The organism is Streptomyces sp. NPDC086549, assembly GCF_044746205.1.
In the GTDB taxonomy this organism is placed as follows: Bacteria; Actinomycetota; Actinomycetes; order Streptomycetales; family Streptomycetaceae; genus Streptomyces.
In genome coordinates this window covers 1-55165 of sequence record NZ_JBIVBS010000009.1, presented here as the reverse complement: position 1 = coordinate 55165, position 55165 = coordinate 1, and the positions used below count along the sequence as shown (strand labels likewise).

The following is a 55165-nucleotide window of genomic DNA, read 5'->3' as shown; positions in this document are numbered from 1 at the left end:
CGCCGCCCGCCGCCGGGACGAGGGCGAGAGTCAGCCGTCCGGCTCGCCATTCGGGCCGGACGTGGTCGCGAGTGAGGACCGGCGTCGCGGGGGCGGGGCCCTCCGTCGCGGGCGCGCCGACCACGACGAGCCGTTCGACGGCGGTCAGAGCGAGCAGGTCGCCGACCGTGATCGTGCCGGTGAGGCGGTCGACTCCCTCGAAGACCACGGCTCGCCCGCCTTCGCGGCGCGCGTGTTCCCCGGCCGCCAGCGCCGCAGCGCGTACCGCCCGCTCGGGGCCGTACGAGCGCCCGGCCAGAACCGCCCCCGCGTCCAGGTCCTCCAATGCGGCGATGTGTTCCCACGTTTCCTCGGCCGTGGAGGCGTTGGGCAGGGCGAGGGAGACGGCCGTTCCCCTGTGCTCGTCGGTACAGATCAGGTGGGTGCAGGCGATCGTGCCGGACGGGGGGCCGAGCCGGTCCAGCAGGTCGTGGATCAGGTGGTCGGCCTCGCGCAGGCTCGCCGACCCGGCGTCCACCCCGATGACGGAGTGGACGCCAGGCGCGTCGTGCGGTGTGCTCATGCGGGCAGGACCCACATGGGGTTGGAGTAGAACCACAGGTCCTTCCACGGGTCGGCGTCGCCGACCACGTCCATGGCGGGACCCGCCGGGTCGACGGCCGCGCCGTTGATGCCGACGGCCGAGCGGTTGCCGTCGGTGCCGCGCAGGCGGAGGTAGAACGGCTTGTCGACCTGGCCGAGCGAGTAGGTGAGCCGTACCGAGCCGGTGGACTGGTTCACCTCGAAGGACTTCACGACCTTGGTGTTCGGGGTGGCGAAGACGTCCTTGTCGGAGACCGGGCCGGTGACGTCGCCCTGGATGACGTCCACGCGGGCCAGGGACGGCACGAACTGGGCCCAGTTGGGGCCGTTGGCCAGGCTGATCTCGACGATCAGGTCGACCTTGCTTCCGCGGCGCACGTGCAGCGCATCGCCCAGCGTCACCGCTCGGCCGCCCGAGCGCAGCTGGGCGTCGAGACCGCTGATCAGTCCGCCGTGGTCGACCCACACGCGGCCGGCGCGGATGCCGTCCATGACCGCCTGGTAGGAGAAGCAGGACGCGCCGACGTGGGTGCGGGAGTACTGGCCGGGCCAGAAGTCGGTGTCACCCAGGTTCAGACCGCCACCGTAAACCGGGTCGTTGTAACGGCCGTTGCCGGCGAAGTCACTGTTCGGGCCTCGGACGGCGGTGTCGGCGTAGACGTTGTGGGAGTCGGAGTTGGCGGTGATCCACCAGGGCTTGCCCTCGGCGAGCAGGCTGTCCCACAGGCCGCCGACGGTGGCGGTCATCCAGTCGAAGCCGCCCCAGGTGCGGTAGCTCTCCAGCGGGTAGCCGGCGAACGAGTCGGCGCTGGGGCTGTTGTCGTAGATGCCGCGCGCGGATCCGGGGCCGTTGGGTGCGGGCAGGCCGCCCGCCTGGTGGCCGGGGGCGCCCTCCATGCCGACCGCGATGGTGGGCTGCGCGTCGCGCCAGCCGCGGATCTCGTGCGGGGAGTCGATGCCCTTGCGAGCCGGGTGGTTGGCGAGGAACAGGATGTCCTTCACGCGGCGGCGCTGCACCTGCTCGGCCAGGAAGTTGATGCCCGCGATGGCGAGTGCCTCGTTCGCGGGCGTGCCGGCGCCGGCCTTCTTCACCGAGCCGTCGAAGGAGTTCTCGAACTCCTTCAGTACGGCCACCTCGTTCTTGCCGGGGTGCACGAAGACCGTGCCGTGCTCGGCGGCCGGGATGTTCCACTCCAGGCCCTGGAAGACCAGCGTGTCGTCGATCCGGTCGCGGGCCGCGACGATGTCGGGGTTGACCTTCTCGACCCCGATCTTGGCGTGGGTCTCGCTGCCGTGGTCGGTGATGACCATCCAGTCCAGGCCGTGCGCGTTGGCCTGCCGTACGTGGTCGAGGACCCGGTACTTGGCGTCGGAGCTGAACTGCGTGTGGATGTGGTGGTCGCCGGCCAGCCACAGATAGCCGCCGGAACGCCGATCGTTCGAGTACGCCGTGGCGGGCGTCGCCGCGGCGGCCTGCCCGGCGCTGCCCAGGACGCCGCCCGCCGCGAGACCCGCCCCCAGCAGACCGGTGCGTCGGAGCATCGAGCGTCGCGAGAGCTGACTGGGGGTCAGTTCCTCGTCCGGGACCGACATGTCGAGGGCGGGCGGAAGCGACGAGGCGTCTCCGCTGTCGTGGTGGTGATGGTGGTGACCGTGGTCGTGTCTGTGGCTGTGGCCGTGGCTCATGCTCAACTCCCGCGGGCGGCAGGGACGTACACGCTTGGGACGTGCAGATTCTGAGAAGGCCGTATGAACAGCGGGGTACCCGCCGGTGCTGTGATGCCGAACGGCTGATGTGCGGCTAGGGCATGTCTGGTGCGCGGGTTGCGAGAGGGACGCCGCCGTCAGGCGTCTTCGGGCGCGGTCGAGGGCCGGCGCATCGGGGTGACCTGCTCAGGCGCCATCGGCGAACGGCTCGTTCAGGAAGGCGTACGCCACGCCGCCGCTACCCCGCCAGCTCGGCCAGCCACGGATGCCCGGGGTGTACGCGCTCCAGCCACCCACTCAGGACGTCCCGCCGCGCCCGGCCCAGGAGCGGCAACACACCTTCGAAATCCGTCCGGTCCTTGGGCCGCGCCGCCTTCGCCTTGAACAGCAGCACCAACTCCGGCACCAGGTAGGGGATCCCGTCCGCCGTCCGCTCGATGATCGCGTCGTACGGCAACCGCAGACTCTCGTCCCGTCGGCAGATCCACGTCCCGCCCTCGTGCGGCTCGCGGAAGACGTCGAACAGAAACCGGCCGCTCGCCGGATCCCGCAGCCAGGTCTGGTGCGTGGCTGCCAGCGCCTCAGGTCCCGCCCCCACCCAGACCCGCCCCGAACCCACCGCGTCAAACACGTACTCGGGGAAACGGTCCCGGATCTCCGGGAAGCCCGCCGCGGGCACCGCGATCTCCACATCACCGTGCGGCCGCGAGGGCCTCCCGCGGAACAGATCCAGCGCCCACCCCGCCGCGATGCACCAGGGCACACCGGCCCCGTCCAGCCGTTCCGCGACCTGTTCCGGCCGCCAGGGATCCGCCCACCGGGCATCCAGTTCGTCCGCGTCGAGCACGACGCCGCCGGGCGGCAGGGGTCCGGTCATCAGCACAACCTACTGCCGCACCCCGGCCCAGGAGCGGCCGAATCCCCCGCCGGTTGCGACCCCGCGGGGTTGAGTTATTTACTAGTAGGTACAAAACCTGACAATCAAGGCAGCCCCGAGGACAGGAACACCGGAGGACTTCCTCCGGAAACGAGGGCATCGGCAGGGCCCCGGGCGCGGAGGGCGAGGACGCCGCTCACCCCTTTCGTCATCCGCAACACTGCGAGGAGACGAGTCACATGCTCGCGATCCATCTCACCCAGTTCGGGGAGCCTGAGCAGAGCCTGAAGATCGTGGACGTTCCCGAGCCACCGGCTCCCGCCGTCGGCCAGGCGCTCATCCAGGTCGAGTACGCCCCGCTGGACCACCACGACCTGCTCCTGGCGCGGGGCGTCTATCCGGTCCGCCCCGAACTGCCCAGCGTCATCGGCAATGAGGGAGTCGGCACGATCCTGGCCGTCGGGCCGGACGTCACCCACGTCCGCCCCGGCGACACGGTGCTGCTTCCCTTCGGCACCTTCGCCTGGTCCGAACAGGTCCTGGCGGAGGCCGCGAAGCTGACGGCCGTGGACAAGTCCATCAGCCTCGAACAGGCCGCGATGCTCACCATCAATCCCACCACCGGAGCGCTGCTCGTGGAGTCGCGTGACCTTCCGGCCGGCTCCTGGGTGGTGCAGAACGCGGCGAACAGCGGGGTCGGCCGGTCCGTCATCGCCTTCGCCAAGGAGCGCGGGCTTCGCACGATCAACATCGTCCGCCGCGAGAAGCCGGTCACCGAGCTCGAGGAACTGGGCGCCGACATCGTGCTGGTCGACTCCCCCGACGTGGCCACGCGCGTGCGTGCGATCACCGGCGACGCTCCGGTGCTCCTGGGGCTGGACGGCGTCAGCGGAAAGGCCACCTCACTGCTGCTGGACGTGCTGACCGAAGGCGCCCTGCTGGTGATCTACGGCTACATGAGCGGCGAACCCTTCACCCCCGACCAGAACGTGCTGAAGTCGAAGAACATCACCACAACGGAGTTCTGGATGTACGAGGACCAGTACCTGCTCCGTCATCCGGCCCTGGGCGCGGAGTCCGCGCGGCTTGTCGCCGAGGGAAGGCTGACCTTGCCCTCGGCTCCCGTCCACAAGGCCGAGGACTTCGCCGCGGCCCTCGCACATCTGCACAAGAACGGCAAGGTTCTCCTGGACTTCAATCCCCACCGCTCGTAGGCGCCGCCACCGCACAGCGCGCATGCGCCCGGCGGCCCGGACGGTCTTTCCACACGATCAAGGAAGAGCACCATGAGCACACACGGCACCATTGGCGTACTCGGCGCAGGAGAGGTGGGCCAGGCGGTGGCCGACAAGGCCGTCCGCCACGGCCATGAGGTACTCATCGGCAACCGCCGGGGCCCGGAGACCCTGGAGGCCCTCGTGGGCGGGCTGGGGCCGAAGGCCCACGCGGTGACGGCCGAGGAGGCGGTGAAGCCGGAGCTGGTGTTCCTCTCGGTGCCGTTCTTCGTCGTACCGGAACTGACAGACCTCACCACCTGGTCCGGGAAGATCGTCGTCGACACGACGAATCAGTTTGCCGCGGCCAACCCCTGGCGAGGCCGGTACGACGTCGGTGACCTCACGGGCAGCGAGTGGGTCGCCCGGCACCTTCCCGGCGCCCGGGTCGTGAAGGCTCTCAACACCTTGTTCGCCTCGTTCATCGCCGCGGACCCCCGGCATGCCGAAGGCCGGCAAGTGGCCTTCTACGCGGGTGACGACGCCGATGCGAAGGAAGCCGTGGCCGCCCTGCTGGGCGAATTCGGGTTCGCCGCCCTGGACCTCGGCGGTCTGCGAGAAGGCGGGCGGCTGATGCAGCTGGACGGTCCACTCAGCGCGAAGCACCTGCTGCTGCAGGACGCCGGCTGACCCCCTGGTCGAACCCCGCGCCCGACCAGCGTGCAGGAGGAGAACCGAACCATGAACCGTCGTGTCGTCTACACCCATGGCGGGTCGCCCGCCGACGTCCTGACCGTCATCGAGGAGCCGGAACCGGCAGCACCGGAGGGCGGTCGGGTTCTCATCCGTACCACCGCGTTCCCGGTGCACCCTGGTGACCTCCAGGCCGTCGAGGCCTTTCCGGGGAAGGCTGCAACGCCGGTGCCGGCCGGTATCGAGGCCACCGGCGTGGTGGAGGCGATCGGCCCGCGCACGCGCGTGCCGCCCGGGGTCGAGGTCGGCGGCCGGGTGGCGGTCTTCCCCCACCCGGGGGCGTGGTCCCAGTGGATCGTGGCGGACGCCGAACTGGTCGTCGCCGTACCGGACGAGCTGTCGGACGAGATCGCGGCCCAGATGCTGGTGAACCCGCTCACCACGGTGATGCTGCGCCGTGAGGCTCAGGAGCACCTCGCCTTCGGCTACGGCGGTCTACTGGTGCAGACCGCCGCGGGGTCGTCGGTCGGGCGACTGGTGACCGGAGCATGCGAAGTCCACAGCCTGGCGCTCGTCAACGTCGTCCGCAGCGACCGCGGTGCCGCCGAGCTGCGCAAGCGGTTCCCGGACGTGCCGGTCGTGGCGACAGAGCATCAGGGCTGGGCCGACGAGGTCCGCGGGGCGGCCGACGGCCGTCCGGTGGCGGTGGCCTTCGACCCGATCGGCGGGAAGCTCGCGGAGAGCCTTCTGGATCTGCTGTCGCCGGGCGGAAAGCTGGTCAGCTACGGGCAGATCGCCGAGGAACCGATCTCGGTGCCTGCGTCGGTGCTGCTGCACAAGTCGCTGACGCTGCGGGGCAAGAGCATCGGCCGCTGGCTCTCCGAGGCCTCCGCCGAGCGGCGGGCGTCCGACGTCGCCACCGCGAAGCTGATGGCGCTGGCGCTCAAGGACCAGTTCGACGTGGCCGCCACGTACGGCCTCGGCGAGCTGGCCGACGCCGTGCGACACGCGGTCCGCCCAGGCAAGGTCGGCACCGTCCTCGTCCGCCCCGCGTAGCCGCCGCTGCCCGGACGGAAGTCCTGGTGGCAACCGGCCGGCTCTCGGCAGGACGCAGGCGACCGAAAGTGCGCCCGTGCGCCGGATGTGCCGGAACCGGTGGGTGCCGGAACGGCGATCAGACCCCGGCCGAGGACATGGACCCCGCGGCACGCCCGTCCGTCGAAACGCGGGGAAGAAGCGCCAAGGCCTGATCCGCAGCCCCGTTGACGACCTCCGGGGCGGCTCCCGCCTTGCCCAGGGCCTCAAGCCCTCGGAGCACGGCAAGGAGGAGGCTCGCGAGGTTGTCCGCGTCCGTGCCGGCGTCCAGCGAGCCCTCCGCCTGGGCCCGTGCGATGCAGTCCCGCAGCGCGCTGTGCAGCCCGCGGACAGTAGCCGCGATCCGCTCGGCAACGCTCTCGTCGACGGACGACAGTTCGGCGGCGATCTTGGCCATCATGCATCCGCGCCGCTCCACGTCCCGGGTGATGCCCTCGGCGACATCGCGTACATGCCGCTCCAGCTTGGGCAGGGCAGGGCCGGGACCACCCAGTGCGGAGCCCCAGGCTTCCAGCGCGGCGCTGTTGTAGCTGTCCAGAGCCCGCAGGAACAGCACGTGCTTGTCCCCGAAAGCTCCGTACAGGCTCCCGCGGCCCAAGCCTGTCACGGCGCTCAGGTCGTCGATGGAGGTGCCGTTGTAGCCGACCGACCAGAACTGGTCTCGGGCAGCCTGAACAACCTCTTCTTCGTCGAACTGCCGAGGCCGGGCCATGGGACAACTGTACGCCGCGTACAACAACCGTGATCAACCTCGGCAACCGCCTCAACACCGTTGCTTCACGGCCCGGAAGTCACAGCGCAGCGGGTGTCGTACCCCGTCACAACTCCTCCTCGACCGGCAGCTCCAGGAGGAGCTCATAGCCGCCGTCCGCCGTCGGGCCGGAGGTGACGGTGCCGCCGAGGAGGGCGGCGCGCTGCCGCAGGCCGACCAGGCCGTAGTGCGAACTGGGCAGTGGGAGAGCGGGCCGGGTCGGCGCGGTGTTGCTGACGGTGACACGGACGGCGTCACCCTGGTAGGAGGCGCGCACGGTCGCGGTGGCACCGGGTGCGTGCTTGCGTACGTTGGTGAGCGCTTCCTGCACGGTACGGTAGACGGCGCGCTGGAGGGCCGACGGAAGGCCCCCGGGCAGGTCCGTCGCCAGTTCGGTGTCGATGCCGCTGGCGTCGACCAGCCGCCGCAGGTCGGCCAGGGACGGCTGCGGCGTCAGTTCCGTGGGGCGGCCCTGCGAGTCACGCAGAACATTGACCATGTGCCGCAATTCGTCCAGCGTCTGCACGCTCAGCCGCCGGATCGTGGCCGCGGCGTCCTTGGCTTCGGCGTCCCCCGTGCCGACCTGGAGTGCTCCGGCCCGCACCGCTATCAGACTGACCTGGTGGGACACCACATCATGCATCTCGCGCGCGAGCTCCGCGCGTTCCTGGGCCAGCGCGGCCTGGGCGGTCAGCCGCCGCTCGTGGTCGCGCGCCAGCGAAATCTCGGCGAGCCGCAGCGACAGATCACGCCGGGCCTGCACGAGCTGGCCGAGGAAGACGACAGCGGCGGCCGTGGCCGCCGTATAACCCAAGGTGATCACGGCCGCGGTGTTCCAAAGGTCGAGGCGCGGCCACGAGACCATGTCACTGAGCGTGAACGCCATCACACAGGCCGCCAGCAGGGTCCGGCGCCGAGTGAACGTGGCGAGGGTGTACAGCGCCGCCAGACAAGCGACAACCGCGTCCGAGAACAGAACCGCGGGCAGGGTGAACAGGAAGACGAACAGCGGCCAGCGCCGACGCAGCAGAAGCAGGCAGGCAGCGGCCAGGGCCGCACCCATGCGCAGCGGATCGTCGAGGGAGACGTTGACCCGGACGTCGAGCAGTGCCGCGCCGACGAAGGCGACGTCGCGCAGCGTGTCGGCGCAGCGGCGGGACATCATCCCGGCTCCAGGTCCCGGGGCGGTCTGAGGAGTCCGGCCCGTTCGGCCAGCAGGGCCGCCTGGACGCGGCTGCCCACCTCCAGCTTGGTGAGAATGGCGCTCACGTGATCCTTCACCGTGCCGGTGCTCAGGTGCATCCGGGCGGCGATGTCGACGTTGGACAGTCCCTCCGCGACGAGGACGAGCACCGCACGCTCACGATCGGTCAGCGCGTCCAGACTGCGAACGTCAGGTCCCTGGCAGCCGGCCTCGAGGTACCCGTCCACGACCGCTCGTGTGACCTTGTACGACAGTACGGTGCCCCCGTCGGCCAGGGCGCGGACGAGAAACGGGAGCTCCTCCGGGTCGGTGTCCTTGAGCAGGAAGCCTGCCGCGCCGCGACGCAGGGCAGTGGCCACGTACTCGTCCATGTCGAACGTCGTGAGCATGGCCACCACGGGTGGCTCCCGCAGTCCGCGCAGATCGGCGAGGACGGTGAGTCCGTCCACATCCGGCATGCGAATGTCCAGCAGCACGACGTCGGGACGCCGCTCCTGCGCCGTCTGGACCGCCTCCCGGCCAGGAACCGCGGCCACGACCTCGATGTCGTCCGCAGCGTCCAGGATGCGTTGAAAGCCCGTGCGGATCAGAGCCTCATCGTCGACCACCAGTACCCGGATCACGCGTGCTCCCACTCACCATCGGAACACTTCCGATTGGTACCACGCCGACGAGCACCCCGCTTCCCCATACCGAGGCCATCCAGGTGGCGGGCCTGTCCCCAGCCAGTCGGCGGGGACGTTCCGGACTTCTGCCGGATGGTTTCGGCCGCGGGATTCGCCAACCCTGGAGGACATCCGCACAACGTGTCTGCCGCCATGCGCTCCCCGGCGGCACCGGTGGCCAGGGCAGACCGCCCGCTCCCGTCGGACGGACGTCACCACGACCGCGGACCGGCATCGACCGGGCAACAACACGCCCCCGGCGTCCGGCCGGGCGAAGTAGGAGGGCAGTCGCATGACGATCCGCCTGACACTGCTGTGCGTGCACGCCGAGGACGCACCCGCAGATGCGATCCTCGGTCACGCCCCGCTCAGTGAGCACACCCTGCATGAGGTCGGCGCGGTCCTGACGGCGCTTCCTCCCCACACGTCGGCCTTGCGGTCGCCGTCCGCCCGCTGCGCACGGACCGCTGTGGCGCTCGGGCTGAAGACCACGGTGGAGCCGGCACTGCGCGACCTCGACTGCGGCACATGGCGCGGCCGCACAGCGGCCGACATCGCCGCCGAGGACCCGTACGGATACAGCGCCTGGCTGACGGACCCGGACGCCGGCCCGCACGGCGGCGAAACCGTACGGCAACTCTGTCGGCGCACGGCGAACTGGCTCGACAGCCTGCCCCCTCAGACAGGCCCGGTCCTGGCCCTCGCCGAACCAGCCGTTGTCCGAGCCCTGCTCGTCCATGCCCTGAGCGCACCGGTACGAGCCTTCTGGACACTCCAGGTACCGCCCCTGTACACCGTCTCCCTCATCCGGCGCGGACACGTCTGGAGCATCCAGCCGGTCGACTCCGCCGACGGGCGGCAGCGGCGAGGCCACCGCCCGCAGCGCCGTCGCCCCGGCCCGTTCGCCCTGGGTGGCGAAAGTCCGCCCTACGGGGACCTGCGCAGCGTGGCGGCGCTCGTGGTCATCCGTCCAGAACTCGGGCAGATACCGTTCTCGGTCAACCGGCGCAGGGCCGCGGCAGGTGGCGCGGGCGCCAGGGACGCCGACCTGGCCGTTCTCCGTGCGGCCGGCCGTGCCGAAGTACTGGCGCCGCGCGCCCGCAAGGCAAGCGCGGACCTGCCCGGGCTCCCCTCGGAATTGCCCGCACCCGACTGGCGATCAGTCACCTGATCACCAGCGGCATCACCGGGCGGACAACAAGCATCGCCCAGCAGGACCAGCCCTACCGGCCGCCCAGGCCGCCCGCGAGACGGTCATGTCCGCGGCTGCCCGGCCATTGATCAAGGTGGCGGAACCGGCTGCCCATTCAATTCCCCGGCGGGAAGAGTCGAGGTCGCAAGGCACGGGCCGCCACATCAGGCCGGCCCGGCTCGTCCCCCAGGGAGGGAATCGGAAGATGAACATCTACAGGCGGTTCATGCTGGCAGCAGCGGGCGTGGCCATGGGAGCCGGGCTGCTGGCCATCGCGCCGGCGCAGCCGGAGCACCGGTCCGTCTCCGCTTTTGTCACCACGCACCGGCCGGGTGTCGACGCCGTCCAGAGCCACCAGAGCGACAAGGCCGACAGGTCAGCCATGGACACCCGATGCTGCTGAATCGTCCGTCCCGGGCTGCCGTCGAAGAGCCTGGCTGATCAGCGCCTGATAGGCCCGGATCTGTGGAGCGCGCTCCCGGGCGATCTGATCACTGTACTGGCGGTAGAGCACTCTGATGAGCCGTGCTCTCCCGACCTGTCGATCACACCGGGCGTCGTCGACGGCCTGTGCGATCTCCGAGCGCCGGACTTGAACGGCCCGCCGGGAGACGGCATTGCGGTCCAGGGCTGCAAACCGGTTCTGGGCATCCCCGGGAGTCCGGTAGCGGTACCCGCGGGCCGCCATGCAGGCGCTCCAGCGGCGGTCTGCCGCGATGACCCCGGGGTCGCGGCGGATGCGGTCGTCCACCTCGAAGCGGAGGTTGACGACCACCGTGTCGGCAAGTACCCATGACCGGAGTTCGCCGTAGACGCTCTGTTCGGCCCGGCTCGTGCATCCGTCGGTGTAGACGAAGGTGACCTCGCCGTTGGGCAAGGTGATGTCCAACCGGTGTCGGGGCGTGCCGAAGAGGGCGTTGGAGTACGTCTGGCGGTCGCTCCCGGACAGTCTCCGGACATAGTCCTCGTTGGGGTCGATCGGTCGGTTCGTGTTCGTGGGCGCCGTGGTGATGCCGTAGCCCATCGTGCGGTGAAGCGGCACGTCATCACCATGGCGCGGATCCTGTGCGGCGGGTTGCGGTGTCGGCAGCCGCCACCGGACGGGCCGATAGCGCCAGCCTCGTTCCGTCATGCAACGGCTGACAGACCGTTCCCGGGCTTCGAAGAGGGGTTTTCGCTCCCCTTCCCGAGCCAGCTCCGCCATGCGGGCTCCGGAGAGAGTGCCGCCGGTGGTCGTGGGGACGACGGCGGGGGCTGGGGTGTGGCAGCCGGTGACGGCACCACCGAAGAGCACGCAGCACGCGAACGCCACGGCTGCGGCTGGCCGAATGCGATGGTCAAGGATGCGCATGGGAGGCGGCCTCTGAGTCGTGAAGGGACCAAGAGCTCTCCGGGCGGCAACTGACCGCCCGGAGAGTGTTGTTCTTCAGCAGTTGGCCCGAGGCCGTGTCAGCAGTTGCCGGTCCACCGGTTGCCTTCGCCTCGGTTGGCGGGGTTGTGGTGCCACCAGCCGTGGCCTTGCGGGAGACAGCCGAGGATGCGGCCGCCGTCGCCGATGAGGTAGACGCCCAGTCCGCTGGTCCCCGAATTCCACGAGGACTGGTCGTTGTGGTAGGCCCCGGCCTGTGAGGTCTGGCGCCAGTCCGGGTTGCTGTACTGGAACTTGTACCGGTCGCCTTCGTAGCTGTCGAGCGTCCACACACAGTAGTAGCCGGCGACGCACACCTGTGCCTGCGGCGTGGCGCTGTCGGCAGCGGCGGGACCGGTTGTTCCGGCAACCGCACCAGCGGCCGTGAAGGCCACGGCCGCCGCGGCCGCCGTGAGGCGAGAGCGGAGCTTCACTGAGATACCCCTCTGTCGAAATGGATTCGGCGGATCGCACCGCGGCTGGACCGTTGTGTCCCGCACCGGTGCGATCCGTGCTCCACCCTCCGTTCCTGAGTGGCCGCACAGCGACATGATTCGGTGAGACCCGAAGAGCCCACATATGAGATCGATCATCCAAAATGGTGTAAAGGTGGCGTGATTCGGTCTGTCCCCACAGGAACATCGCGTGCAACATCGACGCGGACAGGCCGGACAGGGGAAGGGCTGTGACCTACCGCATTCACTTCACGGCTGAGGATCTGGCACGCACGAAAGTGGCGCGGACGGCGCTGCCGCTGATGGAACTCGATCTTGCGGCGCGGGCGTTGCGGGACCGGAGCCGGCCTCTCCATCTGGACGCCTGGCGGAGGCGGACACGCGGGCGTCTGACCGTTCAGGGACGTATGGCGCTGTCGCTGATGCCGCCAGTGGGCTGGTCTCCCACCTTCGTCGACTCGTCACTGAACGGAGCGCCCGAGGAACTCCTCGACCGGTTGCGGGCCACACCCCGCCGACGGATCCGGCAAGAGGTGGAACTCCTCGCCAGCCGACAGGGGATTCCGGACTGGGCCGGCCGATTACCGGAAGAACGCGATCTTCAGGAGCAGTTGTACCAGGGCATGGACGAGCTGTGGTGCACCCTGTTGGCCCCCCACTGGCCACACATCACCAGTGTGGTGAATGCGGACCGCTCGCTCCGGATGCGCCAGTTCGCGGAGGGCGGTGTGGAGTGCCTGCTGAGTCGTACCAACCCGCGATGGATGCGCTGGACCCCTCCGGTCCTGGAGATCCACATGGCCAACGGTGTCGACCACGATCTCCATTTGAGTGGCCGGGGAATGCTCCTGGCTCCCTCCGTCTTCGCCACCCGAACCCTGATCGAGGACAACAACGGGCAACAGCCCATTCTCACCTACCCGGTCGCCGGTGATCAGCCGCTGTACCGGCCGGCCTCGCCGAGCCCGCGCACGGAGCGCCCGGCCTCACCGGGTCTGGCAGCACTGCTCGGCCATACGCGCAGCGCCGTTCTGTACGCAATTGCCGACCACCCCGCGTGCAGCACCAAGGAGCTGGCCACCCTCGTGGGGATCGCTCCGGCCAGCGCCAGCGAACACGCCACGGTTCTGCGGGGTGCCGGCCTCATCGAGACACAACGGCATCGCAACAGCGTCCTGCACACTCCGACGGCTCTCGGGGTCACCCTGCTCAACGGTCAGGGCTACGGCCGGGCGTAGCGGCCGGACCGCCCTGACCTGCGGGCCCGGCCGGCTTCTGACCGACGTGGCCATCGGGCCTGTTCGGTGAGGAGTGATCACTCCGGCAGTGCGTAGGCCCCTGCGGCGATGTCCTCGAAGAGCGTCGGGCCCATCGGTGCCCAGCCGAGCAACTCCCGGGTCCGGGTGCTCGATGCGGTGACGTCCATGCCGAAGAACCGTCCGATCCAGCCGAAGTGGGCCTGGACTTCCTCCAGCGCGACCGACACCGTCGAAAGGCCCAGGTGGTCGCCGATGGCGGCGGCTATGTCGCGGGAGGGGAGACCGTCCTCGGCCACCGCGTGCATCCGAGAACCCGCCGGGGCCTTCTCCAGCGCGAGCCGGACCATCCGCGCCGCGTCGGAGCGGTGGACGGCCGCCCAGCGGGTCGAGCCGTCGCCGATGTAACCGGCCGCCCCGTGCTCCTTCGCGATCTTCGTCAGCGTCGCGGTGAAGCCATGGTCGCCCATGCCGTGCACGGTCGGGGCGAAGCGCAGCGCCACTGGGCGGACCCCGTGTTCGGCGTAGGACAGGGCCAGGTTCTCGCTTCCGCCGCGCATCGAGTCGGCACCGTGGTGCGGCGACGCGTCGTTCTCGGTGAACGGCCGCTCGGTGATGCCCGATGCCAGCCCGGAGGCGAGCAGGAACGGCCGGTCGCTGCCCTTGAGCGTGTCGAGCATCCGCTGGACGGCGGCGCGCTCGCTGCGGCCGGCTGCGGCGTAGTCGGAGAAGTCGTGCTTGAAGGCGAGGTGGATGACGCCGTCGGCCGCCGCGGCTGCCGAGGCGAGGCTGTCGAGGTCGTCGAGGCTTCCGCGGTGGGCGGCGGCGCCCTTCGCCTGGAGCGTGGCAGCCGCCTCGTCGGTGCGGGCGAGGCCGACGACCTCGTGGCCGTCGGCGAGGAGTTCGTCGGTGACGGCCGAGCCGATCCACCCGGAGGCACCGGTGACGAAGACGCGCATGGCGGGCATCCCTTCCATGGGTATGTCAGTGACTGACATCGACGCTACCACCTCATGTCAGTAACTGTCATCGCTACACTCCTCGGCATGGGTCGCTGGGAGCCGGATGCACGTGGGCGGATGATCCGCGCCGCGATGGAACTCTTCGCCGAGCGCGGCTTCGAGCAGACCACCGCCGGCGACATCGCCGAAAGCGCCGGCGTCACCGAGCGCACCTTCTTCCGGCACTTCGCCGACAAGCGCGAGGTCCTCTTCGACAGTTCCGAAACCATGCAGCGGACCGCGTACGACGCGATCCTGGCCGCGTCGGGCGACCTGTCGCCGCTCGACGCCGCACTGGCCGGGATGGTCGCGGGCGGCGCTCTGCTGGCAGACCGCCGCGACCACGCCGTTCGCCGCTCCCGGATCATCGCGGCCAACCCCGGCCTGCACGAGCGCGAGCTGCTCAAACTGGCGGCGATGGCGGATACGACGTCCGAGGCACTCGGCAGGCGAGGCGTGACCGAGCCCGACGCCGGCCTGGCCGCCCACATGGCGGTGACGGTGTTCCATGTCGCGTTCGCCCGCTGGATCTCGGCGGAGGAGCCGCGCGGTCTCGACGCCTGCATCGCGGAGGCCGCGGCGGCGCTGCGTGCTCTGAAATAGCAATTCCGATCCAGGCCCTGGTCAGCCGCAGCGGGGCGCCAGGAGGCGTCGCAACGAGGCGGCCGTCGGGCATGAGAAGGGGTCAGGAGCCATACGGAACATCGCCGTTCGGACATCCGCCGCATTGCTGTTCGGACGTCCGCCGGCCGGCGATGCACCGGTCGGTACTGCGGCCCTGCGTGCGCATACTCCCCAGTCGGGCCGAACAGCCCATGCCGGATGACCCGAAAGTCTCTAACATCCGATATATGCATGGATTCGCAGTGGCGGCCACCATGCATCAGCGGTCCCTGCTGGAGATGACGATGGCCCGAGCGGACAACCACCGGCCGATCGTGGTCGGTGTCGATCCCGATCCGGCGAAGCGGATGGCGCTCGCCTGGGCGGCCGACGAGGCGGCACGGCGCCGTGTGCCGCTGCGCCTGGTGAACGCCGAAGGCGTGCCCACCCCCGAGTTCCGGAGATGGCACGTGCCTGCCTCCTGGGAGGCGTGGAACCAGGCGATGCACGTGGCCGGGGAGCAGGTGCTCAAGGCGGCGGTGTCCTTCGCGGAGGCCCGGCAGCCGCAGGTCGAGGTGGGCTGGCTGCTGGCCGAAGGGAATCCGGCGTGGATCCTGGCGGAACAGAGCAACGACGCCACTGCCGTCGTGCTGGGGTCGTGGCACATGAGCCGGGTCAAGGAGGTGTTCGGCGCCGCCTCGATAGTCCTGCCCGTCATGGCGCATGCCCATTGCCCAGTGGTCGTGGTGCCCGAGTCGGAGCACACCGCCGAGCAGCCGGGGTACTTCGTCGTCGGCGTGGACGGCAGCGCGCGTTCCGCCGCCGCCGTCGGCTTCGCCTTCGAGGAGGCCGCCCTGCGGGGTGCGGCGCTGCGAGCGCTGTACGTGTGGCAGCCCGGGCTGCTCGGGGTGCTCGACGAGCACGCGGCGCAGCAGGAGTGCAGTCGTCTGCTGCACGAGAGCGTCGGCGGCGGCACCGCGTACCCGGACGTGGAGGTGCGCCACGAGCTCATCAGTGGCCATCCCGTGAAGGCGCTGACCGAGGCGTCCGCCCACGCGCTGGGCCTGGTGGTGGGGACCCGGGGACACGGCGGCTTCACCAGCATGCTGCTCGGCTCGGTGAGCCAAGGCGTGCTGCACTATGCCCGCTGTCCTGTCATCGTCGTGCCGAAGACGACCGCCTCAGCCGGGCAGAACCGGTCCTGACGTCGCGGCACGACGTGAACCATCCGGCTCTCCCCCGGCCCATGGCCCGGTCACAACACCTCCGGGCGGACGATCACGACGGGGCAGCTCGCGTGCTGCGCGACATGCTGGCTGATGGACCCCAACAGGGCGCGCGCGAAACCGCCCCGCCCCCGGCTGCCGACGACCAGGACCTCAGCTCCTTCGGCCGCCCTGAGAAGCACGTCGACGGCGTTGCCCCGCACCACAAGTGCCCTGACCGAGGCGGCTCCCTCGGCACCGAGGACATCTGTCAGTTCCTGGGCGAGTGCCTGCCGGGCGGTCTCCTCGTCGAAGTCGCTGTCCACGGCGGGTGCCGACCAGCCGTAGGCCCCTGGTAGCTCCCATGAGGCCACGGCGTCCACGCCGCCGCCGACGAGACCGGCGTACCGGACGGCCCAACGCAGCGCCGCGTGGGAGTCCGGCGACCCGTCGACGCCCACGACGACGCGGGGCCCCGAGGCATCCCTGCCCATGTGTCCCACCTCTCCCGTCGACCTCGCGGCCGGCCGCGCTTGTCCACACCCCTTGCGTCCACGCTGCGCGGCTCCTCGGCGGTCCGCCAGGTGAGCGGGGCCAAGAGGGCGGCCCTGCCGCCCGGGGCACGCCACCTCCGCAACCGCCCCGCCCACTCGTCACGGCAAGAAACCGACAGTCGCCCTATGTGATCCACTCGGAAATCTCTCCGGCCCGGGCCACTGCGCACGGCGACCTGCTCATCGTGCCCACGGCGCGTGCGGTTGTGACCCGACTTGCGGCACGGGATGCTGAGGGGGCACGAAGGGAAGCGGTGTCATGGATCGTTTTCCGAAGGCGACCAATGTCGAGTTCCGCAGTCCTGTGGACCTCTCCAAGGCCGCCACCGCCGTGCTGGACGGCGACGGCCGCATCACCGGATGGGGATCCTCGGCCCAGTGCCTGCTCGGGTATCCGGCCGAGGACGTACTCGGCCGGCCGGCAGCCGAGCTGCTGGCGACGGCCCCTGGGCAGCTGCCGTTCGCCCTCTGCAAGGCGAACATGCCCCGCAGCGCCGTGCTGGACCTCCGCCATCGGGACGGACGGACGCTGCCCGCGGCGGTGACGTTCTGCCCGCTGTCGCGCCAGGGCAACGCCGCGGCCGTCGTGGTGGCGGCCGAACTGGAGGCGCTTCGCAGCTGGGAAGCACAGCTGGCGATGCTGCAGGGCCTGATGAGCGAGTCTCCCCTGGGCCTGACGATCTTCGACACCGACATGTGCGTCGTCTGGGGGAACGCCTCCACCGACCAGGAGCTCATGGGCGTCGCCCAGTACACCGGCCGGCCTGCGTCGGATCTCTTTCCGGAAGGAGAGATCATCTCCTGGCACCACCCGCCGACCGAAGACCAGCTGATGCGACACGTGCTGACCACCGGGGAACCCGTCATCGGCATGCACTATCGCGGGCGCGCCCCCATGGACCCGGAGCGCGAGCACGTCTGGTCCTGCTCCTACTACCGGATGCTGGACGCCCGGGGCGAGCCACTCGGACTGTTCGAGGAGTCGGTGGACATCACCGACCGCTATCGCGCTCAGGAACGGCTGTCGCTCCTGGTGCGGGCGGGAGAGCACATCGGTGCCTCGCTCGACGTGCGCCGTACGGCCGCGGAGCTGGCCGACGTGGCGGTACCTCAGCTGGCCGACGAGGTGCTGGTGGACCTGCCGGAGGCGGTCATAGAGGGACGGCACCCACCGACGGGCTCGGCGCCGGAACGCAGCCTGCTGCGGATGTACGGCAGGAGCCCGGAAGAGTTCCGCACCAGCCCCGTCTCGTACCCACCGTCATCTCCGCAGGCCATGAGCCTGGCCACGGGCCGCTCCATCGTCGAGGGCTCGCCGCGCGGGGCACCGGACGAGGCGGGGTCCGCCTCGCACTCCTCGCTGTTCGTCCCGCTGCGGGCCCGCGAGGCCGTCCTGGGTCTCGCCACCTTCCGGCGCAGCCGCAACCCCGATCCCTTCGGCCCCGAGGAGCAGACGCTCGCCGAGGAACTGGCCGAGCGGGCCGCCGTCGGTATCGACAACGCCCGCCGGTACACCCGCCAGCATGCGACAGCCCTGGTACTGCAGCGCAGCCTGCTGCCGCAGCACATGCCTCAGCAGAGCGCGGTCGACGTGGCGTACCGCTACCTGCCCGCCGACAGCCGTGTGGGCGTGGGAGGCGACTGGTTCGACGTGATCCCGCTGTCCGGGGCGAGGGTGGGGCTGATCGTCGGTGACGTGGTCGGCCACGGTGTGCACGCGGCCGCGACCATGGGCCAACTGCGCGCCACCGTACGGACCCTGGCCCAGCTGGACCTGGACCCGGCCGAGCTGCTCATACGCCTGGACGATCTGGTCGGACAGGGAGCGGAGCCGGAAGTGGACGGCGGGCTGAGCGGTGAGGCTCTGTGGGTGACCTGCCTCTACGCGATCTACGACCCGGTCAGCGGCAGGTGCGTCTGGGCCAGCGCGGGCCATCCCCCGCCGATGGTGGCCGACGCGGGCGGCTCGGTGGCCCTGCCGGCGCTGACACCGGGACCGCCGCTGGGGCTGGGCAGCGGCATGCCGTACGAGAACGTGGAGCTGGACCTGCCCACCGGCAGCGTGGTGGCGCTCTTCACCGACGGCGTCGTGGAGGGCCGGGGCCAGGACATCGACACCGGGATCAACCGCCTGGCCCAGGTGCTCACCTGGCAGCGGTTCCCGCTGGAGGAGCTGTGCGACCGGGCACTGTCGGTCCTGCCGCCCGGACCACAGGTGGACGACGCCGCGCTGCTGCTCGTCCGGACCCGGCGGCTGGACGCCGGCCAGGTGACGGACTCGGAACTGCCGGCCGATCCGGCCATGGTGTCCCGCGCCCGCACGCTCACGGAGCGCCAACTGGACGCCTGGGGTCTGTCCGACCTGGCGTTCACCGCCGAACTCGTGGTGAGCGAACTGGTCACCAACGCCATCCGGTACGCGGCCGGGCCCGTCGTGCTGAGGCTGATCCGGGACCGCTGTCTGCTGTGCGAGGTCTCCGACAGCGCGCACACCGCACCACACCTGCGGCGGGCGCGTCAGGACGAGGAGGGCGGCCGGGGCCTGTTCCTCGTCGCCCAGCTGGCCCGGCGCTGGGGCACGCGGTACACCGCATCCGGGAAGACGATCTGGGCCGAGCTGGCCATTCCCGAAGAGGCCGCTGTTGCGGGGGCGGGGGCGGCCCGCCCGAGTGGGTACATTCCGGGGTGATCAGATGGTGCCCTCAGCGGTGACGGGGCCGACCTGGAAGGTGTGGGAGCAGATGGTCCACTGGGCCGGGACGAGGACCGGGGTGCGGGAGGCCGGCGGGTAGACCCTCAGGTAGGTGCCGGTGGTCAGGCAGGGTCCGCCGATGGGTCCGTTGGTGGTGCGGATGACCGCGGACACGGAGTGGGCCGGGGCGAGCGTGACGGTCGAGTGGGGCTCTCCGGTGCGGGCGGCGGACGGGCCGATCCCGCGGTGCGCGGTGTCGAGGACGCTGACGCCCGGGTATCCGCGCAGCGTGCAACGAGCGGTGCTGGTGTTGGTGAACCGGATCGGCCAGTACAGCGAGCCCGCCGCACCCTCCTTGCGCCCCATGGACACATACAGGTCGCTCACGGTGCACGTACGGAGACCACTCGACGCGTGCGCCGCCGTGGTCGTACCCCACGCGGCGCCGGCGGCCGCGCCACCTGCGAGGACGGCGGTCAGTGAGGCGATCACCACGCGCCGGGAGCGGCGCCGGGAAGGACGAGAACGATCAGACATGGCATGAACACCGCCATCGGGCGAACGGGTGGTGGATGTGTGTTACCTCCTTAGATGCTCCCTCGGCGGAAAAAGTTGTACCGGACCAATTTCCCACCGTTCTGATGGGATTGCATGCGATCCGGGCCAGGGTTGCACCCCCTCTGCCTGAGGGCGTTTCCTGGAAGTATCCGGTGGAGAAGCAGAGCGCCTGGGATTACGACACGGGCCGAGGGCTTCGACCCGTCCTGCGTTCGCCCGTCACAGCGGCCCGTCGTCGTCCAGCGCTCGACGCGGAGGTGATCCAGGTGAAAGCAGTCGTCTACGAGAAGCCCTTCAGCGTGGCTGTGAGGGATGTCGACGATCCGCAGATCCAGCACCCGAACGACGTGCTGGTACGGGTTACGTCGACCGCGATCTGCGGGTCCGACCTGCACATGTACGAGGGCCGGACAGCGGCCGAGGCGGGCATAGTCTTCGGGCACGAGAACCTCGGCATCATCGAGGAAGTCGGCAGCGGTGTGGCCTCCTTGGCGCAGGGAGACCGCGTCGTGATGCCGTTCAACGTGGCCTGCGGTTTCTGCAAGAACTGCCTCGCCGGGAAGACCGGATTCTGTCTGACGGTCAACCCGGGCTTCGCGGGCGGAGCTTACGGCTATGTCGCGATGGGCCCGTACAAGGGCGGCCAGGCGGAGTTGCTGCGGGTGCCCTACGCCGATTTCAACTGCCTGAAACTGCCGCCGGGCAACGAGTTCGAGACCGACTTCGTATTGCTCGCCGACATCTTCCCGACCGGGTACCACGGATGCGAACTCGCCCAGGTGACCCCAGGTGAGAGCGTGGCCGTCTTCGGCGCCGGACCGGTGGGGCTGATGGCCGCCTACTCCGCGCTCCTGCGCGGAGCGTCGAAGGTGTTCTCGGTGGACCGAGTACCCGAGCGGCTCGCCAAGGCGGCGGAGATCGGAGCCATTCCGATCGACTTCACCAAGGGCGACCCGGCCGAGCAGATCAGGGAACAGACCCAGGGAGAGGGAACGGACAAGGGCGTCGATGCCGTCGGCTATCAGGCCCAGGCGCACGACGCCAGCCACGAGGAACCCGCCGCCGTCCTCAACGACATCGTCGAGACGGTACGGCCCACCGGAATGCTGGGCGTACCGGGTCTGTACGTGCCGTCCGATCCGGGCGGACCCGACGAACACGCCAAGCACGGCCAACTACTGGTGTCCATCGGCAGAATGTTCGAGAAGGGCCAGCAGATGGGCACCGGCCAGTGCAACGTCAAGCGCTACAACCGCCAGCTGCGTGATCTGATCATCGCAGGGCGGGCCAAGCCCAGCTTCGTGGTCTCCCACGAACTGCCGCTGGACCAGGCCCCGCAGGCGTACGAGAAGTTCGACCAGAGGATCGAGGGCTACACCAAGGTCGTACTGCATCCGGGTCACGCGCTCGCGGCGTGAGCGCGGGAGCCGGCAACGGGCGTGCACGTGCCCCGCATCGTGCACGCCCGTTTCATTTCATGCCAGTTCGAGCACGAGCTTGCCGACGTTCTCTCCGCGGAAGAGCATCTGCAGCGTCTCGGGGAATTCGTCCACGGTCCCCTTCACCACGTGTTCCATGACCTTGATACGGCCGTCGCCGATCCAGCCGGAGATCTCCTGCGCGGCCTCCGCATAGCGCTTGGCGTAGTCGAAGACGACGAAGCCCTCCATGCGGGCACGGCGCACCAGCAGCGAGAGGTAGTTCGCGGGGCCCTTGACCGGCGTGGCGTTGTTGTACTGACTGATCGCACCGCAGACCACGACACGCGCGTGCATGGCCAGCCGGGTCAGGGCGGCGTCGAGGATCTCCCCTCCGACGTTGTCGAAGTAGACGTCGATGCCGTCGGGCGCGTGCTTGCGCAGCGCTTTGCGGACGTCGTCCGTGCGGTAGTCGATCGCCGCGTCGAATCCCAGTTCGTCGGTGAGCAACGCGCACTTCTCCGGGCCCCCGGCGATGCCCACGACCCGGCAGCCCTTGGCCTTCGCGATCTGACCGGCGATGGTGCCGACCGCACCGGCGGCCCCGGACACCACGACGGTCTCGCCGTCCTTCAACGCCCCCACGTCCAGCAGGCCGAAGTAGGCGGTCATGCCGGGCATGCCCAGCGCGCCCAGGTATGTCGAGGCCGGGGCGAGAGAGGTGTCGATCTTCATGGCGCCTCTGCCGTCGGAGACCACGTACTCCTGGACACCGAACGTGCCGACCACGTGATCACCGGGCTGGAAGCCGGGGTGATTGGATGCGGTGACCTCGATGACCGATCCGGCGCGCATCACCTCGCCGATACCCACCGGCGGAAGGTAGGAGGGGCGGTCGTCCAGCCAGCCCCGCATGGCCGGGTCCAGGGAAATGACGCGCGTCCGGCCCGCGAACCGGCCCGGTCCCGGGTCCTCGACGGGTCCGGAAAAGTGCTCCCAGTCATCGGGGTCGACCTCGCCCACCGGGCGGGCTGCCAGGCGGATCTGGCGGTTGGTCGCGGACATGGCGCCTCCTGTCGTTCACGGCTCCCGGTGACCATACCGACCAGTAGGTACGACGGTGGGCGTGACGTTCACCACACACCGGCCGTCGGTCAAGGTCCCTGAGTCCGCGAACCGATCCGCGCCCCGTCGGCCGATGGCTGCCGACCGGCCGCCATATCGAGCTCAAAACGTAACGCCCAGCAGTCTTACCAGGCATTCCTACCAGTCGGTAGCGTGCGCCGCCGCAGCCGTTCTCCACCGCCCACCTCCACGGATCAGCGCCACACCGGAAGGCCACGCGATGACATACCCCGACGACAACCGGTACCCGCCGCCGGCTCCGCCGCCGTCATGGCTTCCGCCCGGGCGTGAGCCCCATGGCAACGCACCCCGGCCCGGGTCGTACGGGCGGACTCCATGGCAGGAGCCGTACCGACACGACACACCCCGATACGACACGTACGGATACGAAGCCTCTCCGTACGGCTCGTACGGACACGCACCCCGGCACGAACCGTACGCACACGAGGCTCATCGGCAGAGCACCGACCTCGCTGCCCTCCGCTCCGCGTACCGCCTCCTGCGGCGGGTCTCCACGCTCACCGCGCTCGGCTCCTTCGTGGTGTACGTGCTGCTGTCCTGCTACGCGTCGGACCTGATGGGGTCCAAGATCGCCGGCGAGCTGAGCCTGGGCATGGCCCTGGGAATCCTCCAGCTCGTCGTCACCTTCGCGGCGGTCCTCTGGTACGGACGCAGCGCAGAACGACACGTGGACCCGTTGGCCCGGCACGTGAGAGAGCGGACGGTCCGGCCCGGCCAGGACGCGGGGGTGGCGAGATGAACGACTTCAGCTCCGGAACGCAGGCCACCGTCCTGGTCCTGTTCACCACCCTGGTCACCCTCACACTGCTGATGTGCGTGATGGCCGGACCGGACCGCGACGATCTGACGAACTTCTACACCGGCTACCTCTCGCTCACCCCGCTCAGGAACGGCCTGGCGATCGCGGGTGACTACATCTCCGCGGCCACCGTGCTGAGCACCACCGGCATCATCGCGCTCGGCGGATACGACGGCTATGTCCTGGCGGTCAGCACCGCCATGTCGCTGGTGCTGCTGATGTTCCTGCTGGCCGAACCCCTGCGCAACGCGGGCAGGTTCACGATGGGCGACGTCCTGGCCCGCAACATGCCCGGACGGGCCGTGCGTATCGCCTCCTGTGTGGTGACGCTCATGGCGACCCTCCCCTTCCTGGTCGTCCAGCTCTCGGGGGCCGGGTCGCTGCTCACCTTCATCCTGGGCCTCCCGCACCAGGAGGGCGCGCGGACGGCGTGCATCGTCCTCGTCGGCAGCCTGATGATCATCTACGCGGCCATCGGCGGCATGCGGGGCACCGCGCTCATCCAGATGATCAAGATCGTGCTCCTGCTGGGCACCAGCGTGGCCGTCGCCGCCCTGGTCCTGAACCGCTTCGACTGGCAATTCGGCGACCTGCTCCGGGCGGCTCAGCACGGCAGCGGCGCGGGCCCCGCCTACCTCAAGCAGGGCCTGCAACTGGGCACCTCCGCCGGTGACCGGCTGGACTTCGCCAGTCTCCAGATCACCGTGATCCTCGGCGCCGCCTGCCTGCCGCACATCACGATGCGCCTGTACTCCGCGCGGGACGTGCCCGCCGTACGCCGCTCCATGTCATGGGCGGTCGGCACGGTCACGACATTCTGCCTGCTCGTGATCATCATGGGCACGGGCGCGGCGGCGCTGGTGGGATCCCGCTACATCACCGCGGCCGACCCGCACGGCAGGACGTCGCTGCTCCTGCTGTCCCGGGTGCTCGGCGGCGAGGCCAACTCCGCAGGCTCGACGATTGTCTACGCGGCCGTGGCAGGCATGGTGTTCATCACCCTGCTGTCCTCGGTCGCCGGCATGACCCTGGCCGCGGCATCGTCGCTCGCCCACGACTTGTTCACCCATGCGGCCCGGCGGGGACAGGAGGCACCGCGCACGGAGATGACGGTGGCGGCGTGGGCGAGCGTAGCCGTGGGGATGGCTGCCATCACGCTGTCCACTCTGATCCAGAACTGGGACGTCGGTGTGCTGACCACACTGGCGATCTGCATCGGAGCGTCGGCCGTGGCCCCCGCGCTGACCTACTCCCTGTTCTGGCGGGGATTCACGCGCACCGGACTGCTCGCGAGCCTGTACGGCGGCGCGGCCTGCGCTCTGGTGCTGATGGTCTTCTCCAAGGCCGTCTCGGGCACGCCGTCCGCGGTCTTCCCGAACGCGCACTTCGGCTGGTTCCCCATGCAGTCCACCGGTCTCGTCTCCATCCCGTTCGGCTATGCGGCGGGCTGGCTGGGCAGCCGTCTGGACCGCCGGCGCCACGCTGCCGAAAGCCACGAGCACCGGCGGCTGTACGAGGAGAGCGAGGCACGATTGCTCGCCGCGGCGGAATGACCACGGCACACCGGTGCCGCCGTGAGACTGCTGCTAGGTTTCCGCTCACGCCTGGCACATGAGGGGTGCGGCCAATGGATGTCCTGGGGATCGATGCCTGCGGAAAGCTGGGCTGGACAGGAATCAGGCTCACGGACGGGGTCTACGCGGACAGCCTGGTCGACGTGCGGCTCGACAGCCTGATCGACCGTTCGGCCGGGGTGAGCGCGATCGCGGTGGACATGCCACTCGGGCTCGTCGAGCGGGGATGGCGCGCCGCGGATCTCGCGGCGCGGGCGTTGCTCGGGGCGCGGCGCAGCAGTGTCTTCCTCGTGGCGCCGCGTCCGGTCTGGCGGGAGCTCGACTACGGCGCGGCCGCGGACCGGTGCGAGCAGCTCACCGGCAATCGACTGAGCCGACAGACGTGGGCGCTGGCACCGAAGCTGGCCGAGGCCCGCGCGTGTTGGCTCGCCGACGACCGGATCCACGAGGTGCACCCCGAGCTGTCCTTCCGCGCCCTGGCCGGCGGTGTGCCGCCGAGCCACCCCAAGAAGACCTGGCGGGGCCAGAACCAGCGCCGCTCGCTGCTGGCCAGGGCGGGCATCGTACTCCCGGACGCCCTCGGTGAGGCGGATCGCGTTCCGCCGGACGATGTTCTCGACGCCGCCGCGGCGGCCTGGTCGGCGCACCGCATCGCGCTCGGGATCGCGGGCCGGGTGCCCGAGACGCCCGAGCGGGGTGCGGAGGACCGCGCCGTCGAGATCAGATACTGAGGGAGACCCCGGAGGCCACCGGGGACATCCCCCTGGGGAGTGGACATGGGCCGGTCCCGGAGCTGACCGGCCACCGCCGCGCGAGCAGGGGCGGTGCTTTGGACCTACGGTGATCTGAGGGAGGGGCAAGCCGAACGGGTACCACGGAGGAGGCCGCGATGGAGGAGCACTACGTGTGGGTGACGACGCGCCGCCTTCGTCCGGGTGCCTTGGAGGAGTTCGAGAGGGCGTGGCGCCCGGCCCCCGCTCCGCAGGGACTGCTCCGCGCCTTCGCGTACTGGTCGGAGGACGGAGAGGAAATCACCGGGGTGTCGTTCTGGGACTCCCAGGAGGCTTGTGACGCATGGCGGGCCTCCGAGCCGGAGGCGCAGCGACGGGCGGCCATGGCCTCGTACGTCGTCGAAGAGCGCGAGGGTTTCTACCGCGGCCGTGAACTCACCCTCCCCGGCATGGGCCATGGGTGAACGCGGCCGCTCCCCGGGTGGTGCGTGACAGCCGCCTGGTCCGCCACAGCGCGCGGGGCGGCCGGGTAGGCGCCTACCGTGAAGACATGAGCGAGATCGTCGTCATGTACGAGCTCGACCACCGGGTGCACGCGGCGCCCGCCGCCCCCGGCAGGCCGGACACCGCTGGACCGCGGACACTCTGCGGCAAGGACACCTTCGCCATGGAGAAGGCCCCTTGGAAGCCTTCCGAGCACCCTGGGGCGCCGTGGTACCCCGCGGAGTACGCGTCCACGGTCTGCCCCGACTGCGACGCCGGGATGCAGACCTGAGCTCGGTGAGGGCTCTGCGCCGTCTCACCTGACGTGGCGCGCCGGCCGGGTGGCGATGTGGAGCAGATGCTCGAGGGGGCCGCGTCGGAACAGGCGGGTCCATACCGTCGCCAGCAGGGCGGAGGCCGTGATGAAGCCGAGGAGTACCGGCAGCGCGTTCATGGATTCGTCGTCGACCAGGGCCACGTACCAGACGTCGGCGAAGAACCAGAGGGCGACGATGTGCAGGACGTAGAGGGTCAGCGCGGCCATGCCGACCGCCGCGACGGGTGAGGCCAGGCGGGTGAAGCGCGGCGTCCGCTCGGCGACCGTCAGACACACGGTCAGCACCACCAGGGCGACGCCGATGCTGCCGACGACGGAGAAGGTCGTCTGGCTGTGCGGTGCCGCCACGAGCAGCCAGGCGAGCGGAGGGTGCTCCTCGGGTCTGCCGACGGTGTCGGACCACCACGCCGACGCCGCCGAACCGCCGTCCGTGGCGGCCGCGACGGCGGAGAGCGCGCGTGGGACCAGGTGCAGGGCCAGCCAGGAGCCGCCGTAGCCGAGCAGCGCCAGCGCTCCGCCGGCGAACGCCAGCCGGGACCGGATGCCGGGCCGGGTGAGATCCAGTCTGGCGAGCGCCATCCCGGCGACCAGGAAGGGCATCCAGGTCAGAACCGGATACTCCCCCGTGAACAGCAGTTCGATGATGCCGTCCGTACCGCTGAGCCGGGCCAAGGGGTCCCCGGCGGTGACGGTCTCCGCCCAGTTCCCGTCCTCGATCGACTGCCGGATCACGTAGAGGACCTGAGGCAGCATCAGTGCGCCCCCGGCGGCAACCAGCGCGAGCGTTCCGGCCCGCAACCGGTACAGCGGGAGAACGGCCAGGAAGAGCGGCCCGTAGAAGCTGAGGATCACGTCGACCCCGGTGTCCAGGGCGTTCAGGGCGTAACCGAGGGCCACGAGGACGAGGGCACGGATCACGATCCTGGCCACCGCCTGGCGACCGGAGTGCCCGGTCCTGGGATGCGGACGGCCGGTGATGATGACCAGTGAGAAGCCGGCGAGCACCGCGAAGAGAGCCGAGGAACGTCCGCGCGCCGTCTCCAGCAAGAACCCGATCGGCCCGCCCACCGCCACGTCGGGACCGACATGGGCGGAGTACATGCCGAAGACCGCGAGGCCTCGGGCCAGGTCGATGCCGATCAGCCGCCCCGTCGACGGCGCGTCGGCCGGGACGGTGGGGCGATCCGCCGCAGGCTCACACGACACCTCTGTCGGCAGGGCCAACGATGCGTTCTGTGTCATGTGCCGAGGATCTCCCGCGCAACAGCCGCCCCGGCTCACCCCACGCGGTATCCGCTCAAGGACACCGACCCGGAGCAACTGCTTTGTCAAGCAGGAAGAAACGTCCGGTACTCATAGCCGGACCGGCCCTCCTTCGCGACCACCGCCTTCTCCACCAGGCCGTGGTCGGGGGACAGCCGGCACGCCGGGTCGGTGCGTGCGGGGTCGCCGGTGAGTGCGTAGGCCTGGCAGCGGCAGCCGCCGAAGTCCTCTTCCCGGCGCGGACAGCTGCGACACGGTTCGCGCATCCAGCCGGTGCCGCGGTATCGGTTGAAGATGCCGGAGTGCTCCCAGATCCAGGCGAGCGGCATGTCCTCGACGTTCGGCGGGTCGAGGCCGGGCAGCGTCGCCGCTGCCGGACAGGGCAGTACGGTGCCGTCCGGAGTGACCGTGAGCGACACCGCTCCCCAGCCGCCCATGCACGGTTTCGCGACCCCGCCGACGTAGTCCGGTACCACCCAGACGAGTTCGGTACGGCCGGCCAGCCGCTCCCGCCACCGTTCCACGGCCTCCGACGCACGGCGCAGCTGCTCGGGGCCCGGCATGAGTGCGGCGCGGTTGCGCAGGGCCCAGCCGTAGAACTGCGTGTTGGCCAGTTCGATCCGGTCCGCGCCCCACGACAGCGCCAGACGCACCAGGGCGTCGATCGCGTCGAGGTTGCCGCGGTGCAGGACGACATTGACCCCCAGGGGGAGCCCTGACTGCCGGACCAGCGCTGCCGCGCGTTCCTTGGCGGCGAACGACCGGCGACCGGCGATCCGCTCGGAGGACCCCGGGTCCGCGTGCTGTACCGACAGCTGCACGCTGCGCAGTCCGGCCGCCAGGAGCCCGGCCAATCGGTCCTCGTCCAGCCCCAGCCCGCTGGTGATGAGCTGTGTGTGGATCCCCGCCGACTCCGCGGCGGCGACGATCGTCTGCAGGCCGTCCCGCAACAGCGGCTCCCCGCCGGACAGATGGGTGCTCACCACGCCCAGGTCCGCGGCCTGCCGCATCACGTCGACCCAACGGTCTGTGGACAACTCGCGCGAGCGGCGGGTCAGCTCCAGCGGATTGGAGCAGTACGGGCAGCGCAACGGGCAGGCGTGCGTCAGCTCGGCGAGCAGGGCCCAGGGCCGTGGAACGCCGCTCACCGCAGCCAGCCCTCCGCCCGCATCCGGCCGAGGAACACCGGAACGTCGGTGGCCACGGGGGAACCGGGGAAGCGTGCCCCCAGGTCGCCGACGATCCCCCGGACGTCGCGCTCACCGTCGCACAGGCCGAGGACGGTGCCGGCGTGCCCGGTCAGGACCACCACGCGTTCCGGCATGACCAGCAGATCGGCGCCACGCACCCGGTCGTGCCGCAGCACCACGGCCGGGGCGAGTCTGGGGCGCCAGTGCGGCGCTGCCCCCGCCTTCACCATCGGATCTCCTGTTCCGCCAGGTCCACGGCGTCCAGCAGCGACCACAGCACCTCGCACTTGAACGCGAGCGCGGCCACCGCCTGCTCCTGCTCGGCCCTGTTGCGCGCCATCGACAGGACCAGGGGCAGCGTCTCTCCGCTGTCCCGTCGGCCCTGCCGGACGCGTGCCCGGAAATAGACAAGACCCTCGGCGTCGATCCACGGGTAGTGGCGCTCGAAGGCCTCGATGCGCCGCCGCATGAGGTCCGGGGCGGACAGTTCGGTCAGCGATGCGGCGACCGCCTCGATTGGTGACCGCAGCCGGCAGAAGTTGACGTATCCGTCGACGGCGAGCCGTACCCCGGGCAGTACGTCCGTGTCGGACAGCAGCACGGCCCGGTCCAGTCCGGCTGCCTCGCCGAGCCGCAGCCAGCGCTCGATACCGCCCTCGCCGACCTCGCGTCCGTCGTGGTCCTCGATCCTGCGCATCCACATGCGCCGCAGGTCCGGGGAGTCGAACTTGGCGGTGATGAGGGCGTCCTTGACCGGGATGTTCCGCTGGTAGTAGAAGCGGTTGATGATCCAGCGTCGCAGCTCCGCCGGGCTCAGCCGGCCTTCGTTCATGCGGATGTTGAACGGATGGCGGTCGTGGTAGCGCTCTTCGGCCACCGCCCGCAGCCGTTCCTCGAACTCCACGCGTCCCCACGGCCGCTGGGCCGCCGCAGCCGTCATAGTGTGATCTCCATTCTGTCGACGGTCAGCGACCGGGGGATCGGCGTTGTTCAGACGCCCCTGAGCGCCCCGAGGCTCACCTCCGTGGCCCCTTAACGGGTGGCCAGCGAATACGCGGTGACTTCCAGAGCGGTGTCCACGACCACGTAGTCGGGCCGTTCCCAGGCCGCTTCCGCTGTGGGCGGGGCCGCTTCGGTGCGGGCTCCCCGATCGACGGTGCTTGTCGCGGGTTCCATGGCTTCGTTCGGCATGACGCCTCTCCTTCCGGTGGACGGTGAGGACTCCTCCGTTGCAGCATCCGCAGCCGCCGGCGGCCGGGCAACCGGGGACGGCCGAACGGTTGACCCTTCGGACCTGTCCGAGACTCCGTCGGGCAAGATCCGCCTACGCTCCGGGGGAACATGCCGTTTCCGCCCGGAGGATGCGCCGTGCCCACTGTCACGATTCCCCGAAGGACGTCGAGGAGGCCGCTGCGTGCGGCTACCGCCGTCGCCGCCATGGTCGCGGGACTGCTCGCCTTCGCCGAGCCCGGAAGCAGCGCGTCCCGGCTGCCGGGCTCGGATGCGTCCACAGAACCCGGTGATGTCAAGACGGTCTCGACCGGTTGGACCACGCCCTGGGGCATCGGCTGGCTGCCGGACGGCTCCGCGCTGGTCGGCGAGAGCGAGACGTTCAAGGTCTTCAGGCTCACCCAGGCCGGCCAGAAGACCCTCGTGGGGACCGTACCGGAGGCGGAGACCACCAAGGCCGAGGACGGTGTGCTGGGCATCGCCGTGTCGCCCCATTGGGAGCAGGACCACTACATCTTCGTGTATCACACGGCCTCGGGGGGCAACCGGATCACGCGGATGACCTACGACGGGTCCACGCTCGGCAACGCCCATACCGTGCTCACCGGTATCGAGTGGGGGTCACTGCACAACGGCGGCCGCCTGGCGTTCGGCCCGGACGGTTACCTCTACGCGTCGACCGGGGAGGCGGGCAGGCCGGATCTCGCGCAGGACAAGAACTCCCTCAATGGGAAGATCCTGAGGATGACCGTCGACGGCATGCCCGCGCCGGGCAACCCGTTCAACACCTACGTCTACTCCTACGGGCACCGCAACCCGGAGGGTCTGGCATTCGACGCCGCGGGCCGCCTGTGGGAGTCCGAGCTCGGCCCGGACTCGAACGACGAGCTCAACCTCATCGAGCCCGGCCACAACTACGGCTGGCCCACCTGCAAAGGGCCCTGCGACACGCCAGGGATGACCAACCCCAAGGCGACCTGGGACGTCAGCGAAGCGGCCCCGAGCGGCCTCGCCTACGCCGACGGCAATCTGTACATGGCGGCCCTGCGCGGCAGGCGGTTGTGGCGCATCCCCGTCAGCGGCACCGACGTCGGCACCCCGGTGGCGTACTACCAGGACCTGTACGGCCGTCTCCGCACCGTCGCGAAGGTGCCGGGCAAGGAAGCGCTGTGGCTGTTCACGAGCAACACGGACCACAACGGCGATGAGCCCGACGGTTCGGACCAGGTGCTGGAGGCGGCTCTGAAGCCCGCGGCTTCGTGATCAATCGCCACCACGATCACCCGGGCACCCCCGCTGATGTCGCGCGGAACCGCACAGGGTGCTGCCCCAGCCACTCAACTGCGGGCTGTGGCGGACGTTCATGGGCGTTCGATCACACCGCGGGTCAGCGGCTCGACCGCTGCGCCTCCACGATCACGTCCATGGTCCGCTCCGCCCCTGCCAATCGCTGCACCCGCTCCGCGAACCCCGGGAACTGCGACGCGATCTTGGTGAGGAACCTCAGCTCCAGCGGGGCGACGTTGATCTCGGCGACATCACGCTCGATCGCCCGCATCACCCCCTTGACGACCCGCTCCGGCGAGACGGTGCGCACGCCGCCAGGCGTCGGCGAACCCGTGTTCGCGAACATCCCCAGGTCGCGTACGAAACCGGGCTGGACGATCGAAACCCCCACGCCCGTGCCGTGCAGGTCCTGGCGGAAGGACAGGGAAAAGCCGCGCAGCCCGAACTTCGTCGCGGTGTACATCGACGACGACTTGGTGGCTGCCATGCCTGACAGCGACCCGACGAAGCAGATGTGGCCGCGCCCCGCCGCCACCATGTCCTCGGCGAGCAGACGCGCGAGCATCGCGGGTGCGCGCAGGTTCACCGAGAGGGCGCGGTCGATCTGATCCGGCGTGTAGTCCAGCACGTCGCCGCTGGAGGGCAGCGCCGCGTTGGCGATGAGGATCTGTGTGCCGGCGGCTTCCGAGGCGAGGCGCAGCACATCGTCCGGATCGGCGAGATCGGCAAGGATCGTACGGGCGCCGAAGCGTTCGGCGAGTGGGGCCAGCGCCTCGCGACGGCGGCCGGTGAGGATGAGGTCTGCTCCCCCGGCCGACAGTGCGGCGGCGAGCGACCCACCGATTCCGCCCGTGACTCCGGTCAGCAGAACGGTTGCCCCAGCAATGTGCACGACTGTCCTCCGGTCCTGTTCGTTCGAACGAACAATAGAGAGGGCGGGTGTTCCTGTCCACCGGTGCGCTCGCCAACGGCGGCGGCCGACAGGGAAGCTGATATGACGTCAGGCCGTCGGATGTGCTGTCGCTCCATACGCCGTCAGTCGCACGCCGCGGGTATCCTCCGGGTACGGCAGTGCGCCCATGCGGTTCCCCGCCCCTGGCCGGAGGCGGGACGGCGCTGGTGGAACAATGAGCGGCATGCCCAACGCCGCCCCCTCCACCCCGATGCGCCAGCGCATCATCACAGCAGTCCTGCAGATCATCGGCGAGGGCGGGGTCGCGGCGCTCACCAACAGAAGGATCGCCAAGGCAGCCGGAGTTTCGCTGGGCTCCGTCACCTACCACTTCGCCACCCAGCACGATCTGCTGCGCGAGAGCCTGCTGCACTTCGTGCGCGAGGAGGCCCGGCATTTCACCGAGCTGGCCGACCAGTGCCAGACCGATAGCCTCGCCATCGAGGACGCCGCGTCCCTGGCCGGCCAAGTGGCCTGCGGAACCGCCCTCGACAGCGCGCACCTCGCGCCGTTCGAACTGTACCTGCACGCCGGACGCGACGAACGGCTGCGTGAGGCGGCATCGGAGGCGTTCACGGCCTATGACCGGCTCGCCACCCAGATCCTCACCGCCCTGGGTGTCCCGAACGCGGAACGCCTCGCGGCCACCACGGTCGCCCTGGTGATGGGCCTGCAGCTCCGGCGCCTGGCGACCGGCAGTCCGGCAGACGACCTGGTCGACGCCCTCCTGCTGCTGGCACCGGGAGCTGCCGCCCGCTCCTCCGAACAAGGTTTCCCCGCGTAGGACCGGCGCTGCGGGGTCGGGACCGGCGCTCCGCGATGGCGGGTACCAGGCTACCGAGCCCGTCCACGTCGATGAACAAAACTTAGATGCATGGCCATTGACGCATCCGTGGCGAGTCCCTAGCTTCCAAGAAAGCGCTTTCTCTGCATCGATGCCGCGCACAGCAGTGAGGTCCGTTCACGCACTCGAACGAGTAGACGACGATCCACTCACCTGGAGATGAACGATGCATCTGAGACCAGCCATCGCTTCCGCCGGCCTGCTGGCCGGCGCACTCGTCGCCCTGTCCGGCACGACGGCGCAGGCCGCACCCACCCGTTACGAGGCCGAGAGCTCCCCGGCCGTCTGCACCGGCACGATCGACTCCGACTGGACCGGCTACTCCGGCAGCGGGTTCTGCAACGGCACCAACGCGGTCGGCGCCTACGCGCAGTTCACCGTGAACGCTTCCGCAGCGGGCACGGCAACGCTGCAGGTCCGTTTCGCCAACGGAACCACCACCGCACGACCCGTGGACGTGGTGGTGAACGGTTCTACCGCCGCATCGACGTCGTTCGAGGCGACGGGTGCCTGGGGAACATGGGCGACCAGGACACTCACGGTGCCGGTCGCTGCGGGCAGCAACACGATCCGGCTCGACCCGACCTCCTCCGCCGGCCTGCCGAACATCGACTACGTCGACGCCGAGGTCTCCGTAGCGGCGGCGGACACCGTCCTGTACGTGTCGCCGACCGGCACCGACAGCGCGGCCGGAACGATGTCGGCCCCGACGACGCTCACTTCGGCGATCAGCCGTATCACTCCCGGCGGCACGATCTACCTGCGCGGCGGGACGTACGCCTACACGTCGACGGTCACCATCCCGGCCGGCAACGACGGCACGTCCGCCGCCCGCACCGCCCTGTCCGCCTACCCCGGCGAGACGCCGGTGCTGAACTTCTCGGCCCAGAGCGAGAGTTCGTCGAACCGCGGGCTCCAGCTGAACGCCTCGTACTGGCATGTCTACGGCATCACCGTGGAGCACGCCGGCGACAACGGGATCTATGTCGGCGGCAGCAACAACGTCGCCGAGCGCACGGTGACGGCGTACAACCGCGACACGGGGCTGCAACTCGGCCGGATCTCCTCAAGCACCCCGAGCAGCCAGTGGCCGTCCAACAACCTGATCCTGAGCGCCGAGTCGCACGACAACGCCGACTCCGACGGCGAGGACGCCGACGGCTTCGCCGCGAAGCTCACCACCGGCACGGGGAACGTCTTCCGGTACGCCGTCTCCCACAACAACATCGACGACGGCTGGGACCTCTACACCAAGACCGACACGGGTGCCATCGGCCCGGTGACCATCGAATACTCGCTGTCCTACAACAACGGCACCCTCAGCGACGGCACCGTCAACGCCAACGGGGACCGCAACGGCTACAAGCTCGGCGGCGACGACATCGCGGTCAACCACGTCGTCCAGCACAGCATCGCCTACCACAACGGCCATCACGGGTTCACCTACAACAGCAACCCCGGCACCATGGCCATCTCCAACAACGTCAGCATCGACAACACCCAGCGCAACTTCTCGTTCGATGCCGGAACTTCGGTGTTCCGGACCAACACCTCGTGCCGGTTCAACGTCAGCGGGTCGAACGACAAGACCGTCGGTGACGCCGACAGCACGAACCAGTTCTGGACCGGCTCGAACGGGTCCCGGTGCTCCTCGTACTCGGGCGCCCTTGGCTGGTCCTTCGCCTCGGACGGCCACCTCGTCGTCACCTTCGGCGGCAGTGTGGTGACGCCCTGACGGGACTCCGAGGCACTTCGCGTGTGACCAGCGGCTGGGCCGAGGACCGGGCGGGCTCCGGCGCCGTCGTGTGGACCGGCGCCCGCGCGGGGTGACCGGTCCACACATCGGCCGGCCCGGCAAGAACGGCCTGGCCCAACCCGGCGTGCCGGCCGCGAAACTACCGCTCGTGCTCGGCCGATACGGCCACTGCTGACGTTCACTCGGACCGGTATCGGCCCCGCGGGCGCCCTCAGGGCCGCACGACTCGGACACCGGGTTCCGGAGCCGGCCCGGTGGTCCCCCGGATCACGAGTTTCGGGTCCAGCACGGCCTCCCGCGGTGCCATGCCCTCGCCTTCGAGCCGCTCCACGGCGAAGCGCACCGCGTGCTCCGCCATGAGACCCGCGTCCTGGCGCACCGTGGTCAGGCCGATCGGCATCAGATGGGACAGATGACTGTCGTCGTACCCGACGACCGACATGTCACGGGGGACGTCGACCCCCGCCCGCGTCAACGACATCAACAGCCCCCACGCACAACGGTCGTTGCCCGCGAGGACCGCCGTCGGCAGGAGCTGCCCCCGGTCGCGCTCCGCCAGCAGCGCCTTCCCCGTCTCGATACCCGACAGCTCGGTGTGGTCACCGGGAATGACCCGCGCCTCGGATTCCAGCCCGTGACGGCGCATCGCGGCCCGGTAGGCACGCCGCCGCTCGGCCGACCCGGGGCCACGGCCACCGTCGATGTGCACGATCCGACGGTGCCCCAGCTCGACCAGGTGGTCCATGGCCTGCCGCACGCCCTTGCCCTCGGCCGAGTGCACGAAGTCGACGTGGGAATGAGGCACTCGGCGACCGACCGACACGGCGACCGTGCGACGCCCGAGCTCGTCGAGGTAGGCGTCCTCCGCGTCGGCGCCGAGCAGGATCACCGCCTCGCAACGGTGACCGAGGAGCGCTTCGATCGCCTTGGCCTCCTCCCGGCTGTCCGTGGCCGCGGAGAGCAGGACGTCGTAGCCGAGCCGCTCGGCCTCGGGGTAGATGCCCGCGATGAGGTCCGAGTGGAAGGTCTGGTGCACCGTGAACATCACGCCGAGCGTGCGGCTTCGGCCCCGGGCGAGCAGCCGGGCGGCATTGTCGGGGTGGTAGCCGATCTCGTCGGCCACGCGCAGGACGCGTTCCCGGGTCTCCTGGCGGGCCCCCGGCTGGCCGCGGAAAATGATCGAGACGAGCGCCCTGGACACGCCGAGCGTCTTCGGCTCCATGAACCGGGCCGGCCTCGCCGGATCCGTCTTCGAGATCGACGACCGCTTCACCGGCTACGACGCCGAAACGATCGCCGCGATGGGCTTCGACGGCGGCAAGATGCTCACCCGGATCGCGCTGGACGACCCGGCCACCCCGTCCGCCCTTGTCGAGACGGCGCGGGCCGTGAACGAACTGAACGACCGGCGGCTCCTGGCGATGGTCGAGCCGTTCATCTCGGTCTGGCAGGACGGCAGGATCCGCAACGACCTCTCCACGGACGCGGTCGTCAAGTCGGTCACCATCGCCTCGGGGCTGGGCCGCCGCAGCGCCTACACCTGGCTGAAACTGCCGATCGTCGACGACATGGAGCGCGTGCTCGCCACCTCGACGCTCCCCGCCCTGCTGCTGGGCGGTGAGGTCACCGACCCCGAGGCGGCGTTCGCCTCCTGGGGCAAGGCCCTGAAGCAGCCCACCGCACAGGGCCTGGTCGTCGGACGCTCCCTGCTCTACCCCTCGAACGGCGACGTCGCCGGCGCGGTGGACAAGGCGGTGAGCCTGCTGTGAACAGCAAGTACCACCTGCCCAGGGGGACTTCGGCCGACGGACCCTACGACGTCCTGGTCACGCCGGAATCGGCGGGCTGGGGATACTCCGGCCTCGGGATCCTGACCCTGAGGCCGGGCGAGGCGCACGCCCTGTCCACCGGTGACTCCGAGTTCCTGGTCCTTCCCCTGGCAGGCGGTTGCACCGTCACCGTCGCCGGGCAGAGCTTCGAACTCGAGGGGCGGACGGGCGTGTTCGCCTCGGTCACCGACTTCGCCTACCTGCCGTCCGGCACGGAGGCCCTGATCAGCAGCGCGTCCGGAGGGAGGTTCGCGCTGCCCTCCGCCCGTACCGAGCGGAACTCGCTTTCCGCCCGCTACGGGCGCAAGGAGGACGTGCCCGTGGAGCTGCGCGGGGCGGGAGCGTGTTCCCGGCAGGTCAACAACTACTGCCTGCCGGGGACGTTCGAGGCCGAGCAGCTGCTGGTGTGCGAGGTGCTCACCCCTGGCGGCAACTGGTCGTCGTACCCGCCGCACAAGCACGACGAGGCACGGCCGGGTGTCGAGTCGGAGCTGGAGGAGATCTACTACTTCGAAGTCTCGGGTGAGGGCGGCTTCGGATACCAGCGGGTCCACGGCACCGAAGGGCGACCCATCGACGTGCTCGCCGAGGTCCGCTCCGGCGACACCGTCCTGATCCCGCACGGCTGGCACGGGCCGTCGATCGCCGCGCCGGGCTACGACCCGTACTACCTCAACGTCATGGCGGGCCCCGGTCAGGATCGTGCCTGGCTGATCTGCGACGACCCCGCCCACGGCTGGGTGGCACCCCGGTGCGCTTCTCCTGCCCCCGCGAGGCCCTCGACAAGGGCATCGCCACCGTCTACCAGGACCTGGCCACCGTCCCCCTGATGCCGGTGTGGCGCAACTTCTTCCTCGGCTCCGAGATGACCAAGGGCCCCTGGCCCGTGCGCCGCCTCGACATCGAGAAGATGAAGCAGACCGCCGACGAGGAACTGCGCAACATGGACATCGTCCTGGACGACCTGGAACAGCCCATCGGCACCCTCTCCGGCGGCCAGCGCCAGTGCGTGGCCATCGCCCGCGCCGTCTACTTCGGCGCCCGCGTCCTCATCCTCGACGAGCCCACCGCCGCCCTCGGCGTCAAACAGTCCGGTGTCGTGCTGAAGTACATCGCCGCCGCCCGCGACCGCGGCCTCGGCGTCATCTTCATCACCCACAACCCCCACCACGCCTACATGGTCGGCGACCACTTCAGCGTCCTGCGCCTGGGCACCCTCGAACTGACCGCCGACCGCAGCCAGGTCAGCCTCGAAGAGCTCACCAACCACATGGCCGGCGGCGCCGAACTCGCGGCCCTCAAACACGAGCTGGCCCAGGTCCGCGGCGTCGACGTGGAGGAACTCCCCGAAGAGACCGACCTCACGACTCCTGCTCAGCAGCCGAGTTGACCGACGACGCGAGGAGTCGGGGCCTGGAGCCCCGACTCGCATCGCCTGTCGCCGCACAGGTGAGGTGCGGAGTCGGATCGGGAGAACGCCCACGCAACGTCGCCGCCCCGGCTCAGGCGCCGTTCCGGACGACGGACAGGAGGCGGGCGCAGCGGGCGCTCATGTCGTGTGCGGAAACCTCGGGGTGAGAGATCCACCAGCCGACCAGCGCGCTGACGGTGCCCGTCCACAGATGCTTGAGTGCGTCGGCGTCGAGAGGGTCGTGGTTGCCCTGGCTCCGCAGCAGGGCCGTGGTGCCGGCGGCCGCCAGTGCGTCGATGGCCTCGCGGTGACGTCGGGCGGCGTCCCAGGGTGCGGAGCCGGGCGGTGCTGTCCGGTCGTACAGCACGAACCAGGCGTGCCGTTGCTTCTCCAGGGTCTGGAAGAGGGCGGTGAGCACCGCGTGGGGCAACTGATCCCGTGGCGGGTTCGACGCCATGGCCTGGCCGAACGCCGTGAGCAGGCGAGGGCCGATGTGATCGACGCAGGCTGTGTAGAGGCCGTCCTTGGAGCCGAAGTAGGTGTAGAGCATCGGCTTCGTGACGCCCACACGCCGGGCGATCTCCGCCATCGACGCCGTGGAGTAGCCATGCCTGCCGAACTCCTCGAGGGCCGCGATGATGATCTGCTGCTCCCGGAGGGCCCGCGGGACCCCCTTGGTCCCGGCGGTGCGATTCCCGCTGCGGCTGCCTCGCGGATCGCCGGCCACTGGATCCGGCGGGGTCGAAGGTCTTGCGGTCGTCATGGTGAGACTATACGTTGCGGTAACTTACCAAACGGTAAATTACTGGAAGGTCAATTCTCGTGGCCGACAGCACCACGCCGTATCCGTCGCCCCCCGGATCGTCCGCGGACCGCTCCTGGTGGGGCTGGGGTGCTGTGGACAAGGCACTGTCCGACGCCGAGTGCGCCGCGCTCGGACAGCTGGTCCCCGGGGCGGCGGACACTCCGCTGCCCGTGCCCGACGTCTCCGGGCTCGCGTTGCCGGAAGTACGGGTCGAGCCACCCCACTCACTCGCCTCTCTGATGTCGGCCGAGCCTCTGGACCGGGCCTCGCACACCTACGGCAAGGCGTACCGGGACGTGATCCGGGCCCTGGACGGAGACCTCGCGGCGGCGCCCGACCAGGTGGCCCGCCCCCGTACCGAGCGGCACGTGGTCGACATCCTCGACTGGGCGGCGGACGCCGGCGTGGCCGTCATACCGTACGGCGCGGGCAGTTCGGTCGTCGGCGGGGTCGAGTGCCGCACGGACCTGCACCGCGGTGTGGTGTCCATGGATCTCTCCGCCCTGGACCGGGTGCTGGAGATCGACCGGGTCAGCCGGGCCGCGCGGATCCAGGCCGGCGCGCTCGGCCCCGGTCTGGAAGCCCAGCTGCGGCCGCACGGGCTGACCCTGCGTCACTTCCCGCAGAGCTTCGAGTTCTCCACCCTGGGCGGCTGGCTCGCCACCCGGGCGGGAGGCCACTACGCCACGCTGTACACCCATATCGACGACCTCGTGGAGTCGATGCGCGTGGTGACACCCGCCGGGGTCAACGAGTCGTTGCGGCTGCCCGGTTCGGGCGCGGGCCCCTCCCCCGACCGGCTGTTCCTGGGCTCCGAGGGGACACTCGGCGTGATCACCGAGGCATGGATGCGGCTGCAGGAACGCCCGCGGCACAAGGCATCCGTCACGGTGCTGTTCGACGACGTCCACGCCGCCATGGACGCGGTGCGCGCCGTCGCCCAGTCGGGTCTGCACCCGGCCAACTGCCGGCTCCTGGATCCCGGCGAGGCCGGTCTGGCGGGAGTCGCGCGAAACGGTGAGAGCGTGCTCGTCCTCGGCGTCGAGTCGGCGCACTTCCCTGTCGACGGGCGCATGGCCGAACTCCTCACCCTGGCCCGCGACCATGGCGGTTCCCCCACGCCGACGGAGACCGGCATCGCCGACACCGGCGCGGACACCTGGCGTACCGCGTTCCTGAGAATGCCGTACCTCCGTGACGCACTCGCCCGTATGAGCGTGGTCACCGAGACCTTCGAAACAGCGTGCACCTGGGCCCGCACGCCTGAGCTGTACGAAAACCTCCGCCGGCAACTGGCCGGCGTCGTGAAGGAGGTGACGGGCACGGCCGGCACGATCAACTGCCGCTTCACCCATGTCTATCCCGACGGACCCGCGCCCTACTTCACCGTCATCGCACCGGGCCGGCGCGGCTCGGAAGTGGCGATGTGGGACGAGATCAAGTCCGCGGCCATGGAGATCCTGCACGATCACGGGGCGACCGTCACTCATCATCACGCGGTCGGTCGCGACCACCGGCCGGGCTACGACCGCCAGCGTCCGGAGCCCTTCGCCCTGGCTCTCCGGGCCGCGAAGCGGGCCCTCGACCCGGCCGGGATCCTGAACCCGGGTGTGCTCATAGACCCAGCCCCTGTCGGCTGACAGCACACCGCACGTCGGTGAAAACGTCCCGTTCAAGGCGCATCTGACTCACCGTCAACTTGCTGCGCATTTCCGGGGGAACCTCAAGCCGTCGTATTGCCTGCCCGCGAGAGACCCTGACACACTCGGACAAATATTCGCCCCAAATGGCATTGAGGTGTTCATGAAACGGACACGACGCCTGGTAGCCCGCCTGATAGGCAGGAAGCGGGTCAGCGGACGCTACCCCTACTGGCCCTACGAACTCCGGTAGGCCGACGCCGCTCCTTCGAGGACCACATCCACCGGTAAGAGTGGAAAGACACTGATCGCAGGATTCCGGACGAGGGATCCTGCGATCTGCTGGGGAGGCCGGATGGCACGCCGCGAGGAGCGCAATTGGCCGCCGGGGCCGCGCGGGCACTGGCTGAGGGGCAACACCCCCGAGTACGAGGCCGACCGGATCGGATTCCTCCGGCACTGTCACCGCGAGTACGGTGACGTCTTCTCCTTCGACGAGCAGACGGTGTTCGTGATCGACCCGGACCTGACCCACGAGGCTCTCGCCCGCACCGGTCAGAGCTTCGTGACAGAGCTGGCGCCCTTCGACATGCGGAGGAACCTCGATCAGGCCGCCGCGCGGGCCACCGCCTGGATGTCCGCACGCCGTGCCGCCTGGCCGGGGCTCAGCCGTTCGACGGCAGCCACGACGGACGACCGGACCCTTGAGATCCTCGACGCGGTCATGGGCTCCAGCGCCGATCGGGTGGTCGACGTACTCACCACGATGCGGGCCTTCACCGCCCGGGCGATCGCCGAGTACTGCTTCGGCCCCGACTCCGCCGGCATCCCCGGCCTGCTCTCCGAGACCATCCGTGCCACGGAACCGTTCACAGCGTCGTCCTACGAGTTTCCCGCGTGGCTTCCGATCCCCCGCCACCGCCACTTCTTCCACACGCAACGGCGCCTGGCCGACGCGCTGACCGGGATCGTCCGGCAGCGACGCGTATCGAGCACTCCGGCATCCCGGAACGACCTGCTGGACTTTCTCCTGCACGCCGATCCGGCGTTGTCCGACGACACCGTGACGTCGACACTCCACAGCATCCTCATGGGTGGCCATGGTGTGCCCGCCGCCGCCCTCACCTCCATCGTGTGGGAACTCGCCCGGCGGCCACAGCTCGCCGCCGACCTGCACGACGAGGCGAGCGGGCCGGCCGGCGGAGATGCCCCACCGTCAGCGGCACGGCTCCCGCTGGCCGAGGCCGTGGTCCAGGAGACGCTCCGGCTGTACCCACCCGCGTGGCTGATGACCCGCGTCGCCAGTACGGCCACCACCTTGGGGGGTTGGTCGCTCGGCCCGGACGACGAGCTACTCCTCAATCCCTATCTGATCCACCGTGATCCGCGGTGGTGGCAGCGGCCGGACGAGTTCGACCCCGGCCGGTGGTCGAACGGGCGGCCGGCGCCCGGCCCCGCGTACCTGCCGTTCGGCGCCGGACCACGGGTCTGCCTGGGTTCGGCCCTGGCCGTGCGACAGCTCACGCTGACCACCTCCCGGCTGGCGCAGTGCTTCACCATCACGTCGCCCAACGCCTCGTCGGCGGTCCCGGAGTTCGTCGGCCGACTCGCACCGGCCGGCCTCCGGGCACGCTTCCGGCCGGTCCACCCGTCGCGGGCGCGGCCATAGGCCGCCGTCGCCCGGAGCGGCAACGCGATCCACCCCCGCACAGCCCCGCTATGCGCCGCGGAGAAGCGCGTCCATCGTCGCCTCCAGGTACACGGGAAACTCCTCGCGCGAAGGCAGCACGGACGGTACGGCATGGCCGAGCTGAGTGTGTCCCAGATAGAAGCTGTACGCCATCAGCCCGCGCCGCCGCGCCTCGTCCTCGGTGAAGCCCAGCTCCGTGAAGAGCCCGGCGAGGTAGGCGATCCGGCGCTCGGTGACCTGTCTCAGCGCGGCAGCGACCTGAGGGTGGTCGCTGCTGGCCAGCAGCGAGACCTCGGTCGGATCGGCGACGGCGGGCTTGGTGACTTCGGTGAACAGCCGGCGCAGACGCTTCTCCGGGTCCGGCTCGGTCTCCACGGCCGCGATGATCTCCTCGGTGTCCGCCTCGACCCAGCGGGCGAGTGCGGCCTCGATCAGTGCCTCGCGGTTGCCGAAGTGCCAGTAGAAGCTGCCCTTCGTGGCGCCCAGGCGGGCAGCGAGCGGCTCGACCGCCACCGCCGCGAGGCCGCCTTCCCTCATGGCGACGAGCGCGGCGTCCGCCCAGTCGCGGGCGCTGAGCCTGGCCTTCTTGTCCTGCTGCCGTTGCACCATGACCATACGCTACCGTATGGTCACCCATACGGTAGCGTATGGAGGTGGGCAATGATCAAGGAAAGGCCTGTGGTGGTGGGGTTTCCCGAGGGCGCCCGGTTGATCAGGGCCGCCCTGGACGGGCCCGACTACCAGGACGCGTACGCCATGGAGCTACGGCCCGGAATGCCGCGCGATCCGGCGGCCTGGACGGGCGTCCTGCGGGACGCCTTCCCGATCGCGGCGCAGCAGGATGGCGAGGCGCTCATGGACGTGAGCACGGCCGGCCTCGACGCCTGGGCCTCGATCGTCATCGACGACAAGCACGTCACGCTGTGCAGTTCGGTGAAGACGAACGGGCGGCGCTCCCGGCTCTACTGGAGTGTCGCGAGAAGGCTCCACCCCTTCATGGCCCGCACCATGATGGCCCGCACCCACCGCAAGCTCGCTCTCGCCGCCCAGAAGGCCACGTAGGCACCGGACAACAGGACAGCTTGCCCGCGGCGACGGTTTCGGCCGAGCAGGTCAGGGCCCGCACAGCAGTGTTATGAAGGGTATATGGCACCTTTCGGGCGATCTCGGAGCCCGTCCCGTCAACCGCACATCCTGCGGCCGCGTGATCGGGATTCCCTGCTGAACCCGCGCAGCATGGCCGGGCAGGTGTTCCTCCTCGAGATCGTGATCGTGGTGCTGCTCGTTCTCGCGGCGGTGGCGGCGCTCGTGGTTCAGGCGGCCCGGGACGCCGTGCGGCAAGGGCGTCGCGAGTCGGTCGTCGCGGCGCAGTCGTTCGCGAACGCCCCCGGGGTGTCCGAAGCGTTTCGTAGCCCGGATCCGTCCGCGGTGCTGCAGCCGCGGGCCGAGGCGACGCGGAAGAAGACGGGCGTCGATTTCGTCGTCGCCATGGACACCAACGGAATTCGATACACGTATCCCTACCCCAAGGAGATCGGGAAGAAGTTCGTCGGCACCATCAAACCGGCCCTGGAAGGCCGTACCGTCATCGAGCAGGCCGGTGGTCCTCCCATTCCCGCGGGCAAGGGCACGGCCGTGCAGGCGGTGGTTCCGGTGACCGACTCGCACGGAACGGTCGTCGGGCTGGTCTCCGCCGGGATCACCGTCAAGAACGTGGCGCAACGATGGACGCCACAGCTGCCGATCATCATCGGCAGCGGCGCCGTCGCGCTGGCACTGGCCACGGCCGGGACATCGCTGGTCACCCGGCGCCTGCGGCGGCAGACACGCGGTCTGGCCCCTGCGGAACTGGCGCACATGTACGAGCACCACGACGCGGTCCTCCACTCGGTGCGGGAGGGGGTACTGATCATCGACACCCGCGGAAGACTGGCGCTGGCCAACGACGAGGCACGGCGGCTGCTGGCCCTGCGGTCGGACGCGCTGGGACGCCCTGTGCGGGAGCTGGGGCTGCCGGAGCAGCTCACGCGTCTGCTCACGTCGCCGAACGCGGTGACCGATGAGGTGCATCTCGCGGACGACCGGTTGCTCGCGGTGAACAAGCGATCCACCTTCCCGGACACGGACCGGGGCAGCAGCGTGGTGACATTGCGGGACACCACGGAGCTGGCCGCGGTCTCGGGGCGGGCCGAGGTGGCACGGGAGCGGCTGACGCTGCTGTACGAGGCCGGGATGCGGATCGGGACGACGCTGGATGTGCGGCGTACGGCCGGGGAACTGGCCGACGTGGCGGTGCCGCGGTTCGCCGATCTCGTCACCGTGGATCTGCTCGATGCGGTGCTGCGAGGCGGGGAGCCGACGGCGGAGGGATGGCGGCATCTGCACCGTGCGGCGATCGGCGGCGAACAGCCGATGATCCCGGTGTACGGGCTGGGCGAGGTGATCACATTCTCGCCGGGCACCCCGCAGATGCGGACGCTGCGGGAGGGGCGGGCCGTGCTGGAGGCGGACCTGCGGCACGCCGGCGGTTGGCGTCAGCAGGATCCGGAGCGCGCCGGGACGGCCCTGGAGCGCGGGCTGCGTTCGCTGGTGAGCGTGCCACTGCGGGCCAGGGGCGTGCCGCTGGGCGTGGTGAACTTCTACCGGACGGTGGATTCCCCGGCGTACGAGCGGGATGACCTGTCCGTCGCGGAGGAGCTGGCCGCGCGGGCCGCGATGGCGATCGACAACGCCCGGAGGTTCTCCCGGGAGCACGCGACGGCGGTGACGCTGCAGCGCAGTCTCCTGCCACGGGGACAGCCGGAGCAGGATGCGCTGGAGGTGGCCTGGCGGTATGTGCCGGCTGAGGCCGGGGTGGGCGGGGACTGGTTCGACGTCATACCGCTGCCGGGCGCGCGGGTGGCGCTGGTGATGGGTGACGTCGTCGGGCACGGGCTGCACGCGGCGGCGACGATGGGACGGCTGCGCACCGCGGTGCACAATTTCTCCACGCTGGACCTGCCGGTCGACGAGGTACTCGGGTACCTGGACGACCTGGTCGTCCGCATGGACGAGGAGGAGAACGCCGACGATGCCGTCGGCGGTCATGAGGGCGAGGGGGTGACGGGCGCGACGATCCTGTACGCGGTCTACGACCCGGTTACGGGGATGTGCACGATGGCCCGCGCGGGGCACCCCGAGCCGGTGGTGGTACGCCCGGACGGAACCGTCATCTGTCCCGGTGTGCCGGCCTCGGCACCGCTGGGCCTGGGAGGCTACCCCTTCGAAACCGCCGAGCTCCGCCTGGCCGAGGGGTCGCAGATGGTGCTCTACACCGACGGCTTGGTGGAGGACCGCACCCGCGACATCGACGTGGGGCTGGAGAAGCTGCGCCGGGTGTTGGACGGGGCCGGGGGCAACACCGCGGAGGAGACGTGTCGGGCGGTGATCGACGCGCTGAAGCCGACACACCCCGGCGACGACATCGCACTGCTGACGGCGCGAACCCGGCTGTTCCCGCCCTCGCGGGTTGCCGAGTGGGACGTACCCTCGAACCCCGCGGTGGTGCCCTCGGTGCGGGAGCGCTGCCGGGACAAGCTGCGCCAGTGGGGGCTGGAGGAGGTCGCGTTCACCACGGAACTGATCATCAGCGAGCTGACCACGAACGCGATCCGGTACGGGTCGCCACCGGTCAAGCTGCGGCTTTTGTACGGGCGCTGCCTGACCTGTGAGGTGTCGGACGGCAGCAGCACCTCGCCCCGCCTGCGGCGGGCGGCGACCACGGACGAGGGCGGGCGGGGGCTGTTCCTCGTGGCACAGTTCGCGCAGCGGTGGGGAACGCGGTACAGCTCCGGCGGCAAGGTCATCTGGACGGAGCAGTTCCTCCACGACGGTTCTTCCGCCGCCGCGGCCTACACACCGGTCGACGTTCTCCTCGAACAGTTCGGCGATCCCACCCTGTGACCCGCCTATGCCATGCCACTGTCGGAGTAATCACCGTTTGACCTGTTTGGCCGTGCCACGCTGTGGGCCCGACTGATCAGGGGTCGTGTCAGGAGGCCGCAATGTACCGCTCGGGTGAGGCGCTGCGGGAGTCGCGCGCGCAGCTGAGTCCGGCCGCCGGGCTCTTGTGATGGCGAGGGAGAAGGAAGGGAGACCACCGAAGCAACCTCCCCTCCCTGACCTGAACCTGCGTCTGCGTGCCGAGTTGGGCAGGATCGACGATCAATTGCACGCCCTCCTGGCCGCCATGGACCGACTGCAGGGCCTGCTGGACGCGGTGGTGGCCATCAGCCGGGAGGTGGAGCTCCCCGCGGTGCTGCACCGTATCGTGACCACCGCCATGGACCTGGTCGGCGCACGCTACGGGGCGCTCGGCGTGCTCGACGAGTCCGGAGATCGCCTGGAGCAGTTCATCGCCGACGGTCTGTCCGAACAGGAACGCGCCGAGCTGTCCGGGACCGACCTGCCTCTCGGCCGGGGCGTACTCGGACACCTGATCCGCCACCCCCAACCCCTGCGGCTGGACAACATTCCGGGCCATCCGTCGTCCGCCGGGTTCCCGCCCGGCCACCCGCACCTGCGCACCCTCCTCGGCGTCGCCATCAACGTCCGCGGCAAGATCTACGGCGACCTCTATCTCTCCGAGCGGAACGACGGACAGCCCTTCGACGTCCACGACGAGAACGTCGTCGTCGCCCTGGCGAGCGCCGCCGGCATCGCGATCGAGAACGTCCGCCTGTTCGAACGGATTCGGGTCGCGGCCGAGCAGTTCCAGCGGCGCCTGCTGCCGACGCTGCCCGACCTGCGCCCTTACACCGCCGCCGCCATCTACCGGCCCGCAGCCAAACCAAGTCAACTCGGCGGGGACTGGTACGACGCCATCCCGCTGCCCGACAACGTCGTGGCGGTCGTCATCGGTGATGTGGTCGGCCACGATCTGCAGGCCGCGGCCGCCATGGCCTCCACCCGCAACATGCTGCGCGCCCTGCTGTTCGACCGGGGTAATCCACCCGGCGCGGTCCTCGCCCAGCTCGACCGCACCCTGCAGGCCATCACGAACAATCCCGTCACCACGACCACCCTGGCCCGGATCGAACCGGACGGACCGGGTTGGCGACTTCACTGGAGCACCGCGGGCCACGTCCCACCCCTGCTGATCGCTCCCGAGGGCCACGCGGAATACCTGTTCGCCGAGCCCGGGCTACCCCTCGGGGTGGACCCCGAGCAGCCCCGCCCCGACCACTCGCGCTCGCTGCCCCCGGGGGCCACCGTGGTCTTCTTCACGGACGGGCTGATCGAACATCCTCGCCACTCCATCGACGAGAGCCTCGCCGAGCTCATCGATCTCGCCACCGTGTCCGCCGCCCTGCCACTGCAGGAGTTCGTCGAGGCACTGGCCGATCACCATCCCAGCGACGGTCACGACGACATGGCCATCCTCGCCCTGCGCACACCGCCCGCCTGACCTGCCGAGCCGGCTCGGCCCTGCCGTGGAGGTTCCGCGAGATCCGACGGATGATGGACTCCGGGGCGATCGAAGCGGAGGTCGCCCGATGACTGTCGTGCGGCATACCCGGCTCCGGCGCAGTGGCTTGGTGATCCTGGAGATCTGCGTCGTCGCCGCGCTGTATTACGGCTCGGCCCGCCTGGGACTGCTCCAGCAGCTGGTGCGCGGCCAGGTCACCCCCCTGTGGCCACCCACCGGCATCGCCGTGGCAAGCCTGCTCCTCCGGGGTCCGCGGGTCTGGCCCGGGATCGCGCTCGGCGCGTTCCTGGTCAATGTCTCGCTCGGGCCATCGGCTGTGGCCGTGCTCGCGATCGTGGCGGGAAACACCCTCGCGCCCCTCTGCTCATACACGCTGCTTCGCCGTACGGGGTTCCGCATCGAACTGGACCGCTTGCGGGACGCGCTCGCACTGATCTTTCTCGGTGCGTTCACCGGGACGCTGGTAAGCGCCACGACAGGCAGCGGAACCCTGGCGCTCGCGGGTGTGCTGAGCGCCGGTGACTTCTGGCCTACGTGGTCGGTCTGGTGGACCGGTGACGCGATGGGCGTGCTGCTGGTGACGCCCGTCCTGCTCGTTCTCCGTTCGGCGCGCTGGCCGAGGGCCGCTCCGGTGTCCCGTTGGGTGGAGGGGCTGCTCCTGCTGGCAGCCACGGTCTGCGTCGGCATTGTCGACACCAGCAGCACACCGCTGCTCTTCCTCGGTTTCCCGCTGCTGATCTGGGCCGCCTTCCGCTTCCAACTGGCCGGGGCGGCGCCCTGCGCCCTGGCCGTGTCGACCTTCGCCATCGTCGCCGCCGCCCGGAGATCGGGCCCGTTCGCCGGGCACGACCTGCTCACCAGCATGATCACCCTGCAGGCGTTCAACGGTTCCGCCGCGCTGACCGCGCTCCTGGTCGCGGCAGCCGTCAGCGAGCGCAACGAGACCCAGAAGGAGATCGCGCAAGCCTGCCGGCATCTCGCCGAGTTGATGGCCAGGATCACCGCCGAGGGCCATCTGACGCTCCGCGAGGGCGGGGGCGAGAAGGACGAGCACGGCTGACCGGCAGTGAACGAGACCGGCGCTCCCTCCGTCTCCCCGCCGTCCGCAGTGTGTGCGGCGGAGGACTGTGCCGAGCATGGTCACCATCGCACGGGCCCGCCCGCGACAAGGCCGGACTCGCCCGGCAGGCGGGAACTAGAGCACGCGCAGCACGCCGACGACCTTGCCCAGGATCTGCACCTGGTCGCCGGGAATCGGGGCATAGGCAGAGTTGCGGGGCATGAGCCACACCTGCCCGTCCTGGCGTCGCAGCACCTTGACGGTGGCTTCGTCCTCGATGAGGGCGGCGACGATGTCCCCGTGGTCGGCGCTGTCCTGTCGTCGCACGGTCACGATGTCGCCGTCGCAGATCGCCGCGTCGATCATGCTGTCACCGCTCACCGTCAGGGCGAACAAATTGCCCTCGCCCACGACCTGGCGGGGCATGGAATACACGTCTTCGACCATCTCGTCGGCGAGCAGAGGCGCGCCGGCGGCGATGCGTCCCACGAGCGGGACATCAACCGGCGCCGAGCTCCTGCCGCCCAGGTCGGGCGCCCACGAAGGCCGCACCCGGTAGGCCCGGGGACGGTGCGGGTCGCGGTAGAGGACGCCCTTGCGCTCCAGAGTCATCAGCTGGTGGGCGACCGAGGAAGTGCTGGCGAGTTCCACGGCCGCGCCGATCTCCCGCATCGACGGCGGGTAGCCCTGTCGGTCCACCGTCTCCGTGATGTAGCGGACGATCGCTTCCTGACGACTCGTCAGCTCCCCTTCGGAGGCGCGCCGGCCTGGCGGTCGGCCCCGTCGGGCGGGCTCACTCTTCTCCATCCGGGGCACCTCCGTACAAGATCTCGCAGATCGCGACCTTAACCCGCCACCACCAGAAAATGAAACACCGATTCGACGAACCGCGGTCGGAGACCGCTTCTCCAGTGACGCGAGCCCGGTCGGCGCCGCCCCTCGTACGCTGTTCCTGTGTCGTCCCCCCGTCTGTATCGCGTCGCCGTCCTTGTGCTCGAGGGTGCGAAGCCCCTCGATGTCGGCATACCCGCGCAGGTGTTCACGACCCGCGCGAGCATGCCGTACGAGGTACGGGTGTCCGGGGCGGCGCCGGGTCTCGTGACCGGTGGCGACGGCCTGTCGTACTACGTCACCCACGGCCTCGACGCGCTCGCGTGGGCGGACATCGTCTTCATCCCCGGCTACCGCTTCCCGGACCGAGACAACCCGCCGCAGGCCGTCGTCGACGCGCTGATCGCCGCCCACGATCAGGGGGCGCGGCTCGCCGCCATCTCGACGGGCGCTTTCGCACTCGCCGCCACGGGACTGCTCGACGGCAAGCGCGCCACGACCCACTGGCATTACACACGGGCGCTCGCCGCGAGACATCCGCTCGTCCAGGTCGACGAGAACGTTCTGTTCGTCGACGAAGGCAGCGTGCTGACGTCGGCCGGTGCCGCCTCGGGCATCGACCTGTGTCTGCACATTCTCCGCGGCGACCTCGGGGTGGCCGCGTCGAACCACGCGGCCCGTCGCCTGGTGGCGGCCCCCTACCGCAGCGGCGGTCAGGCGCAGTACGTGCCGCGCAGCGTGCCCGAGCCACTCGGTGAGCGGTTCGCCGCCACCCGCGAGTGGGCGCTGCACCGACTGGACGAGCCCCTCAGCCTCGAAGCGCTCGCCCGGCATGCGGCGGTGTCGCCGCGCACCTTCTCGCGGCGCTTCGCCGAAGACACGGGGTACACGCCGATGCAGTGGGTGATGCGCGCCCGTATCGACATGGCCCGTGAGCTGCTCGAACGTTCGGCGCGCAGCGTCGAGCAGATCGCGGCCGACGTCGGTCTCGGCACCGGCGCGAACATGCGACTGCACTTCCAGCGCATCCTCGGCACCACGCCGAGCGAGTATCGGCGCACCTTCGCCCAGGGCGAGTAGCCCGCCACCACGTGGCGCGATCCTTTTGAACCGTGGCGATCACGCCGCTGTCACGGGCCGTCGCCGCGCGTGAGTCTGGTGGCAAACAGAAGGGACACCATTCATGACTCGCATCGCCGTCAACGGATTCGGCCGCATCGGACGCAATGTGCTGCGCGCCCTGCTCGAACGCGACAGCAGCCTCGAAGTGGTCGCGGTCAACGACCTCACGGAGCCCGCCACCCTCGCGCGGCTGCTCTCCTACGACACGACGGCGGGCCGGCTCGGTCGCCCGGTGACCGTCGACGGGAACACCCTCGTCGTCGACGGCCGACGCATCACCGTGCTTGCCGAGCGCGAACCGGCGCAGTTGCCGTGGGCCGAACTCGGCGTGGACATCGTGCTGGAGGCCACGGGCCGATTCACGTCGGCCAAGGCCGCCGGCGCCCACCTGGACGCGGGCGCGAAGAAGGTCCTCGTCAGTGCGCCGTCGGACGGTGCCGATGTCACGCTCGCGTTCGGGGTCAACACCGACGCCTACGATCCGGCCCTGCACACGATCGTCTCGAATGCCTCGTGCACGACCAACGCGCTCGCGCCGCTGGCCGCCGTGCTCGACGAACTCGCCGGCATCGAGCACGGCTTCATGACGACGGTGCACGCCTACACGCAGGAGCAGAACCTCCAGGACGGTCCGCACCGCGACGCCCGCCGCGCCCGTGCCGCCGCGGTCAACATCGTGCCGACCACGACGGGCGCCGCCAAGGCGATCGGCCTCGTGCTGCCGAACCTCGACGGAAAGCTGTCGGGCGACTCGATCCGCGTACCGGTTCCCGTGGGGTCGATCGTCGAACTCAACACGACCGTCGCCCGTGACGTGACACGCGACGAGGTGCTCGCGGCGTACCGCACTGCGGCGGAGGGGCCGCTCGTCGGCATCCTCGAGTACTCGGACGACCCGCTCGTGTCCTCCGACATCACGGGCAATCCGGCTTCGTCGATCTTCGACTCCGCCCTCACCCGCGTCGACGGACGCCACGTCAAGGTGGTGGCCTGGTACGACAACGAGTGGGGCTTCTCGAACCGTGTGATCGACACGCTCGAACTCCTCGCCGCCCGCTGACCGGAAGCGCTGGATTACTAAAGTTTGATTGAACAGTCCAGACTGATAAACCTATTGTTATGAGTTGTGGACGTGGAAAAGACCGCAGGTCGCAACTCTCCCGGCGAGTTCCAGGACACCGCGCCGCTAGCCGCCGCCCTTCGGCTGGCGGTCGCACGGATCACCCGTCGGCTCCGTCAGGCACACGCGGTGGGGGACATCTCACTCTCCGGCGTCTCCGTGCTGGCCCGGCTCGCCGGCTCCGGGCCGGACACGCCGGGCTCGCTCGCCGAACTGGAACGTGTCAGACCGCAGGCGATGGCCACCACCCTCGCCGGCCTCGAACAGCGCGGTCTCATACAACGGGCTCCCCACGCCACCGACCGACGGCGCGCCATCGTGTCGATAACCGGGGAGGGCCGGACCATGCTGGAGGAACGCCGTTCCGAGTCCGTCAGCCGCCTCGCACACGCCCTGGAGGACTTCACCCCGCAGCAGCGGCGTGTGCTCCACGACGCCCTGCCCCTCCTCGACCGGCTGGCGGAACGACTGTGAACCGGCGACGCCCCCTCCCCCGGATCACCCGCCCCAAGGACGCGCCACCGGGCCCCGGCTACAAGTGGGTCGCCCTGTCCAACACCACGCTGGGTGTGCTGATCGCCACGATGGACGCCTCCATCGTGATCATCTCGCTGCCGGCGATCTTCCGCGGAATCGGACTCGACCCACTGGCGGCGGGCAACATCGGCTATCTGCTGTGGATGATCCTGGGCTACCTGCTGGTGTCGGCGGTGCTCGTCGTCGTCCTCGGCCGCCTCGGCGACATGTTCGGCCGGGTACGGATCTACAACCTCGGCTTCCTGATCTTCGCGTGCGCGTCGGTCGCGTTGTCCCTCGATCCGTTCCGGGCCGGCGCCGGGGCTCTGTGGCTGATCCTGTGGCGCATCGTGCAGGCCTTCGGGGGCTCCATGCTCACCGCCAACTCGGCCGCCATACTCACCGACGCCTTCCCCGCCCGGCAGCGCGGCATGGCACTGGGCATCAACCAGATCACCGCTCTCGCAGGCCAGTTCCTCGGTCTGCTCGCCGGCGGTCTGCTCGCCGCCGTCGACTGGCGGGCGGTGTTCTGGGTGAGTGTCCCGGTCAGTGTCGCCGGCACGATCTGGTCCTGGCTCAGCCTGCGCGAGACCGCGTCCGGCCGGCGCGGGCGGATCGACTGGTTCGGCAACGTCACCTTCGCCACCGGTGCCGGGATACTGCTCGCGGGCATCACCTACGGGATCCAGCCGTACGGCGAGAGCGCCACCGGCTGGGGCAACCCGTGGGTGCTCGCGGGCCTGTCCGGCGGTGTCTTCCTGCTCCTGCTGTTCTGCTTCATCGAGACCCGCATCGCCGAGCCCATGTTCCGGCTGTCGCTGTTCAGGTCGCGGGCCTTCGCCGCGGGCAATGTGGCGGCCCTGCTCACCGCGATCGCACGCGGCGGGCTGCAGTTCATGCTCATCATCTGGTTGCAGGGCATCTGGCTGCCGCTGCACGGTTACGACTTCGAGGACACCCCGCTGTGGGCAGGCATCTTCATGCTCCCGCTGACCCTGGGATTCCTGATCGCCGGCCCTGTGTCCGGCCATCTCTCCGACCGGTTCGGTGCCCGGCTGTTCTCGACGACGGGCCTGGTGCTGGTCGCTGCCTCGTTCCTTGGCCTGCTGGCGCTGCCCGTGAACTTCGACTACGGACTGTTCGCGGCGCTGCTGTTGCTCAACGGGCTCGGACAAGGCATGTTCTCCGCGCCCAACACGTCGTCGATCATGGGGAGCGTACCGGCCGAGTACCGGGGTGTGGCCTCGGGGATGCGCTCCACGTTCCAGAACTCGGGCACTGCCCTGTCCATCGGCGTGTTCTTCTCCCTCATGGTCTCGGGGCTGGCGTCCTCACTCCCGTCGGCGCTCGGTGACGGTCTCCGGGCGCACGGCGTACCGGCCGCCACGGCCGACCAGGCCGCCTCACTGCCACCGGTGAGCACGCTGTTCGCGACGTTCCTCGGCAACAACCCCATCAGCCACCTGCTCGCCTCGACCGGATCGCTCGACCAGGTGTCCGCGGCCCAGCGCGATGTGCTGACGGGCCACCGTTTCTTCCCCCAGCTCGTCTCGGGCCCCTTCCACGACGGGCTGACCGTCGTCTTCGGCGTCGCCACCGCTATGGCCCTCGTGTCCGCACTCGCCTCGGCTCTGCGGGGCCGGCACGAGCCCTCGGAAGGACAATCCCCGAAGGGCGCCTGCCCGGCCTCAACGCCCAACGCCCGCTGGGCGACGGGTGCGAGTGACCTGCCGAAGTGACGTGATGCCCTTGGCGCGATACCGCGCCGAGGACATCACATCGGGGGCAGCGGACGCCAAGCGTCGCGGCGTCGCGCGGAACCCTCAGCGCTTGACCATGCCGCAGGTGACCGTGGTCATTCCGTTGCCCGTCTTGACGACGAACTTGCTCCCGGTGAGCCCATCGATGTCGAACCGTCCCGACTTGTCCGTGGAGACGGTGCCCGAGGCGGACCCCGAGTAGGTCACCTTCGTGTTGCCGGCGAATCCCACGCCCCAGACGTGGGTTTTGCCGTTCGACTCTTTTTCGATATGACACGCCGCGCCGGACGCGGCGCGGGGCGCGATGGTGACAGAGGCGTGTGCGGCAACTGCGGGGCCGACCGCGAGCGCGGGGGCGACCAGGGACGTAAGTACTGCCAGACGAGTCCGGTTCATTATTCAACCTGCTTTGCACGCTACCGATGCGGCCGATGGGACGCGACGGCTCCATCACCCGCGGCAGCGGTCGCACAGAACTCCGAGGGTGGAAAGCCTCACTCCGTCACGCCGTGCGCATGTCGCCCCCACGTCGACCATGCATCCCGTTCACGTTCCGAGGCAGTTGGTGGGGGTTTGACACTGTTCCCATCGTATCGGCCGTCTTGTCGCACAGCATCTCGTTCACGGTGCCCGCGAGTTCCCCTCTCATGTGCCGACATAGGCCGCGAGGTGTTCGCCGGTGACGGTGGAGCGGGTGGTGACGAGGTCGGCGGGTGTGCCTTCGAAGACGATGCGGCCGCCGTCGTGGCCGGCGCCGGGGCCGAGGTCGATGATCCAGTCGGCGTGTGCCATGACCGCCTGGTGGTGCTCGACGACGATGACGGACTTGCCGGAGTCGACGAGCCGGTCGAGCAGGCCGAGCAGCTGCTCGACGTCGGCGAGGTGCAGGCCGGCGGTCGGCTCGTCCAGGACGTAGACGCCGCCCTTGTCGGCCATGTGGGTGGCCAGCTTGAGCCGCTGCCGCTCGCCGCCGGACAGCGTGGTGAGCGGCTGGCCCAGGCTCAGGTAGCCGAGGCCGACGTCGGCGAGCCGCTCAAGGATCCGGTGCGCGGCCGGGGTGCGTGCTTCGCCGACGCGGAAGAACTCCTCGGCGTCGGTCACCGACATGGCGAGCACCTCGCTGATGTCGCGGCCGCCGAGGTGGTACTCCAGCACCGACGCGTCGAACCGCTTCCCCTCGCAGTCCTCACAG

The 55165-nt window shown here is 69.9% G+C and carries 52 protein-coding genes and 4 pseudogenes (1 of these 56 cut by a window edge); 31 read left to right on the top strand and 25 right to left on the bottom strand.

Going from position 1 to position 55165, the window contains the following annotated elements:
* The 3 genes from ACIPSA_RS26710 to ACIPSA_RS26700 all read right to left on the bottom strand — a co-directional run.
* Nucleotides 1-562 carry the 5' portion of a hypothetical protein gene (locus ACIPSA_RS26710; protein WP_402638705.1) on the bottom strand. 56 nt of this gene lie to the left of the window's left edge, so 562 of the gene's 618 nt are visible here — the first part of the coding sequence; its start codon is at nucleotides 560-562; its stop codon lies beyond the left edge, outside the window.
* Nucleotides 559-2268, bottom strand: coding sequence for a PHP domain-containing protein (locus ACIPSA_RS26705; RefSeq protein WP_402638703.1), 1710 nt, complete (start codon nucleotides 2266-2268; stop codon nucleotides 559-561). The genes ACIPSA_RS26710 and ACIPSA_RS26705 overlap by 4 nt, the downstream gene beginning before the upstream one ends.
* 259 nt (nucleotides 2269-2527) lie before the next feature.
* On the bottom strand, nucleotides 2528-3166 hold the full coding sequence (locus ACIPSA_RS26700; RefSeq protein WP_402638701.1) for a nucleotidyltransferase domain-containing protein: 639 nt from the start codon (nucleotides 3164-3166) through the stop codon (nucleotides 2528-2530).
* A 239-nt stretch (nucleotides 3167-3405) separates the two neighbouring features.
* Between ACIPSA_RS26700 and ACIPSA_RS26695 the strand changes: the two genes are divergently transcribed.
* The 3 genes from ACIPSA_RS26695 to ACIPSA_RS26685 all read left to right on the top strand — a co-directional run bounded on the left by ACIPSA_RS26695 (nucleotide 3406) and on the right by ACIPSA_RS26685 (nucleotide 6129).
* Nucleotides 3406-4380 (top strand): zinc-dependent alcohol dehydrogenase family protein, encoded by a 975-nt coding sequence (locus tag ACIPSA_RS26695; RefSeq protein ID WP_402638699.1) that lies wholly within the window; start codon nucleotides 3406-3408, stop codon nucleotides 4378-4380.
* Nucleotides 4381-4452: 72 nt separating this feature from the next.
* Entirely contained in the window at nucleotides 4453-5070 is a 618-nt protein-coding gene (locus ACIPSA_RS26690) for an NADPH-dependent F420 reductase (protein ID WP_402638697.1), read from the top strand.
* Nucleotides 5071-5121: 51 nt separating this feature from the next.
* On the top strand, nucleotides 5122-6129 hold the full coding sequence (locus tag ACIPSA_RS26685) for a zinc-binding dehydrogenase (RefSeq protein WP_402638696.1): 1008 nt from the start codon (nucleotides 5122-5124) through the stop codon (nucleotides 6127-6129).
* 118 nt (nucleotides 6130-6247) lie between these two features.
* On the opposite strand, the gene ACIPSA_RS26680 is transcribed toward ACIPSA_RS26685, so the two are convergent.
* The 3 genes from ACIPSA_RS26680 to ACIPSA_RS26670 form a co-directional block, all read right to left on the bottom strand.
* On the bottom strand, nucleotides 6248-6880 hold the full coding sequence (locus tag ACIPSA_RS26680; protein WP_402638694.1) for a TetR/AcrR family transcriptional regulator: 633 nt from the start codon (nucleotides 6878-6880) through the stop codon (nucleotides 6248-6250).
* A gap of 106 nt (nucleotides 6881-6986) precedes the next feature.
* Nucleotides 6987-8084: a sensor histidine kinase gene (locus tag ACIPSA_RS26675; RefSeq protein ID WP_402638691.1), complete on the bottom strand. Its 1098-nt coding sequence runs from the start codon at nucleotides 8082-8084 to the stop codon at nucleotides 6987-6989.
* Complete coding sequence (locus ACIPSA_RS26670) at nucleotides 8081-8746, bottom strand: response regulator (RefSeq protein ID WP_402638689.1); 666 nt, start codon at nucleotides 8744-8746, stop codon at nucleotides 8081-8083. The genes ACIPSA_RS26675 and ACIPSA_RS26670 overlap by 4 nt, the downstream gene beginning before the upstream one ends.
* Nucleotides 8747-9080: 334 nt before the next feature.
* On the opposite strand from ACIPSA_RS26670, the pseudogene ACIPSA_RS26665 reads away from it, so the two are divergent.
* Nucleotides 9081-9602 (top strand): annotated as a pseudogene (locus ACIPSA_RS26665) (histidine phosphatase family protein); the annotation flags it as partial.
* Between the two features lie 102 nt (nucleotides 9603-9704).
* Here the strand turns inward: ACIPSA_RS26665 and ACIPSA_RS26660 are convergent.
* Nucleotides 9705-9836 (bottom strand): annotated as a pseudogene (locus ACIPSA_RS26660) (IS701 family transposase); the annotation flags it as partial.
* Between the two features lie 349 nt (nucleotides 9837-10185).
* Between ACIPSA_RS26660 and ACIPSA_RS26655 the strand changes: the two are divergent.
* A complete protein-coding gene (locus ACIPSA_RS26655) occupies nucleotides 10186-10383 on the top strand; it encodes a hypothetical protein (RefSeq protein ID WP_402638688.1) in 198 nt (65 codons plus the stop codon).
* On the opposite strand, the gene ACIPSA_RS26650 is transcribed toward ACIPSA_RS26655, so the two are convergent.
* Nucleotides 10357-11022, bottom strand: a complete 666-nt coding sequence (locus ACIPSA_RS26650) for a hypothetical protein (RefSeq protein ID WP_402638686.1) — start codon at nucleotides 11020-11022, stop codon at nucleotides 10357-10359. The genes ACIPSA_RS26655 and ACIPSA_RS26650 overlap by 27 nt on opposite strands.
* Before the next feature lie 407 nt (nucleotides 11023-11429).
* Nucleotides 11430-11822 (bottom strand): peptidase inhibitor family I36 protein, encoded by a 393-nt coding sequence (locus ACIPSA_RS26645; protein WP_402638684.1) that lies wholly within the window; start codon nucleotides 11820-11822, stop codon nucleotides 11430-11432.
* A 251-nt stretch (nucleotides 11823-12073) separates the two neighbouring features.
* Between ACIPSA_RS26645 and ACIPSA_RS26640 the strand changes: the two genes are divergently transcribed.
* Nucleotides 12074-13081 (top strand): winged helix-turn-helix domain-containing protein, encoded by a 1008-nt coding sequence (locus ACIPSA_RS26640; RefSeq protein WP_402638681.1) that lies wholly within the window; start codon nucleotides 12074-12076, stop codon nucleotides 13079-13081.
* A gap of 77 nt (nucleotides 13082-13158) precedes the next feature.
* On the opposite strand, the gene ACIPSA_RS26635 is transcribed toward ACIPSA_RS26640, so the two are convergent.
* Complete coding sequence (locus ACIPSA_RS26635; RefSeq protein WP_402639300.1) at nucleotides 13159-14058, bottom strand: SDR family oxidoreductase; 900 nt, start codon at nucleotides 14056-14058, stop codon at nucleotides 13159-13161.
* A gap of 87 nt (nucleotides 14059-14145) precedes the next feature.
* Here ACIPSA_RS26635 and ACIPSA_RS26630 point away from each other — a divergent pair, with 87 nt between their 5' ends.
* Together ACIPSA_RS26630 and ACIPSA_RS26625 are read left to right on the top strand one after the other, a co-directional pair.
* Nucleotides 14146-14703, top strand: a complete 558-nt coding sequence (locus tag ACIPSA_RS26630; RefSeq protein WP_402638679.1) for a TetR family transcriptional regulator — start codon at nucleotides 14146-14148, stop codon at nucleotides 14701-14703.
* A gap of 305 nt (nucleotides 14704-15008) precedes the next feature.
* Nucleotides 15009-15908 (top strand): universal stress protein, encoded by a 900-nt coding sequence (locus ACIPSA_RS26625; RefSeq protein WP_402639298.1) that lies wholly within the window; start codon nucleotides 15009-15011, stop codon nucleotides 15906-15908.
* Between the two features lie 50 nt (nucleotides 15909-15958).
* Here ACIPSA_RS26625 and ACIPSA_RS26620 read toward each other — a convergent pair whose 3' ends face one another.
* Nucleotides 15959-16402: a universal stress protein gene (locus ACIPSA_RS26620; protein ID WP_402638677.1), complete on the bottom strand. Its 444-nt coding sequence runs from the start codon at nucleotides 16400-16402 to the stop codon at nucleotides 15959-15961.
* Between the two features lie 319 nt (nucleotides 16403-16721).
* Between ACIPSA_RS26620 and ACIPSA_RS26615 the strand changes: the two genes are divergently transcribed.
* Nucleotides 16722-19151, top strand: coding sequence for a SpoIIE family protein phosphatase (locus ACIPSA_RS26615; protein WP_402638675.1), 2430 nt, complete (start codon nucleotides 16722-16724; stop codon nucleotides 19149-19151).
* Here ACIPSA_RS26615 and ACIPSA_RS26610 read toward each other — a convergent pair whose 3' ends face one another.
* Nucleotides 19152-19691 (bottom strand): DUF4232 domain-containing protein, encoded by a 540-nt coding sequence (locus ACIPSA_RS26610; RefSeq protein ID WP_402638672.1) that lies wholly within the window; start codon nucleotides 19689-19691, stop codon nucleotides 19152-19154.
* A 287-nt stretch (nucleotides 19692-19978) separates the two neighbouring features.
* Between ACIPSA_RS26610 and ACIPSA_RS26605 the strand changes: the two genes are divergently transcribed.
* Complete coding sequence (locus ACIPSA_RS26605) at nucleotides 19979-21130, top strand: glutathione-independent formaldehyde dehydrogenase (protein WP_402638670.1); 1152 nt, start codon at nucleotides 19979-19981, stop codon at nucleotides 21128-21130.
* Nucleotides 21131-21187: 57 nt separating this feature from the next.
* Here the strand turns inward: ACIPSA_RS26605 and ACIPSA_RS26600 are convergent, their stop codons facing one another.
* On the bottom strand, nucleotides 21188-22195 hold the full coding sequence (locus ACIPSA_RS26600) for an NADP-dependent oxidoreductase (RefSeq protein ID WP_402638669.1): 1008 nt from the start codon (nucleotides 22193-22195) through the stop codon (nucleotides 21188-21190).
* A 280-nt stretch (nucleotides 22196-22475) separates the two neighbouring features.
* Here ACIPSA_RS26600 and ACIPSA_RS26595 point away from each other — a divergent pair, with 280 nt between their 5' ends.
* From ACIPSA_RS26595 to ACIPSA_RS26575, 5 genes are all read left to right on the top strand, one after another.
* Nucleotides 22476-23015, top strand: coding sequence for a DUF485 domain-containing protein (locus tag ACIPSA_RS26595; RefSeq protein WP_402638667.1), 540 nt, complete (start codon nucleotides 22476-22478; stop codon nucleotides 23013-23015).
* Nucleotides 23012-24628 carry a cation acetate symporter gene (locus tag ACIPSA_RS26590; protein ID WP_402638665.1) on the top strand — a complete coding sequence of 539 codons (1617 nt, stop codon included), beginning with the start codon at nucleotides 23012-23014 and terminating at the stop codon, nucleotides 24626-24628. Before ACIPSA_RS26595 ends, ACIPSA_RS26590 begins: the two co-directional genes overlap by 4 nt.
* 74 nt (nucleotides 24629-24702) lie before the next feature.
* Nucleotides 24703-25380, top strand: a complete 678-nt coding sequence (locus ACIPSA_RS26585; RefSeq protein ID WP_402638663.1) for a DUF429 domain-containing protein — start codon at nucleotides 24703-24705, stop codon at nucleotides 25378-25380.
* A 158-nt stretch (nucleotides 25381-25538) separates the two neighbouring features.
* Nucleotides 25539-25844, top strand: coding sequence for an antibiotic biosynthesis monooxygenase (locus tag ACIPSA_RS26580; RefSeq protein ID WP_402638661.1), 306 nt, complete (start codon nucleotides 25539-25541; stop codon nucleotides 25842-25844).
* An 86-nt stretch (nucleotides 25845-25930) separates the two neighbouring features.
* Nucleotides 25931-26155 (top strand): hypothetical protein, encoded by a 225-nt coding sequence (locus tag ACIPSA_RS26575; protein WP_402638659.1) that lies wholly within the window; start codon nucleotides 25931-25933, stop codon nucleotides 26153-26155.
* Nucleotides 26156-26179: 24 nt separating this feature from the next.
* Here the strand turns inward: ACIPSA_RS26575 and ACIPSA_RS26570 are convergent, their stop codons facing one another.
* The 5 genes from ACIPSA_RS26570 to pqqA form a co-directional block, all read right to left on the bottom strand.
* A complete protein-coding gene (locus ACIPSA_RS26570; protein WP_402638656.1) occupies nucleotides 26180-27442 on the bottom strand; it encodes a DUF418 domain-containing protein in 1263 nt (420 codons plus the stop codon).
* Nucleotides 27443-27528: 86 nt separating this feature from the next.
* Nucleotides 27529-28611 carry a pyrroloquinoline quinone biosynthesis protein PqqE gene (gene pqqE / locus ACIPSA_RS26565; protein ID WP_402638653.1) on the bottom strand — a complete coding sequence of 361 codons (1083 nt, stop codon included), beginning with the start codon at nucleotides 28609-28611 and terminating at the stop codon, nucleotides 27529-27531.
* A complete protein-coding gene (gene pqqD / locus ACIPSA_RS26560; RefSeq protein ID WP_402638650.1) occupies nucleotides 28608-28883 on the bottom strand; it encodes a pyrroloquinoline quinone biosynthesis peptide chaperone PqqD in 276 nt (91 codons plus the stop codon). The genes pqqE and pqqD overlap by 4 nt, the downstream gene beginning before the upstream one ends.
* Nucleotides 28877-29593 carry a pyrroloquinoline-quinone synthase PqqC gene (gene pqqC / locus ACIPSA_RS26555; protein ID WP_402638647.1) on the bottom strand — a complete coding sequence of 239 codons (717 nt, stop codon included), beginning with the start codon at nucleotides 29591-29593 and terminating at the stop codon, nucleotides 28877-28879. Before pqqC ends, pqqD begins: the two co-directional genes overlap by 7 nt.
* Nucleotides 29594-29685: 92 nt before the next feature.
* A complete protein-coding gene (pqqA, locus tag ACIPSA_RS26550; protein ID WP_402638645.1) occupies nucleotides 29686-29844 on the bottom strand; it encodes a pyrroloquinoline quinone precursor peptide PqqA in 159 nt (52 codons plus the stop codon).
* A 177-nt stretch (nucleotides 29845-30021) separates the two neighbouring features.
* Here pqqA and ACIPSA_RS26545 point away from each other — a divergent pair, with 177 nt between their 5' ends.
* Complete coding sequence (locus ACIPSA_RS26545) at nucleotides 30022-31146, top strand: PQQ-dependent sugar dehydrogenase (RefSeq protein ID WP_402638642.1); 1125 nt, start codon at nucleotides 30022-30024, stop codon at nucleotides 31144-31146.
* Between the two features lie 124 nt (nucleotides 31147-31270).
* Here ACIPSA_RS26545 and ACIPSA_RS26540 read toward each other — a convergent pair whose 3' ends face one another.
* Nucleotides 31271-32062, bottom strand: a complete 792-nt coding sequence (locus tag ACIPSA_RS26540) for an SDR family NAD(P)-dependent oxidoreductase (protein WP_402638639.1) — start codon at nucleotides 32060-32062, stop codon at nucleotides 31271-31273.
* A 244-nt stretch (nucleotides 32063-32306) separates the two neighbouring features.
* Here ACIPSA_RS26540 and ACIPSA_RS26535 point away from each other — a divergent pair, with 244 nt between their 5' ends.
* Together ACIPSA_RS26535 and ACIPSA_RS26530 are read left to right on the top strand one after the other, a co-directional pair.
* A complete protein-coding gene (locus ACIPSA_RS26535; protein WP_402638636.1) occupies nucleotides 32307-32906 on the top strand; it encodes a TetR/AcrR family transcriptional regulator in 600 nt (199 codons plus the stop codon).
* A 226-nt stretch (nucleotides 32907-33132) separates the two neighbouring features.
* On the top strand, nucleotides 33133-34701 hold the full coding sequence (locus tag ACIPSA_RS26530) for a carbohydrate-binding protein (RefSeq protein ID WP_402638634.1): 1569 nt from the start codon (nucleotides 33133-33135) through the stop codon (nucleotides 34699-34701).
* A 232-nt stretch (nucleotides 34702-34933) separates the two neighbouring features.
* Here ACIPSA_RS26530 and ACIPSA_RS26525 read toward each other — a convergent pair whose 3' ends face one another.
* On the bottom strand, nucleotides 34934-35944 hold the full coding sequence (locus ACIPSA_RS26525) for a LacI family DNA-binding transcriptional regulator (RefSeq protein WP_402638630.1): 1011 nt from the start codon (nucleotides 35942-35944) through the stop codon (nucleotides 34934-34936).
* Between ACIPSA_RS26525 and ACIPSA_RS26520 the strand changes: the two are divergent.
* The 3 genes and pseudogenes from ACIPSA_RS26520 to ACIPSA_RS26510 form a co-directional block, all read left to right on the top strand.
* Nucleotides 35916-36491 (top strand): annotated as a pseudogene (locus ACIPSA_RS26520) (aldolase); the annotation flags it as partial. The gene ACIPSA_RS26525 and the pseudogene ACIPSA_RS26520 sit on opposite strands and share 29 nt — an antisense overlap.
* Nucleotides 36488-37381, top strand: coding sequence for a 5-deoxy-glucuronate isomerase (gene iolB, locus ACIPSA_RS26515; protein ID WP_402638627.1), 894 nt, complete (start codon nucleotides 36488-36490; stop codon nucleotides 37379-37381). The pseudogene ACIPSA_RS26520 and the gene iolB, both read left to right, overlap by 4 nt.
* A pseudogene (locus ACIPSA_RS26510) lies at nucleotides 37294-37941 on the top strand (ATP-binding cassette domain-containing protein); the annotation flags it as partial. The gene iolB and the pseudogene ACIPSA_RS26510, both read left to right, overlap by 88 nt.
* A gap of 112 nt (nucleotides 37942-38053) precedes the next feature.
* On the opposite strand, the gene ACIPSA_RS26505 reads toward ACIPSA_RS26510, so the two are convergent.
* Nucleotides 38054-38725, bottom strand: a complete 672-nt coding sequence (locus tag ACIPSA_RS26505) for a TetR/AcrR family transcriptional regulator (protein ID WP_402638625.1) — start codon at nucleotides 38723-38725, stop codon at nucleotides 38054-38056.
* Nucleotides 38726-38784: 59 nt separating this feature from the next.
* On the opposite strand from ACIPSA_RS26505, the gene ACIPSA_RS26500 reads away from it, so the two are divergent.
* Nucleotides 38785-40407, top strand: coding sequence for an FAD-binding oxidoreductase (locus tag ACIPSA_RS26500; RefSeq protein WP_402638623.1), 1623 nt, complete (start codon nucleotides 38785-38787; stop codon nucleotides 40405-40407).
* Between the two features lie 355 nt (nucleotides 40408-40762).
* Complete coding sequence (locus ACIPSA_RS26495; RefSeq protein ID WP_402638621.1) at nucleotides 40763-42076, top strand: cytochrome P450; 1314 nt, start codon at nucleotides 40763-40765, stop codon at nucleotides 42074-42076.
* A gap of 48 nt (nucleotides 42077-42124) precedes the next feature.
* On the opposite strand, the gene ACIPSA_RS26490 is transcribed toward ACIPSA_RS26495, so the two are convergent.
* The gene (locus tag ACIPSA_RS26490; protein ID WP_402638618.1) at nucleotides 42125-42712 is read right to left on the bottom strand and encodes a TetR/AcrR family transcriptional regulator; all 588 of its coding nucleotides are present in this window, start codon (nucleotides 42710-42712) and stop codon (nucleotides 42125-42127) included.
* A gap of 45 nt (nucleotides 42713-42757) precedes the next feature.
* Here ACIPSA_RS26490 and ACIPSA_RS26485 point away from each other — a divergent pair, with 45 nt between their 5' ends.
* The 4 genes from ACIPSA_RS26485 to ACIPSA_RS26470 all read left to right on the top strand — a co-directional run bounded on the left by ACIPSA_RS26485 (nucleotide 42758) and on the right by ACIPSA_RS26470 (nucleotide 48624).
* On the top strand, nucleotides 42758-43159 hold the full coding sequence (locus ACIPSA_RS26485; protein WP_402638615.1) for a hypothetical protein: 402 nt from the start codon (nucleotides 42758-42760) through the stop codon (nucleotides 43157-43159).
* 174 nt (nucleotides 43160-43333) lie between these two features.
* Nucleotides 43334-46039, top strand: coding sequence for a SpoIIE family protein phosphatase (locus ACIPSA_RS26480; protein ID WP_402638613.1), 2706 nt, complete (start codon nucleotides 43334-43336; stop codon nucleotides 46037-46039).
* Nucleotides 46040-46325: 286 nt separating this feature from the next.
* Nucleotides 46326-47543, top strand: coding sequence for a PP2C family protein-serine/threonine phosphatase (locus tag ACIPSA_RS26475; RefSeq protein ID WP_402638611.1), 1218 nt, complete (start codon nucleotides 46326-46328; stop codon nucleotides 47541-47543).
* 88 nt (nucleotides 47544-47631) lie between these two features.
* Nucleotides 47632-48624 carry an MASE1 domain-containing protein gene (locus ACIPSA_RS26470; RefSeq protein WP_402638610.1) on the top strand — a complete coding sequence of 331 codons (993 nt, stop codon included), beginning with the start codon at nucleotides 47632-47634 and terminating at the stop codon, nucleotides 48622-48624.
* Between the two features lie 135 nt (nucleotides 48625-48759).
* Here the strand turns inward: ACIPSA_RS26470 and lexA are convergent, their stop codons facing one another.
* Nucleotides 48760-49431: a transcriptional repressor LexA gene (gene lexA / locus ACIPSA_RS26465; protein WP_402638608.1), complete on the bottom strand. Its 672-nt coding sequence runs from the start codon at nucleotides 49429-49431 to the stop codon at nucleotides 48760-48762.
* A 147-nt stretch (nucleotides 49432-49578) separates the two neighbouring features.
* Here lexA and ACIPSA_RS26460 point away from each other — a divergent pair, with 147 nt between their 5' ends.
* The 4 genes from ACIPSA_RS26460 (at nucleotide 49579) to ACIPSA_RS26445 (ending at nucleotide 53952) form a co-directional block, all read left to right on the top strand.
* Complete coding sequence (locus tag ACIPSA_RS26460; RefSeq protein WP_402638606.1) at nucleotides 49579-50535, top strand: GlxA family transcriptional regulator; 957 nt, start codon at nucleotides 49579-49581, stop codon at nucleotides 50533-50535.
* 103 nt (nucleotides 50536-50638) lie between these two features.
* Complete coding sequence (gene gap / locus ACIPSA_RS26455) at nucleotides 50639-51637, top strand: type I glyceraldehyde-3-phosphate dehydrogenase (protein WP_402638603.1); 999 nt, start codon at nucleotides 50639-50641, stop codon at nucleotides 51635-51637.
* A gap of 72 nt (nucleotides 51638-51709) precedes the next feature.
* Nucleotides 51710-52171, top strand: a complete 462-nt coding sequence (locus ACIPSA_RS26450; RefSeq protein ID WP_402638601.1) for a MarR family winged helix-turn-helix transcriptional regulator — start codon at nucleotides 51710-51712, stop codon at nucleotides 52169-52171.
* Nucleotides 52172-52281: 110 nt separating this feature from the next.
* Nucleotides 52282-53952, top strand: a complete 1671-nt coding sequence (locus ACIPSA_RS26445; RefSeq protein WP_402639296.1) for an MFS transporter — start codon at nucleotides 52282-52284, stop codon at nucleotides 53950-53952.
* A gap of 84 nt (nucleotides 53953-54036) precedes the next feature.
* Here ACIPSA_RS26445 and ACIPSA_RS26440 read toward each other — a convergent pair whose 3' ends face one another.
* Together ACIPSA_RS26440 and ACIPSA_RS26435 are read right to left on the bottom strand one after the other, a co-directional pair.
* A complete protein-coding gene (locus tag ACIPSA_RS26440) occupies nucleotides 54037-54369 on the bottom strand; it encodes a hypothetical protein (protein WP_402638599.1) in 333 nt (110 codons plus the stop codon).
* A gap of 249 nt (nucleotides 54370-54618) precedes the next feature.
* The coding region (locus tag ACIPSA_RS26435; protein ID WP_402638597.1) for an ATP-binding cassette domain-containing protein at nucleotides 54619-55165 on the bottom strand (547 nt) is incomplete at its 5' end.

What these genes read in the sequence shown, in the direction of transcription:
- ACIPSA_RS26705 (WP_402638703.1), bottom strand. Translation starts at nt 2,268, where the DNA reads ATGAGCCACGGCCACAGCCACAGACACGACCACGGTCACCACCATCAC.
- ACIPSA_RS26700 (WP_402638701.1), bottom strand. Translation starts at nt 3,166, where the DNA reads ATGACCGGACCCCTGCCGCCCGGCGGCGTCGTGCTCGACGCGGACGAA.
- ACIPSA_RS26695 (WP_402638699.1), top strand. Translation starts at nt 3,406, where the DNA reads ATGCTCGCGATCCATCTCACCCAGTTCGGGGAGCCTGAGCAGAGCCTG.
- ACIPSA_RS26690 (WP_402638697.1), top strand. Translation starts at nt 4,453, where the DNA reads ATGAGCACACACGGCACCATTGGCGTACTCGGCGCAGGAGAGGTGGGC.
- ACIPSA_RS26685 (WP_402638696.1), top strand. Translation starts at nt 5,122, where the DNA reads ATGAACCGTCGTGTCGTCTACACCCATGGCGGGTCGCCCGCCGACGTC.
- ACIPSA_RS26680 (WP_402638694.1), bottom strand. Translation starts at nt 6,880, where the DNA reads ATGGCCCGGCCTCGGCAGTTCGACGAAGAAGAGGTTGTTCAGGCTGCC.
- ACIPSA_RS26675 (WP_402638691.1), bottom strand. Translation starts at nt 8,084, where the DNA reads ATGATGTCCCGCCGCTGCGCCGACACGCTGCGCGACGTCGCCTTCGTC.
- ACIPSA_RS26655 (WP_402638688.1), top strand. Translation starts at nt 10,186, where the DNA reads ATGAACATCTACAGGCGGTTCATGCTGGCAGCAGCGGGCGTGGCCATG.
- ACIPSA_RS26635 (WP_402639300.1), bottom strand. Translation starts at nt 14,058, where the DNA reads ATGCGCGTCTTCGTCACCGGTGCCTCCGGGTGGATCGGCTCGGCCGTC.
- ACIPSA_RS26630 (WP_402638679.1), top strand. Translation starts at nt 14,146, where the DNA reads ATGGGTCGCTGGGAGCCGGATGCACGTGGGCGGATGATCCGCGCCGCG.
- ACIPSA_RS26625 (WP_402639298.1), top strand. Translation starts at nt 15,009, where the DNA reads ATGGCCCGAGCGGACAACCACCGGCCGATCGTGGTCGGTGTCGATCCC.
- ACIPSA_RS26620 (WP_402638677.1), bottom strand. Translation starts at nt 16,402, where the DNA reads ATGGGCAGGGATGCCTCGGGGCCCCGCGTCGTCGTGGGCGTCGACGGG.
- ACIPSA_RS26615 (WP_402638675.1), top strand. Translation starts at nt 16,722, where the DNA reads ATGGATCGTTTTCCGAAGGCGACCAATGTCGAGTTCCGCAGTCCTGTG.
- ACIPSA_RS26610 (WP_402638672.1), bottom strand. Translation starts at nt 19,691, where the DNA reads ATGTCTGATCGTTCTCGTCCTTCCCGGCGCCGCTCCCGGCGCGTGGTG.
- ACIPSA_RS26600 (WP_402638669.1), bottom strand. Translation starts at nt 22,195, where the DNA reads ATGTCCGCGACCAACCGCCAGATCCGCCTGGCAGCCCGCCCGGTGGGC.
- ACIPSA_RS26595 (WP_402638667.1), top strand. Translation starts at nt 22,476, where the DNA reads ATGACATACCCCGACGACAACCGGTACCCGCCGCCGGCTCCGCCGCCG.
- ACIPSA_RS26590 (WP_402638665.1), top strand. Translation starts at nt 23,012, where the DNA reads ATGAACGACTTCAGCTCCGGAACGCAGGCCACCGTCCTGGTCCTGTTC.
- ACIPSA_RS26585 (WP_402638663.1), top strand. Translation starts at nt 24,703, where the DNA reads ATGGATGTCCTGGGGATCGATGCCTGCGGAAAGCTGGGCTGGACAGGA.
- ACIPSA_RS26580 (WP_402638661.1), top strand. Translation starts at nt 25,539, where the DNA reads ATGGAGGAGCACTACGTGTGGGTGACGACGCGCCGCCTTCGTCCGGGT.
- ACIPSA_RS26575 (WP_402638659.1), top strand. Translation starts at nt 25,931, where the DNA reads ATGAGCGAGATCGTCGTCATGTACGAGCTCGACCACCGGGTGCACGCG.
- ACIPSA_RS26570 (WP_402638656.1), bottom strand. Translation starts at nt 27,442, where the DNA reads ATGACACAGAACGCATCGTTGGCCCTGCCGACAGAGGTGTCGTGTGAG.
- pqqD (WP_402638650.1), bottom strand. Translation starts at nt 28,883, where the DNA reads ATGGTGAAGGCGGGGGCAGCGCCGCACTGGCGCCCCAGACTCGCCCCG.
- pqqC (WP_402638647.1), bottom strand. Translation starts at nt 29,593, where the DNA reads ATGACGGCTGCGGCGGCCCAGCGGCCGTGGGGACGCGTGGAGTTCGAG.
- pqqA (WP_402638645.1), bottom strand. Translation starts at nt 29,844, where the DNA reads ATGCCGAACGAAGCCATGGAACCCGCGACAAGCACCGTCGATCGGGGA.
- ACIPSA_RS26535 (WP_402638636.1), top strand. Translation starts at nt 32,307, where the DNA reads ATGCCCAACGCCGCCCCCTCCACCCCGATGCGCCAGCGCATCATCACA.
- ACIPSA_RS26530 (WP_402638634.1), top strand. Translation starts at nt 33,133, where the DNA reads ATGCATCTGAGACCAGCCATCGCTTCCGCCGGCCTGCTGGCCGGCGCA.
- ACIPSA_RS26525 (WP_402638630.1), bottom strand. Translation starts at nt 35,944, where the DNA reads ATGGAGCCGAAGACGCTCGGCGTGTCCAGGGCGCTCGTCTCGATCATT.
- ACIPSA_RS26505 (WP_402638625.1), bottom strand. Translation starts at nt 38,725, where the DNA reads ATGACGACCGCAAGACCTTCGACCCCGCCGGATCCAGTGGCCGGCGAT.
- ACIPSA_RS26495 (WP_402638621.1), top strand. Translation starts at nt 40,763, where the DNA reads ATGGCACGCCGCGAGGAGCGCAATTGGCCGCCGGGGCCGCGCGGGCAC.
- ACIPSA_RS26490 (WP_402638618.1), bottom strand. Translation starts at nt 42,712, where the DNA reads ATGGTCATGGTGCAACGGCAGCAGGACAAGAAGGCCAGGCTCAGCGCC.
- ACIPSA_RS26485 (WP_402638615.1), top strand. Translation starts at nt 42,758, where the DNA reads ATGATCAAGGAAAGGCCTGTGGTGGTGGGGTTTCCCGAGGGCGCCCGG.
- ACIPSA_RS26480 (WP_402638613.1), top strand. Translation starts at nt 43,334, where the DNA reads ATGGCCGGGCAGGTGTTCCTCCTCGAGATCGTGATCGTGGTGCTGCTC.
- ACIPSA_RS26475 (WP_402638611.1), top strand. Translation starts at nt 46,326, where the DNA reads ATGGACCGACTGCAGGGCCTGCTGGACGCGGTGGTGGCCATCAGCCGG.
- ACIPSA_RS26470 (WP_402638610.1), top strand. Translation starts at nt 47,632, where the DNA reads ATGACTGTCGTGCGGCATACCCGGCTCCGGCGCAGTGGCTTGGTGATC.
- lexA (WP_402638608.1), bottom strand. Translation starts at nt 49,431, where the DNA reads ATGGAGAAGAGTGAGCCCGCCCGACGGGGCCGACCGCCAGGCCGGCGC.
- gap (WP_402638603.1), top strand. Translation starts at nt 50,639, where the DNA reads ATGACTCGCATCGCCGTCAACGGATTCGGCCGCATCGGACGCAATGTG.
- ACIPSA_RS26445 (WP_402639296.1), top strand. Translation starts at nt 52,282, where the DNA reads ATGGACGCCTCCATCGTGATCATCTCGCTGCCGGCGATCTTCCGCGGA.
- ACIPSA_RS26440 (WP_402638599.1), bottom strand. Translation starts at nt 54,369, where the DNA reads ATGAACCGGACTCGTCTGGCAGTACTTACGTCCCTGGTCGCCCCCGCG.